We start from the raw sequence: 56,923 nt of genomic DNA on the forward strand, positions 1-56,923 counted from the left end.
CCTGGCGGAAGGAGAAGCCGCCGGCGTCAAAGCTGTTGGCGCTGGTGGCGGGGCGGCCGGCCAGCAAATTCTGGTTCGCGATCGAGGCGTTGAGCGTGTTCGCGATGGTGTACATCAGGCGGTTGTAGCCGTAGGTCTGCGACAGGTCGGCATTCCATTCGCCGGCCTGGAAGCGGTAGCCCACGGTGCCCCAGCGGTCGTCGACGTCGCCGTTGATGAAGGGGACGAAGCCGTCCGGGTACATGGCGGCCGAATTGCGCGAGGGGATGTCCTCGGAGCCGATGCCTTCGCGCGCCCAGGCGGCCGACGAGGCGTCGCGGCGCTGGGCGCCGGCGGTGACGTAGAGCTTCCCGCCCGCGGCCGGGAATTCGCCGTTCAGGTAGATGGTCTGGTTCTGCGACTTGGTGTCGCCGATGATGCGCGGGCTGTCGGCCTCGGCGCGGTTGGAGCGGCCGCGGTCGTAGTATTCGCCGGTAATGCCCAGCACCCCGCCGCCCACGGCCACGCCGCAGTAGGCCGAGGCCAGCCAGTTCTCGCCGTCGCCCTCGGTGTACTTGCCGTAGCCCGCCACCGATTCGCAGCCCAGGCTTTTCTTGAGTTCGACGTTGATCACGCCGGCGATCGCGTCCGAGCCGTACTGCGCGGCGGCGCCGTCGCGCAGCACCTGCACGTTGCGGATCGCCATCAGCGGGATCGCATTCATGTCGGTGCCGGTGTTGCCGCGGTTGCGCGCGCCGAACAGGTTGACCAGGGCGACCGTGTGGCGGCGCTTGCCGTTCACCAGCACCAGGGTCTGGTCCGAACCGAGCCCGCGCAGGGCGGCCGAGTCGACCAGGTCGGCGCCGTCGGCGCCGGTCTGGCGGGTCGAGTTGAAGGAAGGGGAGACGTTGTTCAGCACCTGGGCCAGGTCGAACTGGCCGCCCTGTTCGGTGGCCTTGGTCATCGGGATGAAGTCGACCGGGACCGGGGTGTCGGTGGACGAGGCGTTGCCGACGCGGCGCGAACCGACCACGCTCACGCTCGGGATGAAGCCCTCCGGGTTCCGCGTGGTGGGTGCGGTGGGGGCGTCCGTGGTCTGCGCCTGGGCGGCGGGGGCGAAAGCGAGGGCGCTGCCGTAGAGGGCGAGCAGCACGGCATGCGGTAACAGTCTCAGTTTGAACACGGAACTCTCCAGGGGCAAAATTGAATATTAATCAATTCAGCTCCGTGCCAACATGAGGCTGTAACGTTAACGCAACGTTGTCACCAAATAACTAAAATCTATAGAACAACCGTGCTATTTTGGTGCGATCCTGCACCACTCTGGACGTAAAAAACCGCGGTGCCGGTGCAGACCGGGACCGCGGTTTTACCGTTTGAATCTGATCAGCCACGTCGTTCCGGGACTAGGCGTCCCCCTTGGCCGGAACCCAAGTTTGCGGGCGTCTCGACTGCGCTGGCAAAATTGGGCACCGGCCTGCGCCGGTGCGACGGTCTTTGGGCTGGTGGTCAAGGCTTCTTTGCTTCGTCCTTCGGCCACGCCACACCCGTCCACGCCGCATTCATCGACTGCTGCGTCGCGCTGGTCTTGTCCAGCGCCTTGACCTTGGCCTTGCCCTTCGGCTGCAGCACCGGGGTGACCGGCAGTTCGACCAGTTCGTCGCGGCGGAACAGGTGGACCTTGAACGGGCCGGCTTTCGAGAGCGACATCTTGTCGCCGATGTCCTTGCTCGACACGCGCAGGCCGTTCACCGCCAGCAGGGTGTCGCCCGCGACCACGCCGGCCTTCCATGCCGGGCTGTCGCGCTCGACCACCATCACCACGGCCGGGTCGCCGTCGCGCAGGGTCCAGCCGGCCCACCATTCCTGCTTCTGCTCGGCGTCCTTCGGCACGTCGATCAGCTTCTGCAGGCCGACTTGCGCCAGCAGGGTCTCGAACGGGATCTCGGCGGTGCCGTCCACGTACTGGGCCCACCAGCCTTCCCAAGCCTGGCCGCTGACCGAACGCAGCGCGGCCAGCACGGCCGGCACGTCGTAGCCGCCCTGGGCGGTCGAATGCTTCGCGAACAGGATGCGGTGCACGTCTTCCAGGCCCTTCTTCGCATTGGTCTGGCGGCGCAGCTCGATGTCCATCATCAGCGCCAGCAGCTGGCCTTTCGAGTAGATGTTGACCGAGGCGTTGCGCGCGCGCTCGCCGCCGACCGCGATCCATTCGTCGAAGCTGGAGTCCGCCGCGCTTTGCTGGAAGCGGCCCGGCTGGTGCTGGTAGTCGTCGATCAGCTTCGCGTACTCTTCGTAGAACTCGTCGCGCTTGACCAGGCCGGCGCGCAGCACGATCAGCTCTTCGAAGTAGGAGGTGTGGCCTTCGGCGACCCACAGCAGGCGGTTGTAGTTCTCGTTCTGGTAGTCGTAGGGGACCATCTCCTTCGGACGGTAGGCCTTGACGTTCCAGGTGTGATAGAACTCGTGGGCGGCCACGCGCAGGAAGCCCTGGTAGGCCTTGCGCGGCGCGAAGGTCCAGCGCGGCTTCTGGATCACGGTGGAGTTGGCGTGCTCGGTGGCGCCGCCGGCGCCGTCGGTGGCGTGGACGATGAAGAGGTAGCGCTGGAACGGGTACTTGCCGTCGTAGAGCTTCGCGGTCTCGGCGACGATCTTCTTCAGGTCGGTCATCATCTGCTTGCCGTCGTGGTTGCCGCGGCCCCAGATGGCGAGTTCGATGGTGCGGCCATCGACCTTGTCGGTGTAGAACTCGTGCAGGCCGGTCTCGATCGGCGCGTCGATCAGCACGTCGTAGTCGGCGGCGACGAAGCAGTGGTCGCAGTTACCCGCATCCATGCCCGAGCGCGACTTCCAGCCCTGCGGCACGTCCAGCTTGACGTTGACCTTCTCCTTGCGGAACGGGGCGGCGTAGACGAACACGCCGCTGGCGTCGAGGTAGGCGTGGGTGTCGTCGATGTGGCGGGTGCGCTCGCCCAGGGTGTTCGCATACAGCTCGTACTGCACGGTGACCGCGTCGCCCGGCTTCGTCTTGACTTGCCAGGTGCCCTTGTCGGTCTTCTCGACCGGCAGCGCCGCGCCCTTGGCGTCGAAGGCCTTGAACAGGCGCACGCCGTTGGCCAGGTTCAGCATGTTGTAGCGGCCGGTGCGCCAGTTCGGCATCGAGACGTCGAGCGTGGCGCCCTGCGTGGCCGGGAAGGTGGCGCGCACTTCGGCCAGGTGCTGGGCGGCGTCGGTGATCTTCAGCTGGTAGTCGACGTCGGCGCGCGCGGTGGCGCTGGCGCCGAGGAGAAGCAGGGGGAGGGCGTAGGCAAGGAAGGTAGGTTTCATGTCCGCTCTGTGGTATGCGTCCGGGATGGGCGCTTTATTGTGCGCGAAAGTGTATACCAGCTTGCCGGGGGCGAACAGGCAAATTTCCCTGTAAGTACGGGCGGCGTTGCGGATTCAGCGTCCGGCGAGGGAGGTCACGATGGCCGCCGTTTCGGCGCGTCCGCCCACCAGGATGGCGCCGTCTTCGATGCGGGTGGCGATCAGACAGGACTGGCCTGTCGCGCGCCCCTGCAGCAGCACGAGTCCCTGCCCGAGCAGGGCCGTGAGCGCACCGGCGGCGACACCGGTGGCCCCGTCTTCGAGCAGGGGATCGAGGTGATTGAAATTGCGGCCCTCGAAGCGCCCGTCTGGCCGGCGGCACCAGGCATAGACGCCGTTGATGCCCGCTTCCTTGCCCCAGGCCGTGATGGCTTGCAGGTCTGGGCGCAGGCCGTGCAGGGTGGCGGCGTCCGGCACTTCGACCAGCAGCTTGGGGCTGCCGATCGAGGCCACGCGCGGCGTCGACGCGGGTGTCAAGCCCGGCATGGCGAGCAGGCGTGCAGGCAGGCTTGCTTCGAGCGCGGGCTGGACCACGTCCAGTGCCTGCAGCCGGATGAAGAAGGCGTCGCCATCGCGCGCCAGTTCCAGCCGCTGGCCACGCATCGCCGTCGTCACTGCGAGCAGGGGCGCATCGGGCCGGCGCGCGAACAGCACATGGGCCACGGCCAGCGTCGCATGCAGGCACAAGGGGCTGCGGGCATGGGGATAGTGGAAGTCGACGACGTCGCCATCGAGGAAGACGCAGGTGGTGTTGCGGGAACGGGCGAAGGCGCGGCGCGCTTCGTTGCCTGACGCATCGCCTTCGATGACGAGGGCCGGATTGCCGTCGCCCGGGCGCTCTCCGAAACACTTCAATGCATGGACCTGCATGGCTTTCCTCTTGTTGTGCGACACGCGTCGGTTATACTGTGTTTTTATACAGTATTGCTACTTTGACTGCATTGTAGCGCCTTTGCTCCAGCCTTGCCGATGACCGATCCGTTCCAGCCGCCCAACCAGGTGCTTCCGCCGTATGCGGAGCTGTTCTGCCTGTCGAACTTCTCCTTCCTCGAGGGAGCGTCGCATGCGGAGGAACTGGTGGCGCGGGCGGTGCAGCTCGATTATTTCGCGCTGGCCCTCACCGACGAATGCTCGCTGGCCGGCGTGGTGCGCGCCCATGCCGAAGCGAAGAAGGCCGGCCTGCCGCTGGTGATCGGCGCCCATTTTCACCTGAAGCACCGCGACGGCAGCCCGGCCCTGTCGCTGATCCTGCTGGCGCAGAACCGCAACGGCTACGGCAACCTGGCCGAGTTCATCACCCTGGGCCGCACCCGCGCCGACAAGGGCAGCTACTTTCTCACACCGGAAGACCTGGCCGACCCCGCGCCGGCGTATGCCCACCTGCGCCACATGCCCGACTGCCTGGCGATCCTGCTGCCGGCCTATCCGGGCCACGAAGCGCAGGACGTCGACCGCCTGCACGCGCAGGCCGCCTGGATCGCCAACACCTTCCCGGGCCGCGCCTGGCTCGGCCTGACCCTGCTGCACCGCGCTTTTGATGAGGCGCACCGCGCCACGGTGGAAGAAGTCGGCTGGCAGCACGGCTTGCCGATCACGGCGCTCGGCCACGTGACGATGCATGTGCGATCGAGGAAGCCCTTGCAGGACACGCTCACCGCCACGCGCCTGAAAAAGCCGGTGGCCGAATGCGGCTACGGCCTGGCGCAGAACGCCGAGCAGCACCTGCGCGCGCGGCTGCGCCTGGCGAACATCCATTCGCGCGAGGCGCTGGCCGAAACGGTGCGCATCGCGCGCCTGTGCACCTTCTCGCTCGACGAGCTGCGCTACGAATATCCGGACGAGGTGGTCCCGCCCGGCCACGACGCCACCAGCTACCTGCGCCTGGAAACCTGGATCGGCGCGCACCGGCGCTTCCGCGACGGCATCCCGGCCAAGGTGCAGGCCCAGATCGAACACGAGCTGGCGCTGATCGCCGAGATGAAGTACGAGCACTACTTCCTCACCGTCTACGACATCGTGCGCTTCGCGCGCTCCCAGCACATCCTCTGCCAGGGACGCGGCTCGGCTGCCAATTCGGCGGTGTGCTACTGCCTCGGCATCACCGAGGTCGACCCGGCGCGCGCCAGCCTGCTGTTCGAGCGCTTCATCTCGCGCGAGCGCAACGAGCCGCCCGACATCGACGTCGACTTCGAGCACCAGCGGCGCGAAGAAGTCATCCAGTACATCTATCAAAAATACGGGCGCGAGCGGGCCGCGCTGGCGGCGGTCGTGATCAGCTACCGCCCGAAAAGCGCGCTGCGCGACAGCGGCCGCGCGCTCGGCATCGATCTCGCCATCGTCGAGAAGGTGGCCAAGACCCACCACTGGTTCGACAGCCGCGCCGACCTGCTGGGACGCCTGGCCGAAGCCGGCCTGGACCCGGAATCGCGCCTGGCGCAGCAGTGGGCGATCCTGGCCGAGAAGCTGCTGAACTTCCCGCGCCACCTGTCGCAACATCCGGGCGGCTTCGTCATCGCGCGCGGCAAGCTCTCGCGCCTGGTGCCGATCGAGAACGCCACCATGGCGGACCGCAGCGTGATCCAGTGGGACAAGAACGACCTCGAGGAACTCGGCCTCATGAAAGTCGACGTGCTGGCGCTGGGCATGCTGTCGATGATGCGGCGCGGCCTGGAACTGGTCGGCCAGCGCCACGGCAACCTGTTCGAGATGCAGGACATCCCGGCCGACGACGTCGCCACCTACGACATGATCTGCGCGGCCGATACCGTCGGCGTGTTCCAGATCGAGTCGCGCGCCCAGATGAGCATGTTGCCGCGCATGCGGCCACGCCGCTTCTACGACCTGGTGATCGAGGTGGCGGTGGTGCGCCCGGGGCCGATCCAGGGCGGCATGGTCCATCCCTATCTTCAGCGGCGCCAGGGCTTCGAGCCGGTCGTGTATCCGAGCCCCGAGATGAAGGTGGCGCTCGAGCGCACGCTGGGCGTGCCGATCTTCCAGGAGCAGGTGATGCAGGTGGCGATCCTCGGCGCCGGCTTCACGCCGGGCGAGGCCGACCAGCTGCGCCGCGCGATGGCGGCCTGGAAGCGCAAGGGCGGGCTGGAGAAATACTACGAGCGCATCGTGAAGGGCATGCTGGAGCGCGGCTACACGCTCGAATTCGCGGAAGCCATCTTCAGCCAGATCCAGGGCTTCGGCGAATACGGCTTTCCCGAGTCGCACGCGGCCAGCTTCGCGCTGCTGGCCTATGCCAGTTCCTGGCTCAAGTGCCACGAGCCGGCCGCTTTCCTGTGCGCGCTGCTCAACAGCCAGCCGATGGGTTTCTACAGCCCTTCGCAGCTGGTGCAGGACGCGCGCCGCCACGGCATCGAGGTGCGTCCGGTGGACGTGGCCATCAGCGGCTGGGATTCGACCCTGGAAGAATACGACCCGGTCGACCGGTCGCGCCAGCCGGCGGTGCGCCTCGGGCTCTCGCTGCAGCGCGGGCTGAAGCAGGAAGCGGCCAGCCGCATCGAGGATGCGCGCGCGATCCGCCCTTTCGACAGCGTGGCCGACCTGGCGCGCCGCGCCCATCTGGACCGCGCCGACCTGCAGGTGCTGGCCGCGGCGAATGCCCTGCGTTCGCTGGCGGGGAACCGGCGCGAAGCGCTGTGGCAGGCCGTGGGCGCGGTGCCGGACCGCGACCTGCTGCGTCCGACCACGCCGCAGGAAGAAGCGCCGCTACTCGCGGCGCCGTCCGAGGCCGACGAGATCGTCGGCGACTACCGTTCGCAAGGTCTCACCCTCGGCCGCCATCCGCTGGCCCTGCTGCGCGACAGCCTGCTGGCCAAGCGCTTCATGCCGGCGTCCACCCTGATGGACTACGCCGACGGCCAGCTGGCGCGCGCCTGCGGCCTGGTGACGGTGCGCCAGCGCCCCGGCACCGCCAAGGGCGTGCTGTTCGTGACCCTGGAAGACGAGACCGGGAACGTCAACGTGATCGTCTGGCCGACCCTGGTCGAGCAGCAGCGGCGCGAGGTGCTGAACGCGCCGCTGCTGGGCGTGTACGGCGTGTGGCAGCGCCAGGGCGAGGTGTGCCACCTGGTGGCCAAGCGCCTGGTCGACATGTCGCACCTGCTGGGCAGGCTGCGCGCGCCGAGCCGCGATTTCTGCTGATTCCTCTCAAGGCACACGGGGCGGCTGCCCCTTAGATTGGCTGGTCACGACCACTCGGGGGCAGGACCATGATCAAGCGCTACTACATCACGCTCGGCGCCGATACCACCGCCGGCGGCAAGGTGGTGTCGAGTAGCCATTTCGACACCATCGACGGCGTCGGCATCGCGCTCGAAGGCGATAGGGTGGCGTGCCCGAACTGCCGTTCGGAAGGCGTGATCGCCCTCGACGGCCCGCGCCTGAGCGAGCGCTGCGACGGCCGCGAAGTCGCCCTCGGCGACGACCTGTGCCTGTGCAAATGCAGTCCGCCGCCGCGCCTCGTGGCCAGCCAGAGCATCGCCTGCCAGCATGTGAGCGCCGACATGCAATCGTGGGAACCGCGCGCCCCCGAGCTGCGAGAACCTGTTCCGGCCACACCGGCGCCGGACGCTGCGCACTAGCCTCGCTCAGCCCCAAGACGCAACTGCTGCGCGCCACGCACCGGCAACACGCGCGCCGCAGCCGCATGCGTCTCCAGGCGGAACACCGCCAGCGCCTGCGCCACGCTGTCCGCCTGTTCGGCCAGGGTCGCCGCGGCGGCTGCCGCTTCCTCGACGAGCGCCGCGTTCTGTTGGGTGATGCCGTCGAGGTTGCCGACCGCCTGATTCACCTGCCGCACGCCGCCGGCCTGCTCGTGGGTGGCGGCCGCGATCCCTTCCATCACCCGCTTGACGCTTTCGACCGCGTCCATGACTTCGCCCATGGTCTGGCCGGCCATCGCGGTGAGGCGGCTGCCGCTGTCCACGGTGGCGATCGAGACGTCGATCAGCTGCTTGACCTCCTTGGCCGCGCCGGCGGTGCGCTGCGCCAGGTTGCGCACTTCTCCCGCGACGACCGCGAAGCCGCGTCCCTGCTCGCCGGCGCGCGCGGCTTCCACCGCCGCGTTCAGGGCCAGGATGTTGGTCTGGAAGGCGATGCCGTCGATCAGGCCGATGATGTCGAGCACTTTGTGCGAGGATGTACTGATGGCCTCCATGGTGCTGACCACTTCGCTGACAGTCGCGCCGCCGCGGGTGGCCATGCCGGCCGCGCGCAGCGCCAGATCGTTGGCGGTCTTCACGTTGTCGCTATTCTGGGCCACGTTCTGGGTCAGCTGCTCAACGCTGGCCGCGGTCTCTTCGAGGTTGGACGCCTGCGCCTCGGTGCGGGTGGACAAGTCCAGATTGCCATTGGCGATTTCGCTGGTGGCATGGCGGATCTCGTCGAAGTTGGCGCGCACGTCGCCGATCACGCTGAACAGGTTCACCGATGTCTGACGCAGGGCTCCGGCCAGCTGGCCCATCTCGTTGTCGGCGCCGTGCTCGATACGGCCGGTCAGGTCGCCACCGGCCAGGCGGCGCGTGAAGTCGGTGGCGTGCGCAAGCGGCGCCAGCACGTTGCGGCGCAGGCTCAGCCAGAGGTTGGCGACGATGACGAGCGAGAGGCCCATCGCCAGCGCGCTCCAGGGCGACATCTGCAGTTGCCAGGCTTGCACCAGGTTCGCGATCAGCGTCAGGGATACCAGGCCCATGCCGGCATTGATTTGCGTACGCAGGGACAGGCGCTTGATGCGTGCGATGTACCCGTGCAGGCCGCCTTCCAGTACGCGGCCGCGCTGCAGCACCAGCTTGCGCGGGTTGCCGGCCTTGAATTCGGCATACAGGGCGGTGGCTTCGGCCACCTGTTCGCGCGAAGGCTTGGTGCGCACCGACATGAAGCCGACCGCCCGGCCGTTCTCGATCACCGGCGTCACGTTTGCCATCACCCAGTAGTAGTCGCCATTCTTGCAGCGGTTCTTGACCATGCCACTCCACGGCATGCCGTCGCGGATCGTGGCCCACAGGTCGGCGAAGGCTTCGACCGGCATGTCCGGGTGGCGCACCAGGTTCTGCGGGGCGCCAATCAATTCGTCTTCAGTAAAGCCGCTGACCTGCACGAAATAGGGATTGGCGTACTGGATGTTACCCTGCAAGTCGGTCGTCGACACGATCGTCTTTCCTTCCGCTAGAACGACTTCTTTGTTCGTGACAGGCGTATTGAGTCGCATGGCTCTCTCCTTATGTGAATGCCTCTGGGTAAAGAAAAATTGTCTAACGTAAATACTATCGAGTGTAGAGCAAATGCTGAATCGGTAAAAGTGAAACTTCGCGACTGTGATTAAACGCAACAACAGCAATATGAGGAAATGGGCTGATGACACAAATTGCGTGGGTGGTGATGGGAGTCAGCGGCTGCGGCAAGAGCGCGGTTGGGACGCGGCTGGCGCAGACGGTCGGCGCACGCTTCATCGAAGGCGACCGCTTTCATCCCGTTGCGAACCTGAAGAAGATGTCGGCCGGAATAGCCCTGGACGATCATGACCGCCTCGGCTGGCTGGAGGCGCTGCGCGCGGAGATCGAGCGGACATGGCAGGCGGGCGAGGTGGTCGTGCTGGCGTGCTCCGCGCTAAAGCGCTACTACCGCGACATCCTGCGCGCCGCCAGCGGCGACGTGCGCTTCGTGCATCTGCACGGAGAGCGCGCCCTGATCGCGCAGCGCATGGGGGCGCGCACCGGCCACTTCATGCCGGTCGCGCTGCTGGACAGCCAACTGCGGGACCTGGAGCCGCTGCAGCCGGATGAAGCGGGCGTGACGCTCGACGTCAAGGACGCGCTGGAACGGCTGGTGGAGCAGGCCCTGCTATCCCTACCGGAACGCGGTCTCGACTGACCCCCCCCGGGTGGGGCTGTTGCCCGGCGCTTACGCCGGATATCTTCGTGCACATCAAGCCATGCCTGCACTGCCGGTGCAGCATGGCGTCACGACGATTTCCAGGAGTGGACTACCATGATAACGAACACCATGTGCGCCGCCGCGCTGCTGGCGCTGGTCCTGCCGGCGGCCGCGGCACCGCACGGCAACTACATCGAGCGCGGACGCTACCTCGTCAAGGTCGGCGGCTGCAACGACTGCCACACGCCCGGCTACGGCATGAGCGCCGGCCAGGTGCCGGAAAAGGAATGGCTGACCGGCGATGCGCTCGGCTGGCGCGGCCCCTGGGGCACGACCTACCCGAGCAACCTGCGCCTGTCGATGAACGCGCTCAAGGAAGACGACTGGATCCGGATGGCGCAGACCATGAAGACGCGTCCGCCGATGCCCTGGTTCACGCTGCATGCCATGGACAAGGACGACCTGCGCGCGATCTACCGCTACGTGCGCCACCTCGGCAAGGCCGGCAAGCCGGCGCCGGCCTGGGTCCCGCCGGGGCAGACGCCGGCCGGCCCTTATATCCAGTTCCCGGCGCCGCCGAAGTAAGACGCCCGCATCACGGCAGCTGCACGGCGACCGGCGCCGCACCGGCATCCTGCATCGGCGCCGCTTCCTGCACCGCGGGCTGCTCGGCGAACTCCGCATACACCCAGTCCTCGCCCGCGCGCACCACGCCCTCGGGAACCAGCGGCGCGCGTTCCGGCGCCTTCGCCAGCGCCACCCGCATGTAGTCGATCCAGGCCGGCATCGCCACCGTCGCGCCGTATTCGTGCTCGCCCAGCGGGCGCGCGTCGTCGTAGCCCATCCAGGCCACCGCAACCACCTTGCCGCCCCCGCCGTAACCGGCGAACCAGCCGTCGACGGCGTTGCTGGTGGTGCCGGTCTTGCCCGCGATGTCGCCGCGCTTGAGCTGGCGCACCGTTTCCGCGCCGGTGCCGTAGCGGGTCACGTCGCGCAGCATGCTGTCGGTGATGAAGGCGTTGCGCGCGTCCAGCACGCGGGCGCCCTCGGCCGGCGCCGGCGGGCGCTTGTGCTCGAACAGCGGCTTGCCGTCGCGGTCCTGGATCGCGGTGATGAGGTAGGGCTCGATGCGGTAGCCGCCGTTGGCCACCACCGCATACGCGCCCGCCAGCTGCAGCGGCGTCACCGCGCCGGTACCCAGCGCCAGGCTCAGTGTCTTCGGTTGGCGCGCCGGGTCGAAGCCGAAGCGCGCCAGGTGCTCGCGGGTGTAGTCCATCTCGATGGTGCGCAGCAGGCGCACCGCCGGCACGTTCTTCGAATGCGCCAGCGCATAGCGCACCGTGATCGGACCTTCGAAGCCGCCGTGGTCGTTGCGCGGCGACCAGTTGGCGTAGGCCGGCTCGCCGGAGAAATCGATCGGCTCGTCGAGGATCTGCGTGCCGGGGAAGAAGCCGCGCTCCAGCGCCGCCGAATAGACAAACGGCTTGATGGCGGAACCCGGCTGGCGCCAGGCCTGGGTCACGTGGTTGAACTTCTGCAGGCCGTAGTCGAAGCCGCCGACCATGGCGCGGTAGGCGCCGGTCTGGGCGTCCAGCGCGACGAAGGCGCCCGCCACCTGCGGCACCTGGCTGATGGCCCAGGTCTTACCCGTGGCGCTGATGCGCACCACGGCGCCCGGCGCCAGGCGCAGGGCGGCCCTGGCGTTGCCCGACAAGCCTGGCGCGGCCAGGGCCAGGCCGGCGCCGGTGATGTCGACCGTGTCGCCGTCGCGCAGCGCGACCTTCACCTTTTTCGGCGAAGCCGCCAGCACCACGGCCGGCGTGAAGCCGTCCACCGCGGGACGCTTCTGCAGGGCCTCGCCAATCGCTTCCTCGCGTGCCTTCTCGTCCTTCGGCAAGGCGATGCGCGCTTCCGGGCCTCGGTAGCCGTGGCGGCGGTCGTAGGCGATGGCGCTCTTGCGCACGCCCTCCCAGGCGGCGCGCTGTTCCGGCGCGAGGATGCTGGTGGTGACGCTGTAGCCGCGCTCGTAGGCGGCCTGGCCGAAGCGGGCGTGGGCCGCCTGGCGCGCGATTTCGGCGACGTATTCCGCGCCCGGCATCGGGCCGCCGCCGTCGCGCCGCACGGTGAGGGTCTCGGCCAGGGCGCGGCGGTACTGCGTCTCGCTGATGTGCTTCAGTTCGAACATGCGGCGCAGGACGATGCGCTGGCGCGCCTGGGCGCGTTCGGGATTGGCGACCGGGTTGTGGCGCGACGGATTCTGCGGCAGGCCGGCCAGCATCGCCATCTCGGCCAGCGAGAGCTGATCGAGCCCTTTGCCGAAATAGGTGCGCGCGGCGCTGGCGAAGCCGTAGGCGCGCTGGCCCAGGTAGATCTGGTTCATGTAGACCTCGAGGATCTGGTCTTTCGATAAAGACTCCTCGATCTTGTAGGCCAGCGCGACTTCGGTCAGCTTGCGCGGCAGGGTCTTGTCGCGGGTGAGGAAGAAGTTGCGCGCCACCTGCATCGTGATGGTCGAGCCGCCCTGGCGGAAGCTGCCCGAGAGATTCGCCTTGGCCGCGCCCAGCGCGCGGATCCAGTCGATGCCGCCGTGGTCGTAGAAGCGCGCGTCCTCGATCGACAGCACGGCCGCCTTCATCAGCGGCGGGATCTTCCCGATCGGCACGAATTCGCGGCGCTCGGCGCCGAATTCGCCGATCAGGACCTTGTCGGCCGAGTACACCCGCAGCGGGATCTTCGGCTGGTAGTCGGTGACGGCCCTGATGTCGGGGACTTCGTCGAGGATGCCGGCGCCGGCGGGGAGGGCGGTCGGGGCCAGCAGGGCGGCGAGCAGGAGGGGGCGAATGGACGGCATGGACATGGCAAGGGTGGCGGGAGCTTCGATGCGCCGCATCTTACCGCCTGCGTCCTGCCAACGCAGCAGCATCCGGCAAGGTGGCGCCGGATGCCTTGCCCGGGCGCGCAAAACGCTACCCGGGCCTGTCAATCATTCAAAAGTTGTAGGGTGGGCGGTCCTCCGCCCACGCGTTCAACTCACGGATGCATCGAGACGACGCTTGTGCTAGTTGAACGCGTGAGCAAAGGATTGCCCACCCTACAGAACCCCGACGGCGCTTGACTTGACGGTATTAGCTACCGGGTCCTGCCAATCACTCAGAACGTTTCCCACTCGCTTTCCTCTGCGGCAGCCTTCGCCGGCGCCGACTTGCGCACGGCCGGCTTGCCTGCCGGCGTGCGCGCAGCCTTGGCCGGCAGCGCCAGCGCGCGCGGAGCGGCGGGAGCGGCGCTGCCGCCGCTACCGTTGCGGGCGTCGAGCCTGAACACGTTCACCAGGCCGGCCAGGCGCGCGGCCTGGTCCTGCAGCGAGCCGGCGGCGGCGGCCGATTCCTCGACCAGGGCGGCGTTCTGCTGGGTCGCCTCGTCCATCAGGCCGATCGCCTGGTTGACCTGGTCGATGCCGTGGATCTGCTCCTGGCTGGCCGAGGAGATCTCGGCCATGATGTCGGTCACGCGCGCGATCGCGCCGACCACCTGGTCCATGGTCTCCCCGGTCCGGTCGACCAGTTTCGTGCCCGCCTCGACCTTCTCGACCGAGTCGCCGATCAGCTCCTTGATTTCCTTGGCCGCGGCGGCCGAGCGCTGCGCCAGGGTGCGTACTTCCGAGGCCACGACCGCGAAGCCGCGGCCCTGTTCGCCGGCGCGCGCCGCCTCGACTGCCGCATTCAGCGCCAGGATGTTGGTCTGGAAGGCGATGCCGTCGATGACGCCGATGATGTCGACGATCTTGCGCGACGAATCGTTGATCGAGCCCATGGTGGCGATCACCTGGCCGACCACGGCGCCGGCCTGGGTCGCCACGCTGGAAGCGTTGATCGCCAGCTGGTTGGCCTGGCGCGCATTGTCGGCGTTCTGGCGCACGGTGCCGGTCAGCTCTTCCATCGAGGCGGCGGTTTCCTCGATCGAGGCGGCCTGCTGTTCGGTGCGGCTGGACAGGTCCATGCTGCCGGCGGCGATCTCGCCGGAGGCGGTGCCGATGGTGTCGGTGCCGCTCCTGACTTCGCCGACGATCTTCGCCAGGCTGTCGTTCATGTGGGCCAGGGCGCGCAGCAGGGCGCCGGTCTCGTCGCGGCGATCCGAATCGATGCGCACGGTGAGGTCGCCGGCGGCGACGGTCTCGGCGGCCTGCACGGCGGCGCGGATCGGGCGCGTGATGCCGCGCGTGAGCATCCACGAGAACAGCGCGCCCAGCACCACCATCAGGGCGGTCAGACCGGCGATCATCGCTGCGCCGCGCTCGGCGTTGGCGTCGATGCCGGCGGCGGTGGCGGCGATCGTCTCGCGCTGCAGGGCCAGCAGTTCGTGGATCGATTCCTGGTAGGCCCTGGCGATCGGCGTGAATTGCTGGTCGAGGATCTGGTCGGCCAGCGCCTGGTCGCCCGCTTCCTTGGCCTTGACGGCGCTGTCGCGCGCCGCGCCGTAGGCCTTGCGCTGCTCGGTGATGCGGCCGAACAGGGCGGTTTCCTTGTCACCCGCGATCAGCGGCTCGAGCTGCTTCACCAGGTCGCTTGATGCCTTGGCGGTGGCCGCCGCGTCGTCCTTGAAGTAGGCGGTCAGCGACGGATCGCTGCTCTTGACGATGGCGGCGGTGCGGCGCACGGCGCCGAAGATCTGGGTGTACCACTCGCTGATCACGCGCTCCTTGGCCAGCGGCGTGGCCAGGGTGACGCGGGTGGCGGTGGCGACCTGGTCGAGGCGCCACATGCCGGTGCCGGCGATCAGGACGGCCATGAACAGGGTCAGGGCGAAGCCGGCGGCAAGGCGCACGCCGATGGTGAGGTTGTTGAAAGTGCGCATGGGCGTGCCTGCTTGACGAAAACCGAAAGTCAGGATTATTGCTCAGCCGAAATGTAAACGCACTCGGAATATGCATGCCGAGTGCGTTGTATAGACGATTTGCAACAGTTGCCTAGTGTTCCGCTTCCTGGTCCGTTTGTTCTGCCTTTTCCGGCTCGGTCGCACGCAGGCGCCGGCTGCGCGCATGGCCGTCCGGGTGGGTCGAGGCGTACGTCATCGCCTGGCGGAACATCGCCGGCATCGCTTCTTCCGTCGCCTCTTCGACATCGTCGAACAGATCGGCCAGGGGCAGGGTGGAGATGCCGCGCCGCTTGAGGGTCGCCGCCGCGTAGTCGTCGGCGGCCAGCTCCATCTCGCGCGAATATTTCATGTTCCCCAGCAGGGCCGGCATGCCGGCGGCCACCGCGCTGAAGTCGCCGAACAGCGTGGCCGACAGCGCCGCGGTGAGCGAGGCGCGCGTCATGCTGCGCACGCTGTGGCGCATCTCGATGTGGCCGATCTCGTGCGCCAGCACCCCGGCCAGCATGGCGGCGGCGTGGGCGTCGAAGACGCTCTGCTTCTCGATCGCGACCCCCACCAACTGGTCGGTGAGGACGATGGTCCCGTCGGGGAAGGCCAGCGCGTTCGGCCCCAGCAGCGGGGTGTCGGCCAGCCGCAGGCGCAGCGGGATGCGCGAGCCGGGCGGCTGGACCCGCTGGAACAGGGCCTGCAGGTCGGCCTGCCGGTCTTCGCTCAGGCGCGAGGGCTTGATGAAGCCCTGCCGCTCGAGCAGGGCGAGGGCGTTGCTGCCGATCGCGTGGTCGGCCGACGGCGGCACGTGGCGCGACAGGCGCTCGGCCGCGGCCGGCAAGCCCCAGAACCAGGTGGCCGCGATCAGGGCCAGCAGCAGCGCCAGCGCGGCCAGGCTGGCCGCCATATTGTCCTGCCAGCGCACCACCCAGGACTTGCGGTAGCCGAGGACGTCCATCAGCATGGGGTGCATGGCGGGGTCGGGCACTTCCACGTGGCTGCCGTCCTTGAAATACAGGACCGCCGGGCTGTGCGCGAACGGTTCGGCCAGGCGGGCGCCGGCCAGCGAATAGCTGCGCGCGGCTTCGCCGTGCAGGTGGATGGCGCCGTTGCCGGTGCTGAGCTGGACGACGTGCAGGCGGGCGCTGTGGCCGTCGAAGTAGTGTGCTGCGCTCATGGTGTCCTTACCAGGAAAGGTCGATGCCGAAGCCGTCGGCGGCGCCGTCGCCGGCCGCGCCGCCGCGCTTGGCGACGTGGTTGGCGAAGGCTTCGATGTCGCCGTCGACCTCGATCTGCACGTGCGCCAGGCGGAAGCGGTACACGTCCACCACCGCGAACGGGCGGTACAGGCCCAGGGTCACGAGGGTCAGCAGCACGTTCTTCGTCTGCAGCCGCATGAAGGCGCCCACCGGCAGGGTGGAGCGGATGCGCACGCCGGGGAAGGTGGTGTTCGACCAGGCCAGGTTCGAGATCCGCACCACCATGTAGGGGCCGGCCAGCAGGTACATGAAGTAGCTCACCAGGACGGCGGAGACGATCGGCCCCAGTAGCCCGCCGTTCCGGCCGTCGGCGAGGTAGGTGGTGACGCCGACGATGAGCGCCATGGCGATCACGGCGCACAGGCTGGCCACGAACACCACCAGGTAGGGCTTGTAGAAGCTGCGCGCCTTGACCGCATAGCCCGAATGCTGGTCGCCGAACAGCAGGTGGGCGTGCTGGAAGCGGCGCAGGCGCGCATGCATCAGCGGCCAGAACACATAGAAGGGCAGCACCAGGCCCGCCAGCTCCGGACTGCCGGGATACGTCGCCAGCAGCGCGCCCGGCAGCACGAAGACCAGGGCCGGCGGCAGCCAGGCCAGGTAGGCCTGGGCGATCGCGCCGTCGAAGCCCAGCCACAGGCCGCGGTAGCGCGTGTTCCCGAGGCGGAAGCGCAGGGCGCCGCGCATCAGGTAGGGGAAGGCGGCCAGCAGGCCGATGATCACCGCCACGCCGAAGGCGGTCGAGAAGCCGAAGGCGTAGTGGTAGGCGGCCAGCAGCACCACCGAGAGCAGGCGCCCGACCAGCACCGCGCGCGGGTTGCCGTGGAAGTCAAAGGTGGCGCCGGCAAGATGCGTGTTGCGGTCGAAGTACTGCAGCCGGCGCACCTTGGCCCAGGCCGAGTAGACGCCGAGCGTGGCCAGCGACAGCAGCAGGTTGACCACCCAGATGCGGAAGTATTCGCGGCCGTCGCCGCTGAACGAGGGCGAGAGGATGCGCGGACCCGGGGCGGGCGGGGCGGCGATGGCGCCGGCGGGCTGGTCGATGAGGGTTTGCATGGCGAAGTATAGGGTCGGCCCCCTCCCGGCGGTCAATTTGTGGGGCATAGAGTGAAGCGGCGCGGCGCTCTGCTATTGGAGAGATGCCGTGTTTTCCTGCATGTTTTCCTGAATTAACAGCGCTTTTGTCGGGGATTCGCCGGGGCCGCCGGGAGTATTTGCGCGGTTTAAGGTATAATTTCTATTTCCCGCGCGTGCCATTCGGCACCTTCAGTACAAATGACCAAATTCGTATTCGTCACTGGCGGCGTCGTGTCCTCCCTCGGCAAGGGGATCGCGGCCGCTTCCCTCGCAGCGATCCTCGAATCGCGCGGCCTCAAAGTCACCATGCTCAAGCTCGACCCGTACATCAACGTGGACCCGGGCACCATGAGCCCGACCCAGCACGGCGAAGTGTTCGTGACCGACGACGGCGCCGAGACCGACCTCGACCTCGGCCACTACGAGCGCTTCATCAGCACCCGCATGAAGAAGGTGAACAACTTCACCACCGGCCAGATCTACGAATCCGTCATTCGTAAGGAACGCCGCGGCGAGTACCTCGGCAAGACCGTGCAGGTGATCCCGCACATCACCAACGAGATCCAGGACTACATCCGCCGCGGCGCCGAAGGCGTCGACGTGGCGCTGGTCGAGATCGGCGGCACCGTCGGCGACATCGAGTCGCTGCCCTTCCTGGAAGCCGCGCGCCAGCTGTCGCTGCGTTCGGGCCGCAAGGGCGCCGCGTTTGTCCACCTGACCCTGGTCCCGTACATTTCGTCGGCCGGCGAACTGAAGACCAAGCCGACCCAGCACAGCGTGCAGAAGCTGCGCGAGATCGGCATCTCGCCGAACGCGTTGCTGTGCCGCGCCGACCGCCGCATTCCGGACGACGAGCGCGCCAAGATCTCGCTGTTCGCCAACGTGGAGGAGCAGGCCGTGATCTCGGTGTGGGACGTGGACACCATCTACAAGGTGCCGCAGGTCCTGTGCGACCAGGGCCTGGACGACATCATCCTGGAAGCCCTGGGCCTGGAAGCACCGAAGGCCGACCTGTCGATGTGGACCAGGCTGATCCACACCCTGGAAAACCCGAAGCACGAAGTCACCATCGGCATGGTCGGCAAGTACGTCGACCTGATCGAATCGTACAAGTCCCTGACCGAGGCGCTGCGCCACGCCGGCATCCATACCGAGAGCCGCGTCAACATCGAATACCTCGACTCGGAAGAGATCGAAAAGGAAGGGTGCCAGCATTTAGCCAAGTACGACGCGATTCTCGTGCCGGGCGGCTTCGGCAAGCGCGGCGTGGAAGGCAAGATCCAGGCTGCCCGCTATGCCCGCGAAAACAAGATTCCCTACCTGGGCATCTGCCTCGGCATGCAGGTCGCGCTGATCGAATACGCGCGCAACAAGGCCGGCCTGCCGAACGCGAACTCGACCGAGTTCGATGCGGAAACCGACCAGCCGGTGGTCGCCCTCATCACCGAGTGGCAGAACCATGACGGCAAGGTCGAGAAGCGCGACGTGAACTCGGACCTCGGCGGCACCATGCGCCTGGGCGCCCAGACCTGCGCGGTGAACCCGGGCACGCTGGCCGCCGAGATCTACGGCAACCTGGTGACCGAACGCCACCGCCACCGCTACGAAGGCAACAACTACTACCTGCCAAAGATCGAAGCGGCCGGCCTGGTGGTCTCGGCACGTACCCCGAACGAAGACCTGCTGGAGATCATGGAACTGCCGCGCGACGGCGCGGACGCGCACCCGTTCTACATCGGCGTGCAGTTCCACCCGGAGTTCAAGTCGACCCCGCGCAACGGCCACCCGCTGTTCACCGCCTTCATCAAGGCCGCCTTGACCCACCAATCCGCCAACACCAACGTGGCCGCCAACAATGGCGCCGCCCTGCAAGGAGACGCAGCATGAAGCTCGCTGGTTTCGACGTCGGCCTCGACCACCCCATCTTCCTGATCGCCGGCACCTGCGTGATCGAATCGCGCCAGATGGCGATGGACACCGCCGGCGCCCTGAAAGAGATGACCAGCGCGCTGGGCATCCCCTTCATCTATAAATCGTCGTTCGACAAGGCCAACCGCTCGTCCGGTAAATCGTTCCGCGGCCCGGGCCGCGAAAAAGGCCTGGAGATTCTGGCCGACGTGCGCCGCGAGATCGGCGTGCCGGTCCTGACCGACGTGCACGACGAAGAGATGATCCCGGAAGTGGCGAGCGTGGTCGACGTGCTGCAGACCCCGGCCTTCCTGTGCCGCCAGACCGACTTCATCAACGCCTGCGCGCGTTCGGGCAAGCCGGTCAACATCAAGAAGGGCCAGTTCCTGGCGCCGGGCGACATGAAGAACGTGATCGACAAGGCGCGCGCCGCTGCGCGCGAAGCCGGCCTGCCGGAAGACAACTTCATGGCCTGCGAGCGCGGCGCCTCCTTCGGCTACAACAACCTGGTGTCGGACATGCGCGGTCTCGCCATCATGCGCGAATCGAACTGCCCGGTGGTGTTCGACGCGACCCACTCGGTGCAGCTGCCGGGCGGCCAAGGCACCTCGTCCGGCGGCCAGCGCGAGCACGTGCCGGTGCTGTCGCGCGCCGCGGTCGCCGCCGGCATCGCGGGCCTGTTCATGGAAACCCACCCGGACCCGGCCAAGGCCCTGTCGGACGGCCCGAACGCGGTGCCGCTCGGCCGCATGAAGGAACTGCTGACGACCCTGGTCGAGATCGACCGCATCGTCAAGAAGACCGGTTTCATCGAAGCGGACTTCAAGTAAGCGTTTCCCGCCGCATGCGCCCCGCGGCTCGGGCGCATGCGCGTACCCCATACAAGACGTACCCACTATTTACTCTTCTGGAGACTGTAGAACATGAGTGCTATCGTTGATATTATCGGCCGCGAAATCATTGACTCGCGCGGCAATCCGACCGTCGAATGCGACGTGCTGCTGGAGTCGGGCGTGATGGGCCGCGCCGCGGTGCCGTCGGGCGCCTCGACCGGTTCGCGCGAAGCGATCGAACTGCGCGACGGCGACCCGGCGCGTTACTTCGGCAAGGGCGTGCTGCAGGCCTGCGAGAATATCAACACCGAGATCTCCGAAGCGATCATGGGCCTGGACGCCAACGAACAGGCTTTCCTGGACCGCACCCTGATCGATCTCGACGGCACCGAAAACAAGAGCCGCCTGGGCGCCAACGCCATGCTGGCCGTGTCGATGGCGGTCGCCAAGGCGGCGGCCGAAGAAGCCGGCCTGCCGCTGTACCGCTACTTCGGCGGCTCCGGCGCGATGCAGATGCCGGTCCCGATGATGAACGTCATCAACGGCGGCGCGCACGCGGACAACAACCTGGACATCCAGGAATTCATGATCATCCCGGTCGGCGCGCCGAGCTTCAAGGAAGCGATCCGCTGGGGCGCCGAAGTGTTCCACTCGCTGAAGAAGATCCTGCACGACAAGGGCCTGGCCACCTCGGTGGGCGACGAAGGCGGCTTCGCGCCGAACGTGGGCAGCCATGAGGAAGCGATCCAGCTGATCATGCAGGCGATCGAGAAGGCCGGCTACGTCGCCGGCCCGCAGATCGCGATCGGCCTCGATTGCGCCGCCAGCGAATTCCACAAGGACGGCAAGTACGTGCTGGAGGGCGAAGGCCTGTCGCTGAGCGCCGCCGACTTCACCAACATGCTCGCCACCTGGGTCGACAAGTACCCGATCATCTCGATCGAGGACGCGATGGCCGAAGGCGACTGGGAAGGCTGGGCCACCCTGACCGCCGCGCTGGGCAAGAAGGTGCAGCTGGTGGGCGACGACCTGTTCGTCACCAACACCAAGATCCTGAAAGAGGGCATCCAGAAGGGCATCGCCAACTCGATCCTCATCAAGATCAACCAGATCGGCACCCTGACCGAGACCTTCGCCGCCATCGAGATGGCCAAGCGCGCCGGGTACACCGCCGTGATCTCGCACCGTTCGGGCGAGACCGAGGACTCGACCATCGCCGACATCGCCGTGGGCCTGAACGCCCTGCAGATCAAGACCGGCTCGATGTCGCGTTCGGACCGCATGGCCAAGTACAACCAGCTGCTGCGCATCGAGGAAGACCTGGGCGACGTCGCCAGCTACCCGGGCCGCGACGCCTTCTACAACCTGAAGTAATCGTCAGGAAGCCGGCCGGCCCGCGATGTGGGCCGGCCTTTCCGTATCCGCCATGCGACTCATCACCATCGCGCTTGCCGCCCTGCTGCTCCTGATCCAGTACCCGCTGTGGCTGGGCAAGGGCAGCTGGCTGCTGGTCGCCGACATGCGCGACCAGGTCGAGCAGACCCGCCTCAAGACCGAGCAGCTCAAGGCGCGCAACGCCATGCTCGAATCGGAAGTGCGCGACCTGCGCGACGGCCTGGGCGCGGTCGAGGAGCGCGCGCGCTTCGACCTCGGCATGATCAAGCAGAACGAGATCTTCGTGCAGGTGCTGCGCAAGGACGAGCAGCCGGCGGTCTCGATGACCGTGCCGCCGCCCCCGCCGGCGCCGAAGGACAAGAACAAACCGTCTCACTGAACACCATGAACCAGCCCATCGATCCCGCCACCCTCGATTCGCTCGATGCGATCGCCGACTGCCTGGCCGACGCTTTCGAAGACGGCGACGGCGGCCTGATCTCGACCGCAATGAAAACGGTGGCGCAGGCGCCTGGCCTGGGCGAGCTGGCGGCTGCCGTTGGCATGCCAAGTGGGGAACTGCAGGCGGCCTTGATGGCCGATGAGTTCAACCTGGATCTCACGCTCGAGATCATGAAGGTCGTCGACCTGCATATGTCGGGCGGACGAAGTTAAATAAAAAAACGCGCCGCACGGCGCGTTTTTTCTTTGGCGGCTACGTCGATCAATCCGACGACGCATCGCCCTGCGACGCGCCCGCGCCCTGCTCGAGGAAGGAGCGCAGCATCCACGCGTTCTTCTCGTGCACTTCCATGCGGGTGGTCAGCATGTCGGCGGTCGGGTAGTCTTCCAGGTCGTCGGCGATCTTGACGCCCGCGCGCAGGGTGCGGATCAGGGTCTCGTTGCCGTCCACCAGCTGGCGCAGCATGTCCTTCGACGACAGCACTTCCGGCTCTTCCTTGATGCTCGACAGCTCGGCATAGCGCTTGTAGGTGGCCGGGGCGAAGTGGCCCAGGGCGCGGATGCGTTCGGCGATCTCGTCCAGCGCGTTCCACTGTTCGGTGTACTGCTCTTCGAACAGCACGTGCAGGCTCGAGAACAGCGGACCGGTCACGTTCCAGTGGAAGTTGTGGGTCTTCAGGTACAGCATGTAGGCGTCGGCCAGGACGGTCGAGAGGGATTCGACGATCTTCGCGCGGTCTTCGGTGCTAATTCCGGTATTGATGTGCATCGCATTTCTCCTGTGGTGAGTACTGCAGTGTTTGTATAATTCGACAACACTGTCAAAGATGCATCAGCTTAGCACTCCTGAAAAAAACGCGTGTTCCGGCTGCCCCGGTTCATCTGCGGGTCGTGATGATGTACGCATTTTTGCCTCGCCGAAGTCTATAGAATCGATGGATCGAACACCCTGATTGGAGATGCATGAAACCCTTGTCGATCATGGCCGTCCTCCTGACGATGACCGGTCCCGCATTCGCGCAGGACGCCACCTCCCAGGAGGTTCCGGCCGAACAGGTCCAGGTCAGCAGCATCAAGGATCCGGAACTGCAGCCTTACCGGCACATGGTGCGCGGCCTCGACGCCTGGGACGACAAGCATGCGCGCCTGGCGCCGGGCGCCAGCCTGCGCTTCGAGCTCTGGACCAGGGATGGAAAAATGGCGGGCGGCGAAGGGCTGCAACTACGCCTGGCGGGCAACGAGGTCGATATCGCGCTGCCGCTCGACGCGGACGGCACCTTCGTGCTGCCGCGCAGCCAGGAAGCGCTGGCTGACAAGGCGGACCTGATCCTGAACCGCAAGAAGGACCAGTTCCGCTGGCGTCCGCGCGTGCGCACCCCCGGCGTGCCGGCCAACGCGCGGCGGCTGGGCGACCTGCGCATGGAGTGCGAGGTCGGGGCGGCGGTGCGCAAGGAAGAGATTTCATTGATGCTGCGTGCCGGCGCTGTGGCCGCGGGCGGGATCTGCAACCTGCCGATGACGGCCTACCTGTTCCGCGCGCCGCAGCGCCTGTTGTCGGCGACGGTGGTCTCCGGCGACCGCAAGTCCGGCCTGCCGCTGCGTGACAACGGCAACGGCTTCCAGGCGCCGCTGCGCGACAAGAACTGGGACAACGATGCGCTGATCGTCTACGAGTTCGCCGACGCCGCCGCCGCTACCGCGAAACCGTGATGCGGGCGGCGCTCATCCTGCTGCTGGCCGGCCTGCATGGACAGGCCGCCGCCGGCGTCACCGTCACGGTGCGCCTGGCCGCGCCGGACGCAATCGAGGCCAGCTACGAATTGCCGGCCGCCTGCAGCCGCCTGTCCTTCCTGAAGAACGGCCCGTCCGCCGCCCGCATCCGTGCGCGCTGGCAGGCGCAGGACGGCTGCGGCGCCGCCGGCGGCGGTGCCCTCGCGCGCGGTCCCAAGGCCTGCGCCGCGCTGCGCTTCACGGTGCCGGCCACCAGCGACAAGGTGGCCGGCTATCCCGGTTCCTTCCCGGTGGGGCAGGCGCTGTACGCCCACATGTCGAACTACGCGGTCGGCCCGGAATGCGGGAAGGTGGCGTATCGCTACGCCGGCCCGGCGACGATCCGCACGGCCGGCCGCTCGTTTGACATGAGCGCGCCTGCCGATGCCGACGCGCCCGCGCTGCTGTTCGCAACACGCCAGACGGGCGACATCGACTACTTCGACCCGGCGCTGAGCGAGGCCGCGGTCGCCCAGATCCGCAGCGTGGCCGCGGGCACCACACGCTACCTTAGAAAGGCAATGCCGCAAGCGGATTACCACCGCCCCATCATCGCCGCCGGACTGGCCGAGGAGCCGGGCGGGCCGAACATCGGCGGCAGCGCCGGCGACATCCTGCTGCTCTCGCTGTTCAACTGGCCGGCCGACCCCGCGCCGCAGTACCAGCGCCAGATGAACAAGCTGGTAGCGCACGAAGTGAGCCACTGCTTCCAGCTGCGCGACGCGGTCGACGGTTACCCGGACGCGCGCCTGATCCACGAGGGCGGCGCCGAGTTCCTGCGCTGGACCGCCTCCTTGCGCCAGGGCTGGCTGACGCCCGCGCAGGCGGCCGCGGAGCTGGACGACGCCCTGGCCGACTGCATGCTCGGCGCCAGCCGGCCGGAATACAGCTGCGGCTTGGCGGCCTATGTGTATGCGCTGGCCGCGCGCCAGGGAGCGGGCACGCCGCATGCGCGGCTGGATCGTTTCTACGAGCAGCTGCGCGCGGGAGCGCGGCCCGAGTTCGCGCGGGCGATCGAATGCGGCGAGGTGTCCTGCACCCCGCGCATGCTGCCGGCGGTGCTGGGCGGCGCGGCGCGCTGGGGCGAGGCGTTGCGGGAGACCGGCCTGGCCACGCCGCAGCCGCCGCGCCAGGCGCACGTCGACGCCATGATGCTGCAGGCGCTCACCCGGCTGCAGCAGGACGATTGCGCGGGCGGGCGCAGCATCACGCCGACCCCGGACCGGGTCCTGCTCGATGCGATGTCGAAGTGCCGCACGCTGCGCCAGGATGCGGCCGTGGTGCGGGTGGAAGGATTGCCGGTGTTCGGCGGTGCGGAGGCGCTGCCGGCCGTCGTGGCGGCCTGCACCGCGCGGCAGGAGGTAAAGCTGGGATTGGAGGATGGCACGACGCTGGCAATGCCGTGCAAGACGCCGTATCAGCCGATGAAGCAGGTAAATGCCGCCGACATTCGCAAGGTGATGACGGCTCTGGGGTTGTAGGGTGGGCGGGCCCCCGCCCACGCGTCCAACCAGCCAGCGAGCATTCGCGCCCCGTGTGTGCACACGGGAGTTGAATCAGTTAATGCTGCCACTCGCCGGCATCATGGTCTCCACCGGCGTATCGCTCGCGAACAGCTGCGCGCAATCGATCTTGTCGAAGGCGTAGTGCTTGCCGCAGAAGTCGCAGTTGATCCCCAGTTCGCCCAGGTCCGCCAGCGCCGATTCGACTTCCGGCTGGCCCAGCATCTTGAGCATGTTGCCCACCTTTTCGCGCGTGCAGCTGCAGTGGAATTCCGGGTGCTGCGGGTCGAACACGCGGATGGTCTCTTCCCAGAACAGGCGCTTGAGCAGGGTCTCGATGCCGGTCGAGAGGAGTTCCTCGCGCTTGAGGGTCTGGCCCAGCATCACGGCGCGGTTCCAGGTTTCCAGGTCTTCGGCTTCCGAAGCCTGCTTCTGCTGGTCGTCCTTGCCGCTATGGCGCGGCAGCTTCTGCAGCAGCAGGCCGCGCGACACGTTGTCGTCGGCCGCCAGCCACAGGCGCGTGTCCATCTGCTCGGAGCGCAGCATGTAGTTCTCGATGACGGTCGCCATGTCGTCGCCGGTCAGGGGCACCACGCCCTGGTAGGGCTGCTGGCCCGGGACCTTGTCGGCCGGGTCGAGGGTGATCACGAAGCGGCCCTTGCCGTTCACGTTGAACATGTCGGTGAGCGACGCGACCTCCGGGATCTCGGCGTCCGGCGCGAGCTTGGCGGTGGCGCGGATGCGCAGCTGGGCGTCACATTCGACCACCAGCAGGCGCACCGGGCCGTCGCCGAAGATCTGCATGACGATCGACCCGTTGAACTTCAGGTTGGCCGACAGCAGGGCGCTGGCCGCGACCATCTCGCCCAGGGCGGCGCGCACCGCTTTCGGGTAGGCGTGGCGGGCCTGGATCTCGCGCCAGGTGTCGGAAATCTCGATCAGCTCGCCGCGCACGGCGGCGTTGTCGAAGATGAATTTTTGCAGGGTATCGCGTGTCGTAGTCGTCATTCTTTTATCCGATTTGCTTGAGCTGCGCCTTGAACAGCTGGCCGCGCGCCACGTAGCTCGCGGCGCTGGCCTGCAGGCGCAGCAGGTCTTCTTCCGTCAGGGTGCGCACAACCTTGGCCGGCGAACCCAGGATCAAGGAATTGTCCGGGAACTCCTTGCCTTCGGTAACCAGGGCGCCGGCGCCGACCAGGCAGCCCTTGCCGATCCGGGCGCCGTTCAGGATCACGGCCTGGATGCCGATCAGCGAGCCGTCGCCGACCGTGCAGCCATGCAGCATGGCCTGGTGGCCGACCGTCACGTTCTTGCCAAGGGTGAGGGGAAAGCCCATGTCGGTGTGCATCACCGTGCCTTCCTGCACATTGCTGTTCTCGCCGATGGTGATGCGTTCGTTGTCGCCCCGCAGCGTCGCGCCGTACCAGACCGATGCGTTGGCCTCGAGCGTGACCTTGCCGATCAGGGTTGCCGAGTCGGCCACGAAGCTCGACTCTTCGATCTCGGGCGCATGCTCGCCCAGCTGGTAAATCGCCATGGATGTGCTCGCGGAAGGTTGAAATGCCGCTATTGTAAACCTTGCGTCCGCGCTCGTCCGGTCGCCAGCAAATGGGGCCATCTCGTGCCAAATCAAGTTCCTCGCCGTATAATGCGAACGATCGTTCTTTTTCTCCCGAGATGCCATGCACGCTTCCCGTTCCGAATTCCTGACCATCCGTGGCCTGCGCTGCCACGTGCGCCACTGGGGCCGCGCAGGCGCGCCCAAGATCTTCATGCAGCACGGCTGGATGGACGTGGCGGCCTCGTTCCAGTTCGTGGTCGACGCCCTTGCCGGCGACTGGCACGTGATCGCCTTCGATTGGCGCGGCTTCGGCCTGAGCGACCGTACCCCCGGTGACACCTACTGGTTCCCGGATTACCTGGCCGACCTCGAAGCCGTGCTCGACCATTACGCACCGGGCGAGCCCGTGAACCTGCTGGGGCACAGCATGGGCGGCAATATCGTCAGCCTGTATGCGGGCATCCGCCCGGCCCGGATCGCCAGGCTGATCAACCTGGAGGGCTTCGGCCTGCCGGCCACGCGGCCCTCGCAGGCGCCGGGGCGCTACGCCAAATGGCTGGACGAACTGCGCGCCAAGCCGGAGATGCGCGGCTATGCGTCGCTGGAAGAGGTGGCGGCGCGGCTGCAGAAGACCAATCCGCGCTTGTCGGGCGAGCGCGCGGCTTTCCTGGCGGCGCACTGGTCTGCCAGGGAAGCCGACGGGCAGTGGCGCATCCTCGGCGACCCGGCGCACAAGATGACCGGGCCGCTGCTATACCACGCCGACGAGGTGCTGGCTTGCTGGACGCAGATCACGGCGCCGGTGCTGTGGGTCGAGGCGGAAGAGACGGAAATGTGGCGCTGGATGGGGCCGAAGGAGCAGGCGCGCGCCGAGATCGACCGGCGGCGCGAGCATCTGGCCAGGGTGACGGCGCGCATGATGCCGGGGGCGGGGCATATGTTGCATCATGATCAGCCGGAGGTGTTGGCGGGGATGATCGAGGCATTTCTAATTGGGGCTGAGGTTCCGGGCTGATCAAGCAAAATTGGGTTCCGGCCTTCGCCGGAACGACGGCACTACCTTTGGCTGCGAGCGCAAGCATCGGCGACGCAATGGGAAGCGGAACAGACCATTGACGCGTACAATGGCATGTTCCATTGCTTTCGAATCAGCCTGCCATGAAAGTCGATCTCCACTGCCATTCCAGCGTCTCCGACGGCGTGCTCGCGCCCGCCGCAGTGGCGGCTTATGCCCGTAAGAGCGGCGTCGATATGTGGGCGCTCACTGACCATGATGAGGTCGGCGGCATCAAGGCGGCACGACAGGCGGCCGGCGAATTGGGCATGCGTTTCGTGGCCGGCGTCGAGATTTCGGTGACATGGGCGAATGAGACCGTGCACATCGTCGGCCTGCAGGTCGACGAAGACAACCGCGACCTGATCGCCGGCCTGGCCGCGACCCGCAACGGACGCCAGGCGCGCGCGATGGAAATCTCGGCCCAGCTGGAAAGCGCGGGCATTGCTGGCGCCTACGAGGGCGCGCTGCGCTACGTCGGCAACCCGGACCTGATCTCGCGCACCCACTTCGCGCGTTACCTGGTCGAGATCGGCGTCTGCGCGACGCCGGCCGAGGTGTTTCGCAAATTTCTCACCGAAGGCAAGCCGGGCTATGTGCCGCACCGCTGGGCCACGCTTGGGCAGGCGCTCGGCTGGATCAAGGGCGCCGGCGGCATTCCGGTGATCGCGCATCCGGGGCGCTATCCCTTCAGCGATACGGCGGAAGGGGCGCTGTTCGACGAATTCATCCAGCTCGGCGGCAAGGCGATCGAGGTGGTGACGGGGAGCCACACGCCGGACCAGTACGGCGAATATGCGGAGAAGGCGCGGCGTTACGGGTTCCTGGCGTCGCGCGGGACGGATTTCCATGCGCCGGGGGAATCGCGGGTCGAGTTTGCTGAGTTGCCGCCGCTGCCGGGTAAGCTGACGCCGATCTGGCACGATTGGTCCTGAGGGCGAAGGGGCGCCGACCCTCCCTGAGGTCGAACTTAAGTGGGCAGTCCTGCCCTTGAGTTTCGCCCATCTCATCCCTATCTTGGCACCCTGACATCGTTTTTCAGCTGCCAGGAGGCCTGTCCATGAAACGTATCGTGTTGTTCCTTGCCACCAACCTCGCCGTGGTGCTGGTGGTGTCGCTCGTGCTTAACCTGCTCGGCGTGGGCCGCGCCGTCACGGGAGAGGGAATCGACGTCGGCGCGCTGGCCGTGTTCTCGCTGGTGGTCGGCTTCACCGGTTCCTTCATCTCGCTCCTGATGAGCAAACCGATGGCCAAGTGGTCGACCGGCGCGCGCGTCATCGAGCAACCGACCAACAGCACCGAACGCTGGCTGGTCGACACCGTGCGCCGCCTGTCGGAGCGCGCGGGCATCGGCATGCCGGAAGTGGCCGTCTACGATGGCGAACCGAACGCGTTCGCCACCGGCGCCTTCAAGAATTCGGCCCTGGTGGCGGTGTCCACGGGCTTGCTGGCCAATATGAACCAGGACGAGGTCGAGGCCGTGATCGGCCACGAGGTCGCCCACATCGCCAACGGCGACATGGTCACGCTCACCCTGATCCAGGGCGTGGTCAACACCTTCGTCGTGTTCCTGGCGCGCGTGGTCGGCTTCTTCGTCGACAAGATTTTGTTCCGCAGCGAAGACCGCGGCCCCGGCATCGGCTACATGATCACCGTGTTCGTGTGCGAGATCGTGTTCGGCATCCTGGCCTCGATCATCGTCGCCTGGTTCTCGCGCCAACGCGAATTCCGTGCCGACGCCGGCTCCGCCAAGCTGCTGGGCTCGTCCGTGCCGATGCAGCACGCGCTGGCCCGCCTGGGCGGCCTGGCGCCGGGTGCGCTGCCCTCGTCGATGGCGGCCTCCGGCATTTCCGGCAGCGGCGGCGGCTGGGGCGCGCTGTTTTCCACTCACCCGCCGATGGAGCAGCGCATCGCCGCGCTGCAGGCATTGCGCTGAGCACCATTTAGAAAAAGAAAGGTAGCCGATGGCCCAGCATTTCCAGATCCATCCCGAGAATCCGCAGCCGCGCCTGCTCAAGCAGGCCGCCCAGATCATCGGCAGCGGCGGCATCGTCGCCGCGCCAACCGATTCGGCCTATGCGCTGGTCTGCCGCCTCGATGACAAGGCCGCGGTCGAGAAGCTGCGCCGCATCCGCGGCGTGGACGACAAGCATCACCTGACCCTCCTGGTGCGCGACCTGTCCGAGATCGCCCACTTCGCGCGCGTCGACAATGCCCAGTACCGCCTGCTGAAAGCCGCCATGCCCGGCCCCTACACGGTGATCCTGGAAGCGACGCGCGAAGTGCCGCGCCGCCTGTCGCATCCGTCGCGCAAGACCATCGGCGTGCGGGTGCCGGAAAACGCCATCCTGCTCGGCCTGATCGAGGAGCTGGGCGAGCCGCTGATCGGCACCACCCTGCAACTGCCGGGCGACGACCACATGCTGTCCGATCCGGACGAGGTGATCGAGCGCCTCGGCAAGCAGATCGAGCTGGTGATCGACGGCGGCGCCGGCACGCTGGAGCCGACCACGGTGGTCGACCTGACCGGACCGGCACCGGAATTGCTGCGCGAGGGCAGGGGCGATCCGGCCGCCTTCGGGCTGTAAGCTGTCCTTAAGCTTGCCTGAAGGCACGGACAGCCACCCGACAGCCTCTGATAGAATCCGGTTATGGATGAAACGATACGCAACATCGCTGTCTACGCGCTGCCCGTTCTTTTTGCGATTACCCTGCACGAAGCCGCCCACGCCTACGTCGCCCGCTATTTCGGCGACAACACCGCCTATGCCGCGGGGCGCATGACGCTCAACCCGCTGGTGCACATCGACCTGTTCGGCACCATCATCATCCCGGTGGTGCTGTACCTGACCACCGGTTTCGTGTTCGGCTATGCCAAGCCGGTGCCGATCGAGTTCAGCCGGCTGCGTAACCCGAAGCGCAATATGGCCTGGGTGGCGCTCGCCGGCCCGGGAGCCAATCTCATCATGGCGCTAGGATGGATGAGCATCTGGATCCTGCTGAGCGCGATGCACGTGCAAGAGGCATTCCCGCACAAGGTGGCGCAGGCCGGCATCTTCGTTAACCTGGTGATCTTTGCCTTCAACTTGCTGCCGATCCCGCCGCTCGATGGCGGCCGTGTGGTCACCAGCCTGCTGCCGAACCGCCTCGCCTACAAATACGCGCGGATCGAGCCCTACGGGTTCTTCATCGTCCTGGGGCTGATCTTCCTGAAAGTGCTCTCGTTCTGGCTGGTGCCGGTCATGGCCTTCGGGGAAATCGTCGTGCACCTGCTGACGTCGCCCTTGAGGCTGCTGTTGTGAAGGACATGATGAACCTGCCCGTGTCGCCGTGGGTCCAGCGCTTCGCGCCGCTGGCGCCGCGCGGCGAAGCGCTCGACCTGGCTTGTGGCAGCGGCCGCCATGCGCGGTTCCTGGCCGCAGGCGGCATGAAGGTTGTCGCGCTGGACCGCAAGGCCGAGCTGCTGGCGCCGCTGGCCGAGGCTGGCATCGCTACCCTGCAGCACGACCTCGAGGCAGAGGGCGCGGTCTGGCCCTTCGACGCGGGGCGGTTTTCCCTGATCGTGGTTACCAATTACCTGCACCGCCCGCTGTTCGCCGACCTGGCGCGCAGCCTGGCGCCGGACGGCGTACTGGTCTACGAAACCTTCGCCCAGGGCAACCAGGTCTACGGCAAGCCTTCGAATCCGGACTTCCTGCTGGCGCCCGGCGAACTGCTGGGCCTGGCCCGGGACGGCGGGCTGCAGGTGCTGGCCTACGAGGACGGCCACGTCGACCATCCGCACCCGGCCCAGGTGCAGCGTCTGTGCGCGGCGGGCCCGGCCTTCGTCAAAACCGAGGCGAAGCTCGACCATAATGTGGCCGGAAATGAGCCATAGTGGCGGGTGATCCGCTACAATCAGCGTTTTATGGTTTTTCTAAACTTACTGGCAGCGTCACGCATATGATTAAGGGCAGCATCGTAGCAATCGTCACCCCGATGTTCGAGGACGGCAGTCTTGACCGCGATTCCCTGCGCAAGCTGATCGACTGGCACATCGCGGAAGGCACCGACGGCATCGTCATCGTCGGCACCACCGGCGAATCGGCCACCGTGTCTCCGGAAGAGCACGGCGAACTGATCAAGCTTGCGGTGGAGCACGCCGCCGGCCGCATTCCGGTGATCGCCGGCGCGGGCGCCAATTCGACCGTGGAAGCCATCGCGTTGACCCGCCACGCCAAGGAAGTCGGCGCCGACGCCACCCTGCAGGTGGTGCCGTACTACAACCGTCCGACCCAGGAAGGCATGTACCGCCACTTCCGCGCCATCGCCGAGGCGGTGGACCTGCCGGTGATCCTGTACAACGTGCCGGGCCGTACCGTGGCCGACATGGCCAACGAGACCGTGGTGCGCCTGTCCGAAGTCGACAACATCGTCGGCATCAAGGACGCCACCGGCAACGTCGGCCGCGGCATCGAACTGCTGCGCAGCGTCGACAAATCCTTCGCTGTCTACTCGGGCGACGATCCGACCGCGATGGCGCTGATGTTCTGCGGCGCCGCCGGCAATATCTCCGTCACCGCCAACGTGGCCCCGCGCGCGATGCACGAGCTGTGCGCGGCCGCCATGGCCGGCGACGTGGCGCGCGCGGTGGACATCAACAACCGCGTGCTCGACCTGCACGCCAAGCTGTTCGTCGAGCCGAACCCGGTGCCGGTGAAGTGGGCGCTGGCCGAGATGGGCAAGATGCCGGCCGGCCTGCGTCTGCCGCTGGCGCCGCTGGGTTCGTCCTTCCACGCTACCCTGCGCGGCGCACTGGCCCAGGCGGGCCTTCTCTCTGCCTGAACCCGCGAGGGTTCCGGTCCTTAGTACCTGATATCGAACGACATGACTAAACGCACTAACACGACTCCTGCCGCCGCGCGCGTGCTGACGCTCACTGCGATCGCGCTGAGCGTCTCGGCCTGCACCACCATCTTCGAATCGGACAAGGTCGACTACCGCGGCGCCAAACGCGCCGCCAACCTCGAAGTCCCGCCGGACCTGACCGCGCTGCAGCGCGACAACCGCTACGCCGTCCCGGACGGCAAGGGCGTGGCCACCGCGTCCGGCATGCAGCAGCAACAGCAGGGCGGCCAGGTCAGCGGCCCGGTGGGTGGTGGCGGCGTCGGCCCGGTCGGACCGATCTCGACCGACGCCGTGAGCGTCCAGCGCAACGGCGACCAGCGCTGGCTGGTGGTCAAGCAGACCCCGGAACAGCTGTGGCCACAAGTGCGCCAGTTCTGGGAAAACCAGGGCTTCGCCATCGAGACCGAATCGCTCACGACCGGCACCATGGAAACCAACTGGGTCGAGAACCGCTCGAAGATCCCGCAGGACTTCATCCGCAACGCGATCGGCAAGGTGTTCGACCGCGCCTACTCGACCGGCGAGCGCGACAAGTTCCGCACCCGCCTGGAGCGCCTGCCGGACGGCTCGACCGAGATCTGGGTCAGCCACCGCGGCGCCGAAGAGGTGCTGCAGGGTTCGCAGAAGGAAACCACGATCTGGACCGTGCGCCCGAACGACCCGGGTCTGGAATCGCAATTCCTGAGCCGCATGGTGGCCCAGCTCACCGGCCAGAAGGAAACCAGGCAGGCCGAGACCATGGTCGCCAACGCGCCGGTGGCGGCGCCGCAGGCCAGGCTCGACGGCGGCGTGATCCAGCTGGACGAAGGCTTCGACCGCGCCTGGCGCCGCGTCGGCCTGGCGCTCGACCGCGTCGGCTTCACCGTGGAAGACCGCGACCGCGTGCAGGGCGTGTACTTCGTGCGCTACGTCGACCCGGACGCCGCGAACAAGGAAGGCTTCTTCAAGCGCCTGTTCACCTTCGGCTCGGACGAGAAGGCCAAGGAAGCGCAGCGTTATCGCGTGCTGGTCAAGGCGGAGCAGGGGGCGTCGGCTAGCCAGGTGACGGTGCAGACCAATGATGGGAAGTCGGAGACGGGTGAGACGGGGGCGAAGATTCTGCGTCTGTTGACGGATGAGTTGAAGTAATCGCTGTTTTACGTTCTCGTGAAAAACCGGCCTTTGAGGCCGGTTTTTTTATGTGTGCGTGGTTTGCATGGGAACTTGGGTTCCGGCGAAGGCCGGGATCCAATTTTGCATCCGCAGCCACTAGCCTAAAGAGCACCGACGAAAAAAAACCGGCCCGAAGGCCGGTCTTCCGAATCAAGCTCGCGCTGATTACTTGGCAGCAGCGTCAGCAGCTTGCGAAGCAGCGGTCGAAGCGGCAGCAGCAGCGTCGGCAGCGGTCGAAGCAGCAGCCGAAGCGGCAGCAGCAGCGTCAGCCGGAGCGGTGGTAGCAGCAGCGTCGGTAGCCATCGGGGTGGTGGCAGCAGCGTCGGTGGTGGTAGCAGCAGGTGCTTCGACAGCAGCCGGAGCGACCGGAGCAGCTTCTTCTTTCTTGCTGCAAGCAGCCAGAGCAACAGCCATCAGGGAAACGATCAGCAGGGATTTTTTCATGATTTTCCTTAATATCTTAAAAGTAAGTACTGCTTGTTTGAATAATAATTACCGGTAATTATTGCTCAGAGGAACTCTCGTTCTTTCGTAAGAGGCAATACTGCCGCTTAAGCAACGGAATCTCCTGACCTGATATTATAGCCAAATTTACTGAATCGCAACAGGAAACTCATGCTCCAACGAAAGCAATTTATGGCATAACAAGCTTTATCTTGTTACAAGATGCAACTGCAGCAAAATTTCGTGTAACTGTGCGGTTAACGCCCCATATTCTGGTTCGGTTGACATCACAAACCGGTAATTGTTGGCTGCAATGCCGGGCGCGATTCGGCCCAGATCGCATCGAAGCGTTGGCGCGGAATATCGACGCTTGCCGGCGTGTCGAATGCCATTTCGCCACGCATGTGGTCGCTATGAAAACGCCGCAGTACGTGCCGGTCGTCGGCGATGCAGAAGGAATCGGTGAGGTTGTGCAGCGCCTTCGGCGTCACCCGGCACTCGACCAGGTGGCTGTAGTCGCGCAGCAGGCGCAGCAGACGCGGGTAATGCCGTTCGATGTGGGCCGGCGAATGCATGGCGAGGCGCAGCACGCCGCCACGCGCCAGGAAGGCGCGCAGCAGGGTGTCAAAGTCGCTCGAGCCGAGCGGAAACACGGCGAAGTCCGGGTCGAACAGGTCGAGCGAGTGCTCGGCTGCCTGCAGGCACGCTTGCAAATGCGTGGCGAACTCGGTCCGGGTATCGAAACGCGTGCTGCTCGGTTCCTGCATGGCCTCTTCCTTCCGTAATCAGCCCAGTTCGATCCAGCCGTCCTGGTACCAGGTGTACAGCGCTTCCAGCACGTCGTCGGTCGCGTTCGCCAGGGCGGCGCCGTCGAGGCGGCGGTCGTTGGCCAGCACGTCCAGGACCGCCTTGTCGGCACGGCCGACCGCGAAGGATTCACCGTTGATGAAGACGTTCTTGCCGCGGTACAGCATCAGGGTCTTGCTCGACAGCTTCAGGCCGCGTTTGGTCGCCGCTTCCATGAACTTGCCGACCACCAGCGGCTTGGCCGGGCCGGTGAAGAACACGTTGTGCTTCGGCTCGGACAGGTACTCGCCCATGAAGATTGCCACGTCTTCCTCGTCCCAGCGCACCTTGTTGAGTTCCTCCACCATCGTGGAGAGCATTTCGCGCGGGATTTCGGCCGGGTTCTTCGCCGGCTGCAGGTCGGGGTCGGCGTAGCGGCCCGGCAGGTCGATCGAATCGGCCATGAACTGCAGGAAGGCTTCGCCCAGTTCCTGGAAGGAAGGCGAGCGGAAACCGATCGAGTAGGTCATGCATTCGCCTTCGGCCACGCCGTCGTGGGCGTAGTGGGGCGGCAGATAGAGCATGTCGCCGGGCTCGAGTACGAACTCTTCTTCCGGCTCGAAATTGGCCAGGATCTTCAGCGGCAGTCCTTCGACCACGCTCAAGTCTTCCTGGGCGCCGATGCGCCAGCGGCGCTTGCCGTGGGCTTGCAGCAGGAACACGTCGTAGGAATCGAAGTGGGGGCCGACGCCGCCGCCGTCGGTGGCGAAGCTGACCATCAGGTCGTCCAGGCGCGCATCCGGCACGAAGCGGAACTGGCGCAGCAGCTCGTCGGCGCGTCCGTCGACCAGGTTGATGCCTTGCACCAGCATGGTCCATTCGCGCTCGCTGCGCGCCGGCAGTTCGGCCAGCGGGCCGTGCTGCATGTCCCACTGGCCGTCGCGCATGGTCACCAGGCGCGATTCGACGTGGTTCAGGGTGGCGAGCTCGGCGAGCTTCTCGAATTTCAGCAAAGGCTTGAAGCCCGGAATCGCGTTACGGATCAGCAGCGGTTTCTTGTGCCAGTAATCGCGCAGGAACTGGGCGGGAGTAATATTCCCGAGTAGCTGTAATTTTTTCATGCGCCATTATAACCAGCCAGGCCAGGGCCACGACCGGGCAGGGGTTATAATCCCGACCTCACAACGAAAGGATTTGCGATGAAGATTGCCAAGGATACGGTCGTGACGGTGAACTACAAGCTGTCGGACGCCCAGAACAACCTGATCGAGGAGGGCTCCCAGCCGATGGTGTACCTGCACGGCGGCTACGAAAATACCCTGCCGAAGATCGAAGAAGAACTCGACGGCAAGGAAAAGGGCTATTCGTCGACGATCCAGGTCGAGCCGGAAGACGCCTTCGGCGACTACGACCCGGCGCTGGTGAAGGTCGAGGAGCGCAAGCGCCTGCCGGAACCGCTCGAAGTCGGCATGCAGTTCGAAGGCATGGCCGAAGGCGTGGACGAAGAGCCGACCATCTTCACCGTCACCGACATCGCCGACGACAAGGTCGTCCTCGACGGCAACCACCCGCTGGCGGGCATGGCGCTGCGCTTCGACCTGTCGGTGGTCGACGTGCGTGCGGCGTCGGACGAAGAGATCGCACATGGTCACGTGCATGGCGAGCATGGGCATCATCATGAGATGGATGATGGCGAGGAGGGGGATCATTTTCGTAGTCAGCCGCTGAACTGATTGGCGGTGCGCGCCTGCGGCGCTTTGTGGGCGCTGCGGTGACGCGACGAACTTGGATCCCGGCCTTCGCCGGGATGACGTGCTGTTGCTAACGATGGAAGTACCGTGGCGCACGATCTGGCTGTTAGCCTATAGAGCGTCGTACGCGCCACTGGCGCCGACGACTTCCGGCGAAGGCCGGAACCCAATTTTCTGTGAGCAGCCGATAGCGCCTCAGCGCACCGCCCCCAGACTGAACACCTTTTTCCCATCCCCCGCCACCCGCACCTCCACCGCGTGCGCCCCCACCGACAAGTGCCCCACATTGCCAAGCCACTCGATCCCCGGCTTCGCTTCCTTTGGCAACCCCGCACTGTCCACCACCAGCACCTGTCCCATGAACTTCGCCGCCCGCATCTGCACCTGGCGCCGTGTGTCGGCAAACCCGTCGTAAGCCGTCGGCGCCCGCTGCAACAGCGCGCGCAGGCCGTTGGCCGGCTGCAGCAAGGGTTGCATATTCCCTTCCGCGAACAGCACCACCGCGCTCACCTTGTCCTGCTTGGCGATCGCGAACAGGCGGTTCAGCCAGAAGCGGTTGGCGACGGCGCGGTCTTCGAATTCGCTGTTGCGGCCGGCTGCGGCCAGGTAGTGGTTGTTCGCCGCCGGCAGGTTGATGGTGGCGTACAGCACCTTGCCGACCTTCCAGTGCGCGTTTTCGGCATAGCTGCGAAAGCGCGGGCTGCTCGACAGGCGGGTCAGCGGCAGCTTGTCCTTGCCCAGCGATTCGGGCTCGCCGTAGAACAGTTCGCGCAGGCGGTTCAAGCGTTCGATGGCGTTGGTGCGACCTAGGGAATTGCGGCAGCCGGTCCAGTCGTTCCCCGACAGCGACACGATCACCGGGCGCTTCACCTTGTCGAACAGCTCGCGCCGCTTCTGGTAGACGCGGTCGCCGCAGGGCTCGTTCGCACCCTTGATGCCGGTGACGACGACAAACGCGAGGTCCTCGTCCTTCGCCTCGTCGAGGGTATCTTTCAAGCCGTCCTCGCCGTCGATGGCGGCGCGGTGGCCGACGACGGCGAAGTGTTGCGCATTGCCGTCCTTGTCCTTCTCCTTCTTCTTGGCCGCGGCGGCCCAGGCGCCGCCAGAGACCAGCAGCGCGGCAGCCAGCAGCGCGGTGAGAAGGAAGGGACGGCGCGCCCGCATCAGGCGGCCAGCCGTTTCAGCTCGTAGAGCCGTTCAAGCGCTTCGCGCGGCGTGAGCGCATCCGGGTCGATGGCGTCGAGCGCGGACTTCAGCGCATCGTCTTCCGGCGCACTGTCCACAAAGGTGGGCGCCGCGTCGATGTCTTCGCTCGGCGCCGCGAACAGATCGAGCTGCGGCGACGCATCCAGCGCCTGCGATTCCAGGCGCGCCAGGTGCTTGCGCGCGGCGCGGATCACGGCGGGCGGCACGCCGGCCAGCTGCGCCACCTGCAGGCCGTAGCTCTGCGAGGCCGGGCCGTCCTGCACCGCGTGCAGGAACACGATGCTGTCCTTGTGCTCGACCGCCGACAGGTGCACGTTGACCGCGCTCGGGTGGGTCTCGGGCAGCTGGGTCAGTTCGAAGTAGTGGGTCGCGAACAGCGTGAAGCTGCGGCTCGATTCGATCAGATGGCGCGCGATGGCCCAGGCCAGCGCCAGGCCGTCGAAAGTAGAGGTGCCGCGTCCCACTTCGTCCATCAGCACCAGCGAGTGCTCGGTGGCGCCGTTCAGGATGGCGGCCGATTCGGTCATCTCGACCATGAAGGTCGAGCGGCCGTTGGCCAGGTCGTCGCTGGCGCCGATGCGGGTGAAGATGCGGTCGATCGGGCCGATCGTGGCGCTGGTCGCCGGCACGTAGCTGCCCACGTAGGCCAGCAGCGTGATCAGCGCGACCTGGCGCATGAAGGTCGACTTACCGCCCATGTTCGGGCCGGTAATCAACAGCAGGCGGCGGTCGTCCGAGAGCCGGCAATCGTTGGCGATGAAGCGTTCGATCTGGTTCTCGACCACCGGGTGGCGGCCCTCATTGATGGTGAGGCAGGGCGCATCCACCAGCTGCGGCGCGCACCAGTTGTTGCGCATCGCATGGTTGGTGAGCGCCACCAGCGTATCGATCTGGGCCAGCCCGCCCGCCACCGACTGCAAGGTCGTGATGAAGGGTGCGAGTTCACCGAGCAGCACGTCGTACAGCATCTTCTCGCGCGACAGCGCGCGGTCCTGGGCCGACAGCGCCTTGTCCTCGAAGGCCTTGAGTTCGGGCGTGATGTAGCGCTCGCAGTTCTTCAGGGTCTGGCGGCGCTGGTAGTCGACCGGCACCTTGTCGGCCTGGCCGTTGGTGACCTCGATGTAGAAGCCGTGCACGCGGTTGTATTCGACGCGCAGGTTGGCGATGCCGGTGCGGGCGCGCTCGCGCGTCTCCAGGTCGACCAGGAACTGGCCGGCGTTCTCGGACAGGGCGCGCAGCTCGTCCAGTTCCGCATCGTAGCCGCGTGCGAACACGCCGCCGTCGCGCACCTGCACGCTCGGCTCTTCCGCGATCGCGCGCGACAGCAGGTCGAGGCAGGCGGCGGGCGGATCGAGCAGGTCGTGGATTTCGCGCAGCAGGGAGGTATCGCCCGGGACGAAGCAGCGCGCCACGCCTTCGCGCAGCAGCGGCAATGCTTTCAGGCCGTCGCGCAGGCAGGACAGGTCGCGCGGGCGCGCCGACAGCAGGGCGATGCGGGTGGTGATGCGTTCGATGTCGGGCACGTTGGCCAGCGTGCTCGATAAGCCGTGGGTCGCTTCCGCCTGCGCCAGCGCGGCGATCGCCTCATGGCGCGAACGCGCCACGCGCTGGTTGCGGCGCGCATGGTGCAGCCAGTGCCGCAGCAGGCGCGAACCCATCGCGGTGCGGCAGCCGTCCAGCAGCGAGAACAGGGTCGGCGATTCCTGGCCGCGGATGGTTTCGGTCAGCTCCAGGTTGCGGCGGGTGGCGGCGTCCAGGCCGATGTATTCGTTTTCCTGTTCGCAGGCCAGGCTCTTCACGTGCTGCAGGCCGCGTCCCTGCGTTGATTGCGCATAGCGCAGCAGCGCGCCGGCCGCGCCGAAGGCGGCGCCGAGGCCGTCCGCGCCGAAGCCGGTGAGGGTGGCCACGCCCAGCTGGTCGAGCAGGGCCTGGTGGCCCTTCAAGACATCGAAGTGCCACTCCGGCATGCGCTGGGTGTGCGCGACCGGCTCGGATTCGAACAGGTCGGCGCAGTCCGCGCGCAGGATCTCGGCCGGCGCGATGCGCTCGAGTTCATGCGCCAGGCGCGATTCCACCGCGCGCTGTTCGCCGGCGAACTCCATCAAGCGCAGCACGCCGCTGGCCAGCGACAGCCAGGCCATGCCGACCGTGATCGTCTTGCGCTGGCTGTGCATGCACAGGGCCAGCAGCGGGCGCTCGGCTTTTTCGGGGAGCAGGTCGCTGTCGGTCAGGGTGCCCGGGGTGACCACGCGCACCACCTTGCGTTCGACCGGGCCTTTACTCAGGGCCGGGTCGCCGATCTGCTCGCAGATCGCGCAGGATTCGCCGATCTTGACCAGCTTGGCCAGGTAGCCGTCCAGCGAGTGGAACGGCACGCCGCACATCTTGATCGGCTCGCCTTCGGACTTGCCGCGCGCGGTCAGGGTGATGCCGAGCAGGCGCGCGGCCTTTTCGGCGTCGTCGAAGAAGAGTTCGTAGAAGTCGCCCATGCGGTAGAAGACCAGCATGGACGGGTAGTCCGCCTTGATGCGCAGGTACTGCTGCATCATCGGGGTGTGCTTTTCCGTCGCGCTGCTCTTGAGCGCGGCGGCGTTGATTTCGGAGGGAGCGTTCATCTCAATGGTGATCGTGCGGCAAAGCGGGGGCGTGGCCAAGGCTTGCCATTTTACCGCGATCCGTTGAGCTCAGACCGTGAAACAGGAGAGGAAGGATGAATTCCGCCGAGTGACCGATGATGGGCCGCCGGGTGGCGGACATGCTGTTCGCTCCAGCAATGATAGTAGTCGGATCTATCACAAATCAGCTAGCGTTCGTCCGACAGGGGGATGCTCCGTAAGCTGGCACTATTGACGAGCACCTACTGATTACGATCTGGCTATGTAGAAAACAGGACGACATATTTATGCCAAGTCGAACATCGCCCTCATCAAGAACGCAACGCGAAGGTCCTTATTGCGGCCGGACCAGTGCAGGAAGTGGTGCCCGCAAGCATGTTCATAGCCGCACTGGGTGCAGGTTCGCACCCACCACAGGAAGTGCAGAGCTGGAAGCCGCGTGCCGAAGAATTAGACGTGAACACTCCTGATACGGATGAATGCCCTGTCGGAAAATCTTACAATTGAGGATGGGAGCGGAACGTTATCGCGGCCAAGCATTTGTATTTATTAGGAATCTGCTACATGGTGCGAATCTTGCTTTAGCGTAAGAAGTCCAAGGAGATTTCTTATGAAAGCAATGACTTCGTTTTTTATAGCTGCGATCATGACGCTGGCGTCGGCAGCGGCCCATGCCGAGCTGATCGTTACCGACACTACCTATCGCGACTACGACAAGTCGTTTGGCTACGTCAGCTTCAACGTGACCAGCCATGGCACGATCAACGACGTGAACGTGGCTGTCGAGTTCTCGAAATGCGACAACCCCTACATCGATCCTGAGGGCAGCCGCTGCATCGGCCAGGGCACGCCCTTCGAAAACGAAATCGTCATGCGCCTGATCGGCCCCGATGGCCGCGTGGTCAACCTCATCGAGGAAGATACCTTCGATCAGGGCGACACAGCCGGCATCGGCCGCATCACCATGACCTTCACCGACGAGGGACAGGCCCTGGGCAAGCGCGTGCAGGCCGGCGCCTTCCGCCCGCTCGGGCAGCTGAGCATGTTCGACGGCATGGACATGTTCGGCGAGTGGCGGCTGTATGTCGAGGACACCTTCGGCAGCGATCCGCTGGAAGTGTTTTCCTCGAGCCTGATCTTCAACAGCGTGGAACCCCCGCCGGCCGATGTGCCGGAACCGGGCAGCCTGGCCGTGTTCGGCGCGGGCATGTTCGCGCTCGGCGCGCTGCGCCGCCGCCAGCGCCGCGCCATCTAAACGAGCGCTGGCTCAGGCCAGCATGATCGATCCCGTCACCGCCGGCTTGCCGCCGGCCGCCACCACGAATTCGCGCGCCGCCGCGTCGAACGACAGCGACACGCTGCTTCCCAGCGCCACCGGCATGCGGAAGCGGCAGTCGATGGCGCGCGCGTGCTTTCCTGTTTCCTGTTCCAGCGCCGCGCAGCCCGCGGCCAGGGTATGCATGCCGTGGATGATCGGCGCGCGCATGCCCATCAGGCGGGCGCTCCAGCCGGCCAGGTGGATCGGATTCCAGTCGCCCGACAGCCGCGCATAGCGGCGGCCGGCAGCCGCATCCAGCCTCCACTGCGCAAGCGCCGGTCCTTGCGGTGCGGCCGCATCTTCATGCCGCTTGCCGCCGCCCGCGCCGCGCCGGACCAGGTAGGTGCTGGTGCAGCTGAACACCGGCTCGCCATCGGCGCTGCCGGTAGTCTCCAGCACGCAGCGCAGGGCGCCGCTGGACGATGGTGGCGGAAAGCGCAGCACGGTCTCGATCAGCAGCGCCTGGCCGGGCACGGGTTCGCAGTGCGCGCGCAGCGCATTGTCCATGTGGACGAGACCGGCGATCCGGAAGGGAAAGCCCGGCGCCAGCATGGTCGCGAGATGGGCGCGCTGGGCCGGCAGATACCACCACGTCAGTGGAATGCGGGCATCGTCGAAACCGAAGGCGGTGCGATAGCGGGCGATCTCGTCCAGCGGCAGATGGTCGAGACGATAGGCGCTGGTGAGTTCCGTGGCCGGAGCAGGATGCCGCGGGCGCTTGCACAGCACCCGCAGCAGCAGGGAGACACCCATGGCCGGCAGCGCCGGCACATGGGAAAGTGAATCGCGCTTCAACCCTCGGCGACGCGCTGCGCGATGTGCGCCAGGGCTTTGTCGACCTGGTCGATCAGGATCAGGCACAGGTCGCCCGATTCCAGGCGCGACAGGGCGCGGTCGATGGCAACGAATTCGCCGTCGATCTCCTCGACGTGGCTGGCGCGGGTGGCGCCATCCAGGCCTTTACGGAGCAGGGCGATGACTTCGCCGTCGGCGCGGCCGCGCTGGCACTGGTCCTGGTACAGCAGCACGTCATCGAAGGCCTGGCCCAGGATCTGCGTCTGCTGCGTGATGTCCTGGTCGCGGCGGTCGCCCGCGCCGCTGATCACCACCGAGCGGCGCTTGGCCGGCATCGCCTCGACCGCACTGGCCAGCGCCGCGATGGCGTCCGGGTTGTGGCCGTAGTCGGCGATCACGGTGGCGCCGCGGTAGTCGAACACATTGAAGCGGCCCGGCGCGTTGTCGCTTTCGCCAACAAAAGTCTTGAGGCCGACGCGGATGCGGTCCCAGTCGATGCCCACCGCCCAGGCGGCGGCCACCGAGGCCATCACGTTCTCGACCTGGAAGCCGACGGCGCCGCCGCGGGTGATCGGCACGTCGCCAAGCGGAATGCGCATCTCGAACTTGCCCTGCGCCGCCACCAGCTGGCCGTCTTCGACGAAGACGACGCGGCGGCCCTGGGCGCGGTGCATCGCCATGATGCCGTTGCTGACGTCCTGGGCGAAGAAGGTGACGTCGCCGCGGGTGGTCTCGGCCATCGCCGCCACCACTGGGTCAGCCGCGTTCAGCACGGCCATGCCGCCGACCGCCACGTTCTGCACGATCACGCGTTTCAGTACCGCCAGGTCTTCCAGCGTGGTGATGTAGTTCAGGCCCAGGTGGTCGCCCGCGCCGATATTGGTCACCACCGCCACCTGGCAGCGGTCGAAGGCCAGGCCTTCGCGCAGCAGGCCGCCGCGCGCGGTCTCGAAGACGGCGGCGTCGACGTCCGGGTGCAGCAGCACGTTGCGCGCGCTGCGCGGGCCCGAGCAGTCGCCGCTGTCGATGCGGCGGCCTTCGATGTAGACGCCGTCGGTGTTGGTCATGCCGGTGCGCAGGCCCGATGCGGTGAGCAGGTGGGCGATCAGGCGCACGGTGGTGGTCTTGCCGTTGGTGCCGGTGACGGCGACCACCGGGATGCGGCCGTCGTCGCCTTCGTCGAACAGGGTCGAGACGATGGCTTCGCCGATCGGACGCGCCTTGCCGAAGGAGGGCGACAGGTGCATGCGCAGGCCCGGCGCGGCGTTGACTTCGACGATGCCGCCGTGCTGTTCCTCGATCGGTTTCAGCACGCTGTCGCAGACCAGGTCGACGCCGCAGATGTCCAGTCCCACCATGTGGGCGGCCGCGATGCAGCGCGCCGCGACTTCCGGGTGCACGTCATCGGTCACGTCGGTAGCGGTGCCGCCGGTCGACAGGTTGGCATTGTTGCGCAGGACCACGCGCTGGCCCTTGTCGGGGACCGAGTCTGCGCCCATGCCGCGCGCGGCAAGCGTCGCCAGCGCGATGTCGTCGAAGCGGATCTTGGTGAGCGAGGTGGAATGGCCCTCGCCGCGGCGCGGGTCCTTGTTCACTTCTTCCACCAGCTGGCGCACCGTGTGCACGCCGTCGCCGACCACGAAAGGCGGGTCGCGGCGCGCGGCGGCCACCAGCTTGTCGCCGATGACGAGCATGCGGTAGTCGTGGCCCGGCAGGTAGCGCTCGACCAGGATGTCGTCGCGGAATTCGGAGGCCGTGTGGAAGCCCGCGGTCAGCTGCTCCCTGGTGGTGACGTTGACCGTCACGCCCTTGCCCTGGTTGCCGTCCTTCGGCTTGATCACGACCGGCAGGCCGATCTCCAGCGCCGCGGCCCAGGCGTCTTCCGGGTCGCTCACGCTGCGGCCCATCGGCACCGGCACGCCGGCGGCGTCGAGCAGCTTCTTGGTCAGTTCCTTGTCCTGGGCGATGGTCTCGGCGATCGCGCCGGTGGCGTCGATCTCGGCGGCCTGGATGCGGCGCTGGCGGCTGCCCCAGCCGAACTGCACCAGGCTGCCCTCGGTCAGGCGGCGGAAGGGAATGTTGCGGGCCACGGCGGCCTGCACGATCGAGCCGGTAGAGGGGCCGAGGCGCACGTCCTCGTCGACCTCGCGCAGCTTCGCCAGGGCGGCGGCCAGGTCGAAGGGAGCATCCCTGCGGGCGGCGTCGATCAGCTCCTGCGCCAGTTCGAGCGCCAGGCGGCCGACGTCTTCCTCGCTGTACTCGACCACCACCTGGTAGATGCCGGGTTCGACGGTGGCGGTGGTACGGCCAAAGGTCACCGGGCAGCCGGCTTCCTCCTGCAGCACCAGGGCCACGCGCTCGAGCACGTGGGCCATCGACACGCGGTCGTCATGGCCGAGCGGCTGCAGGTGGCCCAGCTGCGGAAGACGTGCGCGCAGGCGCATCGGGAAGCCGGCCAGGTCGCCGACCGATTCTTCTTCCGGCGTGCACGACACGACCGCCTCGACCGAGGTGTGGTGGCTCCAGAGGTTGGGGCCACGCAGGGCCCGTACGCGAGATACTTCCATAAACCGTTCGTCCTTTCGCGGCGTCCTCCCGTCATGCGGGGAAGGGCGCCAGTGCCCGGCATGGCCGCCGGGCGGTGTCAATTTTTCTTGTTACGCTTTCCTGGGCGTGGCGTCGAATGCGCGCAGGCCGCCGCAGATCAGGTCCGATGGCACGCCCAGCGCCCAGGCCGCGGCCACCGCCGCCAGCACGCTGTCCGGATGCTTCACGGTCGCCGGCTGGATCTTCGACAGGTCGAGCAGCAGCGATTCGTCCGCGCCTTCCGCCAGCACGATGCGGTTGTCGCGCACGAACACGATCCGCTCGCCCTGCGCGCGGTGCGCCGCCATGACCGGGTTGTGCTCGTCGAGCGCATAGAAGATCACACGGCCATCCGACAGTTCGGCCAGCGCCGCGACGCGCTCGTTGGCCGCGTTCAGCACGGCCGCGCCTTCCGGCAGGATCACGTCGACCTGGCTGCGGATCACGTTGTACTGCGAATCCTCGTCGCGGATGTAGAACTCGTCCAGGCCGTCCAGGCCTTCCATGTCGGTGACGATGCCGACCAGGCAGCGGTCGTAGGGCAGGCCTTCAGCCAGGATGGTGCGCGCGTTCGATTCGAACACGGCGGTCTGCACGGTGCGGTTGATCAGCAGGCGCTGGCCGGCTTCGAAGCCGGTGGAATCGCGGTTCGACACTTTGCGCGCGTCGAGGTACAGGCCTTCGCCGTTGGCCACGCCGACGTGCTTGCCGGTGATGTGGACCAGGCAGCCGACCAGGCGCGCGATCAGGCTCGCGCCGAGCGTGCCGGTGACGCCGACCACCGGGATGCGGCCGGTTTCCTCCGGAGCGAACAGGTTGTCGACGATCGCCTTGCCGACGTTGCGCGCTCTGCCGCTGGCCGGCTTGATGTGGGCCAGCAGACCCGGGCTCGAATTGACTTCGATGATGGCGCCGCGCTGCTCGGCCAGCGGACGCGAGATGTCCTCGCACACCAGGTCGATGCCGGCGATGTCGAGGCCGACCACGCGCGCCGCCAGCGCCGCCACGTGGGCGACTTCGGGGTGGACCAGGTCGGTGACGTCGTCGGCGACGTTGCCGTTCGGCTGGATCAGCACCTTCCGGCCGGCCTGAGGGACGGAATCCGGCGTGAGGCCCTGGCGCTTCAGGTCCAGCATGATCTCGTGGTCGTGCGGGTGGACGCGGCCGAGCGGGAATTCCTCGCTCTCGCCGCGGCGCGGGTCGGTGTTGATCTGGCTGTCGCACAGCTGCAGCACGGTCGATGTGCCGTCGCCCGTGACCCACAGCGCTTCGCCCCGCGCGGCGGCGACCACTTCGCGGCCGACCACCAGCAGGCGGTGTTCGTTGCCGGGAATGAAGCGCTCGACCAGCACCGAGCGGCTAGCGCCCGCTTCCGAGGCGATCGCATAGGCGGCCACCACGTCGGCCTCGCTCATCAGGTTCAGGGTCACGCCGCGGCCGTGGTTGCCGTCGACCGGTTTCAGGACCACCGGCAGGCCGATGTCCTGGGCTTCTTCCCAGGCTTCTTCCGCGCTGCGCACCAGCGCGCCTTCCGGCACCGGCACGCCGCAGGAGGACAGCAGGGTCTTGGCCAGGTCCTTGTCGCTGGCGATGCCTTCGCCGATGGCGCTGGTGCGGTCGGTCTCGGCGGTCCAGATGCGGCGCTGCGCGGCGCCATGGCCGAGCTGGACCAGGTTGCCTTCGGTCAGGCGGATCGAGGGGATGCGGCGCTCGGTGGCGGCGTCGACGATGTGGGCGGTCGAGGGGCCCAGGCACCAGCGGTCGACCAGGTCGGTCAGCTGCGCCACGGTGGCCGGCAGGTCGAAGGGCGTGTCGTTGACGGCCGCCATGAGGAGGTCGTGGCCGGCCTGCAGGGCGGCGCGGCCGACGGTCTCGTCGCGGGTGCGGAAGGCCATCTTGTAGATGCCGTGCTCGCCGGTCGAGCGGGTCTTGCCGAAGCCGGTCTTCATGCCGGCCAGGTTCTGCAGCTCGAGCACGATGTGCTCGAGGATGTGGCCGGCCCAGGTGCCGCTGTCCAGACGCTCGATGAAGCCGCCGCGGTGGCCGACGCCGCAATGGTGCTCGACCAGGCCAGGCAGCCAGGCGGTCAGGCGTTCGGTGAAGCCGGGCAGCAGGTTCGAGGGGTAGTCTTCGAGTTCGCCGATGTCGATCCAGGCTTCGATCACCGGTCGATAGGTCCAGATATTCGGGCCGCGAAGATGGTTCACGCGGAGGAACTTGATGTCGTTCTTCTTGTTCATGAAGTTTGTTTGCCGGCGCCAGCCTTGTCGGCCATCCCCGGCGTTTCACCCTTGTTTGACTGCCTGCCGCTACGGTACCCAAAGCGTGTTTACCGGAGCGCACATCATGTATACTTGCCGGCCCGCAGCATGCCGGGCCGAAACCTTTACCTCCAGCACCGTTCCCTGTCATCCAAAGAATACGTTGAAACGTTATGCCTGTTTGTGGAGCATTTCACGCAAACAGGCACCCGGTGCTCTTCGTGCGCTGGCGAGCCGACTGCCTTGTCCTCCCCCTACCAGAATGAAAGCCTGATCTCGGGCGCAATACATGACAACTCAACAACTTGCTATTCCGTCGTCCCTGGCGGTATCCGCCGGACTCTTGCCAGAACACTGGCAAAGTGACGTCACGAAACAGCTTGCACCAGGGGAAAACGTTTTGGCCAGCGTGGAGGTTGACCTCGACGCGAAATTACGTTTCACCAAGGGCCTGGTGGTGGTCACGAACCACCGCCTGCTGGCGCGCGCACCGGGCGAGGAGACGTGGCGCGACTGGGCCTATCGCCCCGGCCTGGCGCTGCGCCACCATGACCACGCCGGCATCGGCCACCTCGAACTGGTCGACGAGCACAGCCGCCTCGGCGCCTGGCGCTTCACCCTCGGCCAGAATCTGAACGCGACGCGCGTCGCCGATCATTTCGCCGAGCAGGCGAAAAGCCAGGCCACCGGCGTGCCGGTGGTGCCGCCGGAGCAGCATACTTGCCCAAGTTGCAAGGCGCCGCTCGATGCCGACGACGCCGAGTGCGCGGTCTGCGCCAAGGTGCTGCACACGCCGCCCTCGACCTGGACCCTGTTCCGCCTGTGGCGCTTCGCCAGGCCCTATAAAGTCCAGCTGCTGATCGGCTTCCTGCTGATGGTGGGGTCGACCGGCGCCCACATGATCCCGCCGTACCTGACCAAGCCGCTGATGGACAACGTCCTGATCCCGTACCAGAACGGCCAGGCCATCGACGTCTCGCTCGTCTATTTATATATGGGCGGCCTGTTCGGGGCCTCGCTCTTGGCCTGGGCGCTGGGCTGGGGCAAGACCTATGTGCTGGCGCTGGCCTCGGAGCGCATCAGCGCCGACCTGCGCTCGACCACCTACGAGCACCTGCTGCGGCTGTCGCTCGAGTTCTTCGGCGGGAAGCGCACCGGCGACCTGATGTCGCGCATCGGCAGCGGCTCGGACCGGATCAGTGTCTTCCTGTCGCTGCACCTGCTCGACTTCCTGTCGGACGTTCTCCTGATCATCATGACGGGCGTGATCCTGTTCAGCATGAACCCGTGGCTGGCGCTGGTGACCCTGGTCCCGCTGCCCTTCATCGCTTGGATGATCCACGTGGTGCGCGACCGGCTGCGCACCGGTTTCGAGAAGATCGACCGGGTCTGGGGCGAAGTGACCAACGTGCTGGCCGATACCATCCCCGGCATCCGCGTGGTGAAGGCCTTTGCCCAGGAAAAGCGCGAGGCGCGCCGCTTCCGCGAAGCCAATAAACACAACCTGGCCGTCAACGACAAATTGAACAAGGTCTGGTCGCTGTTCTCGCCGACGGTGTCGCTGCTGACCGAGATCGGCCTGCTGGTGATCTGGTGCTTCGGCATCTGGCAGGTGTCGCAGGGCGACATCACGGTCGGGACGCTGTCCGCCTTCATCGCCTACAGCGGGCGCTTCTACGTGAAACTCGACTCGATGAGCCGCATCGTGTCCGTCACCCAGAAATCGGCCTCGGCCGCCAAGCGCATCTTCGACATCCTCGACCACGTCTCGAGCGTGCCGGACCCGGTCAATCCTGTGAAGGTCGACAAGGTAGAGGGCAATATCGAGCTGCGCGAAGTCGGTTTCCGCTACGGTAACCGCGCGGTCAACCGCGGCATTTCGCTCAACATCAAGGCCGGCGAGATGGTCGGCCTGGTGGGGCATTCGGGTTCGGGAAAGAGCACGCTGGTCAACCTGATCTGCCGCTTCTACGACGTGGCCGAGGGCGCGATCCTGCTCGACGGGCAGGACATCCGCACGTTTGCCGTGAGCGACTACCGCCGCAACATCGGCCTGGTGCTGCAGGAGCCCTTCCTGTTCTTCGGCACCATCGCCGAGAACATCGCCTACGGCAAGCCGGGCGCGACCCGCGAAGAAATCATCGCGGCGGCGCGCGCGGCCCACGCCCACGAGTTCATCCTGCGCTTGCCGCAGGGCTACGATTCGATGGTGGGCGAGCGCGGCCAGGGCCTGTCGGGCGGCGAACGCCAGCGCATCTCGATCGCGCGGGCGCTCCTGATCGATCCGCCGATCCTGATCCTGGATGAGGCCACGTCCTCGGTGGACTCGGAGACCGAAAAGGAAATCCAGAAGGCGCTCGACAACCTGGTGCAGGGCCGCACCACGATCGCCATCGCCCACCGCCTGTCGACCCTGCACCGGGCCGACCGCCTGGTGGTGCTGGACCGCGGCGTGGTGGTGGAAGAGGGCAGCCACGACGAGCTGATGGCGCGCGAGGGCGCCTACCACCGTCTCTACGAAGCGCAGGCGCGCAACGTGGACCAGGACCCCGACGACAAGGAATAAGAAGATGAGCGTGAATTTTCAACTGCGCCGCGACCCGTTCGGCAAGCTGGTGCTGACGACAAGCGAGGGTGAAGAGCACGTGGGGGTCATCCCGGTGCGCGCCTTTCCGATCCAGGCGCCGACCCGCGGCATCTCGCTGGTGCGCGACGGCGGCAAGGAAGCGGCCTGGATCGACGACCTGGCCGACGTGCCGGAACAGATCCGCGCCCTGGTCCAGGAAGAGATCGAGGGCCGCGAATTCATCCCCGAAATCCTCACCATCAAGGACGTGTCGAGCTTCGCCACGCCCTGCACCTGGTACGTGAAGACCGACCGCGGCGACACCGAGTTCGTGCTGAAGGTGGACGAGGACATTCGCCGCGTAGGCGAGACCTCCCTGCTCATCGCCGACAACCACGGCATCAACTTCCTGGTGCGCGACATGTTCCGCATCGATAAGCACAGCCGCAGGATCCTCGACCGCTTCCTGTAAGGCGCGGCGCTTCCGTTCCACATGCTATCGTCGCCCTTCTGAACAGGGGAGGCGATGATGAAGCGGACGGCACTGGTGGTGGGGGCGAGCGGGATCGGCGGCAACTATACGGCGCGGGCGCTGCTGGCGCAGGGGTGGACGGTCCACGGACTGGCGCGCCGGCCCGATACGCGCATCCCCGGCTTGCAGCCGGTCGCGGCCGACCTGCTCGACCCGGCCAGCCTGGCAAGTGCGCTGGCAGACGTGGCGCCAACCCACGTGTTCATTACGACCTGGATGCGCCAGGACACCGAAGCCGAGAACATCCGCGTCAACGCCGCCATGGTGCGCAACCTGCTCGACGCCTTATCGGGCAAGGGCACGGTGCGCCACGTGGCGCTGGTCACGGGCCTCAAGCATTACCTCGGGCCGTTCGAGGCCTACGCCGCATCCGGCACCTTGCCCGACACGCCGCTGCGTGAAAGCCAGCCGCGTCTGCCGGTCGAAAATTTCTACTATGCGCAGGAAGACGAGGTCTATGCCGCGGCCGCGCGCGACCGCTTCAGCTGGACCGTGCACCGGCCGCATACCGTCATCGGCATGGCGGTCGGCAATGCGATGAACCTCGGCACCACGCTGGCTGTCTACGCCACCATCTGCAAGGAGACCGGGCGTCCCTTCCAGTTCCCCGGCTCGGCCGCGCAGTGGAACGGCCTGTCCGACGTCACCGATGCGCGCATGCTGGCCAGGCAGCTGGTCTGGGCGGCGGACACCGACGCGGCGCGCAACGAAGCTTTCAACATCGTCAACGGCGACCTGTTCCGCTGGAGCTGGCTGTGGGGCCGCATCGCCGAGTTCTTCGGCGTGCAGGCTGCGGGCTTCAACGGAACCGTGCAGCCGCTGGAGGCCGCGATGGCGAACGACGCGGGCGTGTGGTCGGACATCGCGGCCCGCCACGGCCTGGCCGAATCGGACCTCGGCCGACTGGCGTCGCCCTGGCACACCGACCTGGACTTGGGGCGCCCGATCGAAGTCATGACCGACATGGCGAACAGCCGGAGGCTCGGCTTCAGCGCTTACCAGGCCACGGACGACTCCTTCTTCGACCTGTTTGGCCAGTTGCGCGCCGCCCGCCTGATCCCATGATGCCGGGCGCGCCACGCGATTGACCCGCATCCACGGCTGGCCTGCGTACGCGCGCCCACATACCGGGCGCCGGATCGCAGGTAGAGTCGGCAATCATTGCCAACGAGGAGTCACCATGGATTCGATCAACCGTAACCAGCCCGAAAACAACCGCCGCGACCTGAGCGGGCAAGAGGCGGCCGAGCGCCTGCGCGAGATGGCGAAGGACGCCGACTCCTGCTTCTTCGTGACCCAGAACGGCCAGGGCGACAGCCGCGGTGTGCGCCCGATGAGCTTCCGCGAGGCCGACGAGGCCGGCCACCTGTGGTTCCTGAGTTCCAACGACAGCCACAAGAACGCCGAGATCGAGGCGAATCCCACCGTGAAGCTCTACTTCCAGAAGAACGCCCATGCCGGCTTCGTCGAAGTCGAGGGTCACGCCGAGATCGTGACCGATCGCCAGCGCATCAAGGACCTGTGGAACTTCATGCTGAAGACCTGGTTCACCGAGGGCGAGGACGACCCGCGCATCACCGCGATCCGCGTCACCCCGCGCCGCGGCTACTACTGGGACAACAAGCATGGCGACGTGGTCGCCGGCGCCAAGGTGGCGGTCGGCGCCGTGATCGGCAAGACGCTCGACGATTCGATCGAAGGCACGCTGACTTTCTAAAGGCATGGCGCACGTCGTCGTCGTCACCATCGGTTCGGCCGGCGACCTGTTTCCCTTCATGCGCCTGGCCCTGGCGCTGCGCGAACGCGGCCAGCGGGTCACCATGCTGGGACCGGAGCAGCACCGGCCCTACGTTGCGCCGACCGGCCTGGCCTTCCACGGCCTGCCGGCCGACGAGGCGGTGCTCGACCATCCGGACCTGTGGCATCCGACGCGCGGCCTGGCAGTGGTCTGGCGCGCCACGCGTCCGGCCATGGCGCGCATTCCCGATATCGTCGGCGCGCTGCCGGCGGACGAGCAGGTGCTGCTGCTGGCCCATCCGCTGGCATTGCCGGAAGCGGACCTGTGCCGCGCGCGCCGGCCGGGCCTGAAGGTGGCGGCGGCTTATCTCGCGCCATCGAACCTGCCCACGGTGCACGATCCGCTGCTGCTCGGCCCTTACCCCGTGCCGCGCTGGGTGCCGCTGGGCGCGCGGCGCTGGCTATGGCGCAAACTCGGTGATGCGCTCATTAATCCAGTGGCGCTGCCGGACGTGAACGCGGCGCGCGTCGCCTCCGGCCTGGCGCCGGTGACGGACCTGATCCGGCACGTCGGCGAAGTGCCGGACCTGTCGCTGACCCTGTTCCCGGCCTGGTTCGCACCCGCACCGCCGGACTGGCCGCGGCCGCTGGCGGAGGGCGATTTTCCGCTCTACGATCCGTCGCCGGAGACGGAACTGTCGCCTGCGATCACGCGTTTCCTGGAAGCGGGGCCACCGCCGGTCGTGTTCACGCCGGGGACTGGCAACCGCCAGGCGGCGGCCTACTTCCGCGCTGCCGTGGACGCCTCGAGCCGTCTCGGCCTGCGCGCCATCCTGCTCACTCCGCACCGCGAGCAGCTTCCCGGCGCCTTGCCTTCTTCAGTGCTATGGCAAGACTACGTGCCGCTGCGCCTGCTGCTGCCTCACGTCGCGGCGCTGGTCCACCACGGGGGCATCGGCACCACGGCCGAAGCCCTGCGCGCCGGCACGCCGCAGCTGGTGGCGCCGCTGGCGCACGACCAGTTCGACAATGCCGCTCGCGTCGCTGCGCTGGGTGTCGGGACTCACCTTCGTGCGTCCCGCTTGACCACTGGCCGCCTGATCCCGGCATTGCGGCGCGTGAGCGGGCCTACGATCGCCACGCGGGCGAAGGAGGTGTCCAGCAGGTTCCAGGGGAGCAACGGAATCGAGGCGGTGATCGAGCGCCTGCTCATGCTTTTCTAGGGTGGGCGATCCTGCCGGCCCTACGTGGGGAAACGCACCGTCAAGCGGCCAGGAGGAGGCGAGAATGCCCCATCGAAGTCCGTATCGGCGGGAGAGCGCATGCGCAACAAGGAACAGCAAACCAGGCCAACCGACCATTCCGGCGAGCGCCGCGAAGGCTACGTGCGCGTGCGCGGCGCCCGCGAACACAACCTGAAGGACGTCGACGTCGATATCCCGCGCGGCGCCCTGGTCGTGTTCACCGGCGTGTCCGGCTCCGGCAAATCCTCGCTCGCCTTCGGCACCCTGTATGCCGAAGCCCAGCGGCGCTACCTGGAATCGGTCTCGCCCTACGCGCGCCGCCTGTTCCACCAGATGCCGGTGCCGGAAGTCGACGAGGTCGACGGCCTGCCGCCGGCGGTGGCGCTGCAGCAGCAGCGCGGCTCGCCGACGGCGCGTTCCTCGGTGGGCAGCGTCAGCACGCTGTCGAATTCCCTGCGCATGCTGTACTCGCGCGCCGGCGACTATCCGCCCGGCCAGGAGATCCTGTACGCCGAATCGTTCTCGCCGAACACCCCGGAAGGCGCCTGTCCGCAGTGCTCGGGCCTGGGCCGGGTCTACGAAGTCACCGAGCAGTCGCTGGTGCCGGACGATACGCTCACCATCCGCGAGCGCGCGGTGGCGGCATGGCCGCCGGCCTGGCATGGCCAGAACCTGCGTGACATCCTGGTCACGATGGGCTACGACGTCGACACACCCTGGCGCGACTTGCCGAAGAAGGACCGCGACTGGATCCTGTTCACCGACGAGACCCCGACCGTGCCGGTCTACGCCGGCCTGACGCCGAAGGAAACCAAGGCGGCGCTCAGGCGCAAGGACACGCCCAGCTACCAGGGCACCTTCACCGGCGCGCGCCGCTACGTGCTGCAGACTTTCGCGAATACCGAGAGCGCGTCGATGAAGAAGCGGGTGGCGCGCTACATGGTCAGCACCGAATGCCCGCTGTGCCGCGGCAAGCGCCTGCGCCGGGAAGCGCTGGCGGTCACCTTCGCCGGCATCGACATCATGGAACTGTCGCGCATGCCGCTGGCGCGCCTGGCCGATCTCTTGACCCCCTATGCGGCGGGGCAGGCCAAGGTCGACAAGGCGCGCGCGAAGGAACATCCGGAACAGATGATCGTCACCCAGCGCATCGCCCAGGACCTGTGCGCGCGCTTGCAGGTGCTGCTCGACCTGGGCCTGGGCTACCTGGCGCTGGAGCGCAGCACGCCAACCCTGTCGCCGGGAGAATTGCAGCGCCTGCGCCTGGCGACCCAGGTGCGTTCCAACCTGTTCGGCGTGGTTTACGTGCTGGACGAGCCCTCGGCCGGCCTGCATCCGGCCGACACCGAGGCCCTGCTCGATGCGCTGGCCCAGCTGAAAAGCGCCGGCAACTCGCTGTTCGTTGTCGAGCACGCGCTGGACGTGATCCGGCGCGCCGACTGGATCGTCGACGTCGGGCCGCAGGCCGGCGAGCGTGGCGGGCAGGTGCTGTACAGCGGCGTGCCGGACGGCCTCAGGAAGGTGGAAAGCTCGCAGACCCGCCATTACCTGTTCAACGAGAAGCCGCTGGCGCCGCGCACCCCGCGCGAACCCGCGGACTGGCTGCGCCTGGAGGGCGTGCGCCGCAACAACCTGGACGGCATCAGCGCGGCATTCCCGCTCGGCGTGCTCACCGCCGTGACCGGCGTGTCCGGCTCCGGCAAATCGAGCCTGGTGAGCCAGGTGCTGGTCGAGCTGGTCGGCGCCGCGCTCGGCCAGGGCGCGCCGGAAGGCGAGGGCGCCGAGCCGGAAGAGCCGGGCCTGGAACAGGAAGCCGCGCTGCCGCTGGAAGGCCGCATCGTCGCCGGCATGGAAAATGTGCGGCGCATGGTGCGGGTCGACCAGAAGCCGATCGGCCGCACGCCGCGCTCGAATCTCGCCACCTACACCGGCCTGTTCGACGGGGTGCGCAAGCTGTTCGCCGCCACGCCGGATGCGAAGAAGCGCCGTTTCGACGCCGGGCGCTTTTCCTTCAATGTGGCGAAGGGGCGTTGCGAGCACTGCGCGGGCGAGGGCTTCGTCATGGTCGAGCTGCTGTTCCTGCCCAGCGTGTACGCGCCGTGCCCGACCTGCGAGGGCGCGCGCTACAACGCCAAGACGCTCGAGGTGCGCTACCGCGGCAAGAACATCGCCGAGGTGCTGGGCATGACGGTGGGCGAGGCGCTCGACTTCTTCGAGGGCGAGCCGCTGGTCGAGCGCGCGCTGCAGGTCTTGCGCGAGGTCGGGCTGGATTACCTGCGCCTGGGCCAGCCGGCCACCGAACTCTCCGGCGGCGAAGCCCAGCGCATCAAGCTGGCCACCGAGCTGCAGCGCGCCGGGCGCGGCAACACCTTGTATATACTGGACGAGCCGACCACCGGCCTGCATCCGCTCGACGCCGACCGCCTGATGCTGCAACTGAACCGCCTGGTCGACGCCGGCAATACCGTGATCGTGGTCGAGCACACGATGCGGGTAGTGGCCGGCTGCGACTGGGTGATCGACGTCGGTCCCGGCGCCGGCGACGAGGGCGGGCGGCTGATCTGCGCCGGCCCGCCGGCCGAGGTGGCGGCTTGCCGCGCCAGCCGTACCGCGCCCTATCTGGCAGCCCACATCGCAGCCGGGTAAGCATATTTCCGAATGGACAACTGCGATGAATTTGCGGCATTCAATTGTGTGAGGGATTGCATGTTGATGCGTTACACTTAGGATATTTTTCCCTAACATTTGTCACGCATGCCCGGCCTATCCATCGATAACTCACAGTTTCGCCGCATCCTGACCCGTAACGTGGCCCTGCCGTTGGCCATGAGTGTTGTCACGGCGATCGTTTTTGTCGGCATCATTTATTACCTGATCAATGTCCTGAGCTGGGTCGAGCACTCGGAGCGCGTCATCGGCCAGGGCCAGGAGGTCAGCAAGCTGTCCGCCGAGATGGAAACCGGCCTGCGCGGCTACCTGATCGCCGGCGACGAAAACTTCCTGTCGCCCTACCTGCTGGCGCGCCAGCGCATGGAAGACGGACTGCGCACCCTGGCCGAGCTGGTCAAGGACAACCAGGTCCAGACCGATCGCGTGCGCCGCGTGCAGTCGATAGAAACCCAGTGGGTGCAGTTCGCCGAAGAGATGATCGCACTG

Annotated in this window: 47 protein-coding genes (2 of these 47 running past the window's edge); 28 read left to right on the plus strand and 19 right to left on the minus strand. The window is 66.8% G+C overall.

The window, feature by feature from the left end; translation table 11 throughout:
• The 3 genes from LQ564_RS05710 to LQ564_RS05720 all read right to left on the minus strand — a co-directional run.
• Window positions 1-1,162 carry the 5' portion of a TonB-dependent receptor plug domain-containing protein gene (locus LQ564_RS05710; RefSeq protein ID WP_231057106.1) on the minus strand. 1,244 nt of this gene lie to the left of the window's left edge, so the window shows 1,162 of its 2,406 coding nt (coding positions 1-1,162); the start codon lies at window positions 1,160-1,162; the stop codon falls past the left edge of the window.
• Between the two features lie 326 nt (window positions 1,163-1,488).
• Complete coding sequence (locus LQ564_RS05715; protein ID WP_231057107.1) at window positions 1,489-3,306, minus strand: M61 family metallopeptidase; 1,818 nt, start codon at window positions 3,304-3,306, stop codon at window positions 1,489-1,491.
• A gap of 114 nt (window positions 3,307-3,420) precedes the next feature.
• On the minus strand, window positions 3,421-4,215 hold the full coding sequence (locus LQ564_RS05720; protein WP_231057108.1) for a PhzF family phenazine biosynthesis protein: 795 nt from the start codon (window positions 4,213-4,215) through the stop codon (window positions 3,421-3,423).
• A gap of 99 nt (window positions 4,216-4,314) precedes the next feature.
• On the opposite strand from LQ564_RS05720, the gene LQ564_RS05725 reads away from it, so the two are divergent.
• Both LQ564_RS05725 and LQ564_RS05730 read left to right on the plus strand, forming a co-directional pair.
• A complete protein-coding gene (locus LQ564_RS05725) occupies window positions 4,315-7,497 on the plus strand; it encodes an error-prone DNA polymerase (protein ID WP_231057109.1) in 3,183 nt (1,060 codons plus the stop codon).
• A gap of 68 nt (window positions 7,498-7,565) precedes the next feature.
• Window positions 7,566-7,937 carry a PAAR domain-containing protein gene (locus LQ564_RS05730; RefSeq protein WP_231057110.1) on the plus strand — a complete coding sequence of 124 codons (372 nt, stop codon included), beginning with the start codon at window positions 7,566-7,568 and terminating at the stop codon, window positions 7,935-7,937.
• Here the strand turns inward: LQ564_RS05730 and LQ564_RS05735 are convergent.
• Window positions 7,934-9,562 carry a methyl-accepting chemotaxis protein gene (locus LQ564_RS05735; protein ID WP_231057111.1) on the minus strand — a complete coding sequence of 543 codons (1,629 nt, stop codon included), beginning with the start codon at window positions 9,560-9,562 and terminating at the stop codon, window positions 7,934-7,936. The two genes, LQ564_RS05730 and LQ564_RS05735, sit on opposite strands and share 4 nt — an antisense overlap.
• 146 nt (window positions 9,563-9,708) lie before the next feature.
• On the opposite strand from LQ564_RS05735, the gene LQ564_RS05740 reads away from it, so the two are divergent.
• Together LQ564_RS05740 and LQ564_RS05745 are read left to right on the plus strand one after the other, a co-directional pair.
• Window positions 9,709-10,224, plus strand: a complete 516-nt coding sequence (locus LQ564_RS05740) for a gluconokinase (RefSeq protein WP_231057112.1) — start codon at window positions 9,709-9,711, stop codon at window positions 10,222-10,224.
• Window positions 10,225-10,341: 117 nt separating this feature from the next.
• Window positions 10,342-10,812, plus strand: coding sequence for a c-type cytochrome (locus LQ564_RS05745; RefSeq protein WP_231057113.1), 471 nt, complete (start codon window positions 10,342-10,344; stop codon window positions 10,810-10,812).
• Between the two features lie 10 nt (window positions 10,813-10,822).
• Here the strand turns inward: LQ564_RS05745 and LQ564_RS05750 are convergent, their stop codons facing one another.
• The 4 genes from LQ564_RS05750 to LQ564_RS05765 all read right to left on the minus strand — a co-directional run bounded on the left by LQ564_RS05750 (window position 10,823) and on the right by LQ564_RS05765 (window position 17,402).
• Complete coding sequence (locus LQ564_RS05750) at window positions 10,823-13,117, minus strand: penicillin-binding protein 1A (RefSeq protein WP_231057114.1); 2,295 nt, start codon at window positions 13,115-13,117, stop codon at window positions 10,823-10,825.
• Window positions 13,118-13,377: 260 nt separating this feature from the next.
• Window positions 13,378-15,078, minus strand: a complete 1,701-nt coding sequence (locus LQ564_RS05755; protein ID WP_231057115.1) for a methyl-accepting chemotaxis protein — start codon at window positions 15,076-15,078, stop codon at window positions 13,378-13,380.
• Between the two features lie 112 nt (window positions 15,079-15,190).
• Window positions 15,191-16,264 (minus strand): M48 family metallopeptidase, encoded by a 1,074-nt coding sequence (locus tag LQ564_RS05760; RefSeq protein WP_231057116.1) that lies wholly within the window; start codon window positions 16,262-16,264, stop codon window positions 15,191-15,193.
• A 7-nt stretch (window positions 16,265-16,271) separates the two neighbouring features.
• Window positions 16,272-17,402 (minus strand): YjgN family protein, encoded by a 1,131-nt coding sequence (locus tag LQ564_RS05765; protein ID WP_231057117.1) that lies wholly within the window; start codon window positions 17,400-17,402, stop codon window positions 16,272-16,274.
• 219 nt (window positions 17,403-17,621) lie between these two features.
• Between LQ564_RS05765 and pyrG the strand changes: the two genes are divergently transcribed.
• The 5 genes from pyrG to LQ564_RS05790 all read left to right on the plus strand — a co-directional run bounded on the left by pyrG (window position 17,622) and on the right by LQ564_RS05790 (window position 22,213).
• On the plus strand, window positions 17,622-19,310 hold the full coding sequence (pyrG, locus tag LQ564_RS05770) for a CTP synthase (protein ID WP_231057118.1): 1,689 nt from the start codon (window positions 17,622-17,624) through the stop codon (window positions 19,308-19,310).
• Entirely contained in the window at window positions 19,307-20,161 is an 855-nt protein-coding gene (gene kdsA / locus LQ564_RS05775; RefSeq protein ID WP_231057119.1) for a 3-deoxy-8-phosphooctulonate synthase, read from the plus strand. Before pyrG ends, kdsA begins: the two co-directional genes overlap by 4 nt.
• Window positions 20,162-20,254: 93 nt before the next feature.
• Complete coding sequence (gene eno / locus LQ564_RS05780) at window positions 20,255-21,538, plus strand: phosphopyruvate hydratase (protein WP_231057120.1); 1,284 nt, start codon at window positions 20,255-20,257, stop codon at window positions 21,536-21,538.
• A 52-nt stretch (window positions 21,539-21,590) separates the two neighbouring features.
• Window positions 21,591-21,938 carry a cell division protein FtsB gene (gene ftsB, locus LQ564_RS05785; protein WP_231057121.1) on the plus strand — a complete coding sequence of 116 codons (348 nt, stop codon included), beginning with the start codon at window positions 21,591-21,593 and terminating at the stop codon, window positions 21,936-21,938.
• A gap of 5 nt (window positions 21,939-21,943) precedes the next feature.
• Complete coding sequence (locus tag LQ564_RS05790; RefSeq protein WP_231057122.1) at window positions 21,944-22,213, plus strand: helix-turn-helix domain-containing protein; 270 nt, start codon at window positions 21,944-21,946, stop codon at window positions 22,211-22,213.
• Between the two features lie 49 nt (window positions 22,214-22,262).
• Here LQ564_RS05790 and LQ564_RS05795 read toward each other — a convergent pair whose 3' ends face one another.
• Entirely contained in the window at window positions 22,263-22,769 is a 507-nt protein-coding gene (locus LQ564_RS05795; RefSeq protein WP_231057123.1) for a Dps family protein, read from the minus strand.
• A 194-nt stretch (window positions 22,770-22,963) separates the two neighbouring features.
• On the opposite strand from LQ564_RS05795, the gene LQ564_RS05800 reads away from it, so the two are divergent.
• Together LQ564_RS05800 and LQ564_RS05805 are read left to right on the plus strand one after the other, a co-directional pair.
• Window positions 22,964-23,710 carry a hypothetical protein gene (locus LQ564_RS05800; protein ID WP_231057124.1) on the plus strand — a complete coding sequence of 249 codons (747 nt, stop codon included), beginning with the start codon at window positions 22,964-22,966 and terminating at the stop codon, window positions 23,708-23,710.
• Window positions 23,710-25,251, plus strand: coding sequence for a hypothetical protein (locus LQ564_RS05805; RefSeq protein WP_231057125.1), 1,542 nt, complete (start codon window positions 23,710-23,712; stop codon window positions 25,249-25,251). Before LQ564_RS05800 ends, LQ564_RS05805 begins: the two co-directional genes overlap by 1 nt.
• Before the next feature lie 75 nt (window positions 25,252-25,326).
• On the opposite strand, the gene hslO is transcribed toward LQ564_RS05805, so the two are convergent.
• Entirely contained in the window at window positions 25,327-26,280 is a 954-nt protein-coding gene (gene hslO / locus LQ564_RS05810; RefSeq protein WP_231057126.1) for an Hsp33 family molecular chaperone HslO, read from the minus strand.
• 4 nt (window positions 26,281-26,284) lie between these two features.
• Window positions 26,285-26,809: a gamma carbonic anhydrase family protein gene (locus tag LQ564_RS05815; protein WP_231057127.1), complete on the minus strand. Its 525-nt coding sequence runs from the start codon at window positions 26,807-26,809 to the stop codon at window positions 26,285-26,287.
• A gap of 145 nt (window positions 26,810-26,954) precedes the next feature.
• Between LQ564_RS05815 and LQ564_RS05820 the strand changes: the two genes are divergently transcribed.
• The 8 genes from LQ564_RS05820 to bamC all read left to right on the plus strand — a co-directional run bounded on the left by LQ564_RS05820 (window position 26,955) and on the right by bamC (window position 33,902).
• A complete protein-coding gene (locus LQ564_RS05820; RefSeq protein ID WP_231057128.1) occupies window positions 26,955-27,848 on the plus strand; it encodes an alpha/beta fold hydrolase in 894 nt (297 codons plus the stop codon).
• A gap of 143 nt (window positions 27,849-27,991) precedes the next feature.
• Window positions 27,992-28,822: a 3',5'-nucleoside bisphosphate phosphatase gene (locus tag LQ564_RS05825; RefSeq protein WP_231057129.1), complete on the plus strand. Its 831-nt coding sequence runs from the start codon at window positions 27,992-27,994 to the stop codon at window positions 28,820-28,822.
• A 125-nt stretch (window positions 28,823-28,947) separates the two neighbouring features.
• Entirely contained in the window at window positions 28,948-29,823 is an 876-nt protein-coding gene (gene htpX / locus LQ564_RS05830; protein WP_231057130.1) for a protease HtpX, read from the plus strand.
• 28 nt (window positions 29,824-29,851) lie between these two features.
• Window positions 29,852-30,475 carry an L-threonylcarbamoyladenylate synthase gene (locus LQ564_RS05835; RefSeq protein WP_231057131.1) on the plus strand — a complete coding sequence of 208 codons (624 nt, stop codon included), beginning with the start codon at window positions 29,852-29,854 and terminating at the stop codon, window positions 30,473-30,475.
• A gap of 63 nt (window positions 30,476-30,538) precedes the next feature.
• Window positions 30,539-31,189, plus strand: a complete 651-nt coding sequence (locus LQ564_RS05840; RefSeq protein ID WP_231057132.1) for a site-2 protease family protein — start codon at window positions 30,539-30,541, stop codon at window positions 31,187-31,189.
• A gap of 8 nt (window positions 31,190-31,197) precedes the next feature.
• The gene (locus tag LQ564_RS05845) at window positions 31,198-31,764 is read left to right on the plus strand and encodes a class I SAM-dependent methyltransferase (RefSeq protein WP_231057374.1); all 567 of its coding nucleotides are present in this window, start codon (window positions 31,198-31,200) and stop codon (window positions 31,762-31,764) included.
• A 65-nt stretch (window positions 31,765-31,829) separates the two neighbouring features.
• Window positions 31,830-32,711 carry a 4-hydroxy-tetrahydrodipicolinate synthase gene (dapA, locus tag LQ564_RS05850; protein WP_231057133.1) on the plus strand — a complete coding sequence of 294 codons (882 nt, stop codon included), beginning with the start codon at window positions 31,830-31,832 and terminating at the stop codon, window positions 32,709-32,711.
• Window positions 32,712-32,753: 42 nt separating this feature from the next.
• Window positions 32,754-33,902: an NlpB/DapX family lipoprotein gene (gene bamC / locus LQ564_RS05855; RefSeq protein ID WP_231057134.1), complete on the plus strand. Its 1,149-nt coding sequence runs from the start codon at window positions 32,754-32,756 to the stop codon at window positions 33,900-33,902.
• A gap of 189 nt (window positions 33,903-34,091) precedes the next feature.
• Here bamC and LQ564_RS05860 read toward each other — a convergent pair whose 3' ends face one another.
• The 3 genes from LQ564_RS05860 to LQ564_RS05870 form a co-directional block, all read right to left on the minus strand.
• Complete coding sequence (locus LQ564_RS05860; protein WP_231057135.1) at window positions 34,092-34,370, minus strand: hypothetical protein; 279 nt, start codon at window positions 34,368-34,370, stop codon at window positions 34,092-34,094.
• Between the two features lie 287 nt (window positions 34,371-34,657).
• Window positions 34,658-35,137 carry a DUF7931 domain-containing protein gene (locus LQ564_RS05865; RefSeq protein ID WP_231057136.1) on the minus strand — a complete coding sequence of 160 codons (480 nt, stop codon included), beginning with the start codon at window positions 35,135-35,137 and terminating at the stop codon, window positions 34,658-34,660.
• A gap of 18 nt (window positions 35,138-35,155) precedes the next feature.
• Entirely contained in the window at window positions 35,156-36,277 is a 1,122-nt protein-coding gene (locus LQ564_RS05870) for a cupin domain-containing protein (RefSeq protein WP_231057137.1), read from the minus strand.
• A gap of 78 nt (window positions 36,278-36,355) precedes the next feature.
• On the opposite strand from LQ564_RS05870, the gene LQ564_RS05875 reads away from it, so the two are divergent.
• Window positions 36,356-36,889 carry an FKBP-type peptidyl-prolyl cis-trans isomerase gene (locus LQ564_RS05875; RefSeq protein WP_231057138.1) on the plus strand — a complete coding sequence of 178 codons (534 nt, stop codon included), beginning with the start codon at window positions 36,356-36,358 and terminating at the stop codon, window positions 36,887-36,889.
• 213 nt (window positions 36,890-37,102) lie between these two features.
• On the opposite strand, the gene LQ564_RS05880 is transcribed toward LQ564_RS05875, so the two are convergent.
• Together LQ564_RS05880 and mutS are read right to left on the minus strand one after the other, a co-directional pair.
• Entirely contained in the window at window positions 37,103-38,071 is a 969-nt protein-coding gene (locus LQ564_RS05880) for a hypothetical protein (protein ID WP_231057139.1), read from the minus strand.
• Entirely contained in the window at window positions 38,071-40,728 is a 2,658-nt protein-coding gene (gene mutS / locus LQ564_RS05885) for a DNA mismatch repair protein MutS (RefSeq protein ID WP_231057140.1), read from the minus strand. Before mutS ends, LQ564_RS05880 begins: the two co-directional genes overlap by 1 nt.
• A gap of 610 nt (window positions 40,729-41,338) precedes the next feature.
• Here mutS and LQ564_RS05890 point away from each other — a divergent pair.
• Window positions 41,339-41,983 (plus strand): PEP-CTERM sorting domain-containing protein, encoded by a 645-nt coding sequence (locus LQ564_RS05890; RefSeq protein WP_231057141.1) that lies wholly within the window; start codon window positions 41,339-41,341, stop codon window positions 41,981-41,983.
• Window positions 41,984-41,995: 12 nt separating this feature from the next.
• Here the strand turns inward: LQ564_RS05890 and LQ564_RS05895 are convergent, their stop codons facing one another.
• The 3 genes from LQ564_RS05895 to LQ564_RS05905 form a co-directional block, all read right to left on the minus strand.
• Window positions 41,996-42,799, minus strand: a complete 804-nt coding sequence (locus LQ564_RS05895) for a MaoC/PaaZ C-terminal domain-containing protein (protein WP_231057142.1) — start codon at window positions 42,797-42,799, stop codon at window positions 41,996-41,998.
• 38 nt (window positions 42,800-42,837) lie between these two features.
• Window positions 42,838-45,408 carry a cyanophycin synthetase gene (cphA, locus tag LQ564_RS05900; protein WP_231057143.1) on the minus strand — a complete coding sequence of 857 codons (2,571 nt, stop codon included), beginning with the start codon at window positions 45,406-45,408 and terminating at the stop codon, window positions 42,838-42,840.
• A 90-nt stretch (window positions 45,409-45,498) separates the two neighbouring features.
• A complete protein-coding gene (locus tag LQ564_RS05905; protein ID WP_231057144.1) occupies window positions 45,499-47,667 on the minus strand; it encodes a cyanophycin synthetase in 2,169 nt (722 codons plus the stop codon).
• Window positions 47,668-47,977: 310 nt separating this feature from the next.
• Here LQ564_RS05905 and LQ564_RS05910 point away from each other — a divergent pair, with 310 nt between their 5' ends.
• From LQ564_RS05910 to LQ564_RS05940, 7 genes are all read left to right on the plus strand, one after another.
• On the plus strand, window positions 47,978-50,254 hold the full coding sequence (locus LQ564_RS05910; RefSeq protein ID WP_231057145.1) for a cyanophycin metabolism-associated ABC transporter: 2,277 nt from the start codon (window positions 47,978-47,980) through the stop codon (window positions 50,252-50,254).
• Between the two features lie 4 nt (window positions 50,255-50,258).
• Complete coding sequence (locus LQ564_RS05915) at window positions 50,259-50,726, plus strand: cyanophycin metabolism-associated DUF1854 family protein (RefSeq protein WP_231057146.1); 468 nt, start codon at window positions 50,259-50,261, stop codon at window positions 50,724-50,726.
• Window positions 50,727-50,783: 57 nt separating this feature from the next.
• A complete protein-coding gene (locus tag LQ564_RS05920) occupies window positions 50,784-51,851 on the plus strand; it encodes an SDR family oxidoreductase (protein WP_231057375.1) in 1,068 nt (355 codons plus the stop codon).
• A gap of 115 nt (window positions 51,852-51,966) precedes the next feature.
• Window positions 51,967-52,503, plus strand: a complete 537-nt coding sequence (locus LQ564_RS05925) for a pyridoxamine 5'-phosphate oxidase family protein (protein WP_231057147.1) — start codon at window positions 51,967-51,969, stop codon at window positions 52,501-52,503.
• Between the two features lie 4 nt (window positions 52,504-52,507).
• Window positions 52,508-53,746, plus strand: a complete 1,239-nt coding sequence (locus LQ564_RS05930; protein ID WP_231057148.1) for a glycosyltransferase — start codon at window positions 52,508-52,510, stop codon at window positions 53,744-53,746.
• 99 nt (window positions 53,747-53,845) lie between these two features.
• Window positions 53,846-56,413: an excinuclease ABC subunit UvrA gene (locus LQ564_RS05935; protein WP_231057149.1), complete on the plus strand. Its 2,568-nt coding sequence runs from the start codon at window positions 53,846-53,848 to the stop codon at window positions 56,411-56,413.
• Between the two features lie 108 nt (window positions 56,414-56,521).
• Window positions 56,522-56,923 carry the start of a response regulator gene (locus LQ564_RS05940; RefSeq protein WP_231057150.1) on the plus strand. Its footprint extends 3,111 nt past the window's final position, so only the first 402 of its 3,513 coding nucleotides appear in the window; its start codon is at window positions 56,522-56,524; its stop codon lies beyond the right edge, outside the window.

It is taken from the genome of Massilia phyllostachyos (genome assembly GCF_021044825.1).
Taxonomy (GTDB): Bacteria; Pseudomonadota; Gammaproteobacteria; order Burkholderiales; family Burkholderiaceae_D; genus Telluria; species Telluria phyllostachyos.

What these genes read in the sequence shown, in the direction of transcription:
- LQ564_RS05715 (WP_231057107.1), bottom strand. Translation starts at nt 3,306, where the DNA reads ATGAAACCTACCTTCCTTGCCTACGCCCTCCCCCTGCTTCTCCTCGGC.
- LQ564_RS05720 (WP_231057108.1), bottom strand. Translation starts at nt 4,215, where the DNA reads ATGCAGGTCCATGCATTGAAGTGTTTCGGAGAGCGCCCGGGCGACGGC.
- LQ564_RS05725 (WP_231057109.1), top strand. Translation starts at nt 4,315, where the DNA reads ATGACCGATCCGTTCCAGCCGCCCAACCAGGTGCTTCCGCCGTATGCG.
- LQ564_RS05730 (WP_231057110.1), top strand. Translation starts at nt 7,566, where the DNA reads ATGATCAAGCGCTACTACATCACGCTCGGCGCCGATACCACCGCCGGC.
- LQ564_RS05735 (WP_231057111.1), bottom strand. Translation starts at nt 9,562, where the DNA reads ATGCGACTCAATACGCCTGTCACGAACAAAGAAGTCGTTCTAGCGGAA.
- LQ564_RS05740 (WP_231057112.1), top strand. Translation starts at nt 9,709, where the DNA reads ATGACACAAATTGCGTGGGTGGTGATGGGAGTCAGCGGCTGCGGCAAG.
- LQ564_RS05745 (WP_231057113.1), top strand. Translation starts at nt 10,342, where the DNA reads ATGATAACGAACACCATGTGCGCCGCCGCGCTGCTGGCGCTGGTCCTG.
- LQ564_RS05750 (WP_231057114.1), bottom strand. Translation starts at nt 13,117, where the DNA reads ATGCGGCGCATCGAAGCTCCCGCCACCCTTGCCATGTCCATGCCGTCC.
- LQ564_RS05755 (WP_231057115.1), bottom strand. Translation starts at nt 15,078, where the DNA reads ATGCGCACTTTCAACAACCTCACCATCGGCGTGCGCCTTGCCGCCGGC.
- LQ564_RS05760 (WP_231057116.1), bottom strand. Translation starts at nt 16,264, where the DNA reads ATGAGCGCAGCACACTACTTCGACGGCCACAGCGCCCGCCTGCACGTC.
- LQ564_RS05765 (WP_231057117.1), bottom strand. Translation starts at nt 17,402, where the DNA reads ATGCAAACCCTCATCGACCAGCCCGCCGGCGCCATCGCCGCCCCGCCC.
- pyrG (WP_231057118.1), top strand. Translation starts at nt 17,622, where the DNA reads ATGACCAAATTCGTATTCGTCACTGGCGGCGTCGTGTCCTCCCTCGGC.
- kdsA (WP_231057119.1), top strand. Translation starts at nt 19,307, where the DNA reads ATGAAGCTCGCTGGTTTCGACGTCGGCCTCGACCACCCCATCTTCCTG.
- eno (WP_231057120.1), top strand. Translation starts at nt 20,255, where the DNA reads ATGAGTGCTATCGTTGATATTATCGGCCGCGAAATCATTGACTCGCGC.
- ftsB (WP_231057121.1), top strand. Translation starts at nt 21,591, where the DNA reads ATGCGACTCATCACCATCGCGCTTGCCGCCCTGCTGCTCCTGATCCAG.
- LQ564_RS05790 (WP_231057122.1), top strand. Translation starts at nt 21,944, where the DNA reads ATGAACCAGCCCATCGATCCCGCCACCCTCGATTCGCTCGATGCGATC.
- LQ564_RS05795 (WP_231057123.1), bottom strand. Translation starts at nt 22,769, where the DNA reads ATGCACATCAATACCGGAATTAGCACCGAAGACCGCGCGAAGATCGTC.
- LQ564_RS05800 (WP_231057124.1), top strand. Translation starts at nt 22,964, where the DNA reads ATGAAACCCTTGTCGATCATGGCCGTCCTCCTGACGATGACCGGTCCC.
- LQ564_RS05805 (WP_231057125.1), top strand. Translation starts at nt 23,710, where the DNA reads ATGCGGGCGGCGCTCATCCTGCTGCTGGCCGGCCTGCATGGACAGGCC.
- hslO (WP_231057126.1), bottom strand. Translation starts at nt 26,280, where the DNA reads ATGACGACTACGACACGCGATACCCTGCAAAAATTCATCTTCGACAAC.
- LQ564_RS05815 (WP_231057127.1), bottom strand. Translation starts at nt 26,809, where the DNA reads ATGGCGATTTACCAGCTGGGCGAGCATGCGCCCGAGATCGAAGAGTCG.
- LQ564_RS05820 (WP_231057128.1), top strand. Translation starts at nt 26,955, where the DNA reads ATGCACGCTTCCCGTTCCGAATTCCTGACCATCCGTGGCCTGCGCTGC.
- LQ564_RS05825 (WP_231057129.1), top strand. Translation starts at nt 27,992, where the DNA reads ATGAAAGTCGATCTCCACTGCCATTCCAGCGTCTCCGACGGCGTGCTC.
- htpX (WP_231057130.1), top strand. Translation starts at nt 28,948, where the DNA reads ATGAAACGTATCGTGTTGTTCCTTGCCACCAACCTCGCCGTGGTGCTG.
- LQ564_RS05835 (WP_231057131.1), top strand. Translation starts at nt 29,852, where the DNA reads ATGGCCCAGCATTTCCAGATCCATCCCGAGAATCCGCAGCCGCGCCTG.
- LQ564_RS05840 (WP_231057132.1), top strand. Translation starts at nt 30,539, where the DNA reads ATGGATGAAACGATACGCAACATCGCTGTCTACGCGCTGCCCGTTCTT.
- LQ564_RS05845 (WP_231057374.1), top strand. Translation starts at nt 31,198, where the DNA reads ATGAACCTGCCCGTGTCGCCGTGGGTCCAGCGCTTCGCGCCGCTGGCG.
- dapA (WP_231057133.1), top strand. Translation starts at nt 31,830, where the DNA reads ATGATTAAGGGCAGCATCGTAGCAATCGTCACCCCGATGTTCGAGGAC.
- bamC (WP_231057134.1), top strand. Translation starts at nt 32,754, where the DNA reads ATGACTAAACGCACTAACACGACTCCTGCCGCCGCGCGCGTGCTGACG.
- LQ564_RS05860 (WP_231057135.1), bottom strand. Translation starts at nt 34,370, where the DNA reads ATGAAAAAATCCCTGCTGATCGTTTCCCTGATGGCTGTTGCTCTGGCT.
- LQ564_RS05865 (WP_231057136.1), bottom strand. Translation starts at nt 35,137, where the DNA reads ATGCAGGAACCGAGCAGCACGCGTTTCGATACCCGGACCGAGTTCGCC.
- LQ564_RS05870 (WP_231057137.1), bottom strand. Translation starts at nt 36,277, where the DNA reads ATGAAAAAATTACAGCTACTCGGGAATATTACTCCCGCCCAGTTCCTG.
- LQ564_RS05875 (WP_231057138.1), top strand. Translation starts at nt 36,356, where the DNA reads ATGAAGATTGCCAAGGATACGGTCGTGACGGTGAACTACAAGCTGTCG.
- LQ564_RS05880 (WP_231057139.1), bottom strand. Translation starts at nt 38,071, where the DNA reads ATGCGGGCGCGCCGTCCCTTCCTTCTCACCGCGCTGCTGGCTGCCGCG.
- mutS (WP_231057140.1), bottom strand. Translation starts at nt 40,728, where the DNA reads ATGAACGCTCCCTCCGAAATCAACGCCGCCGCGCTCAAGAGCAGCGCG.
- LQ564_RS05890 (WP_231057141.1), top strand. Translation starts at nt 41,339, where the DNA reads ATGAAAGCAATGACTTCGTTTTTTATAGCTGCGATCATGACGCTGGCG.
- LQ564_RS05895 (WP_231057142.1), bottom strand. Translation starts at nt 42,799, where the DNA reads ATGGGTGTCTCCCTGCTGCTGCGGGTGCTGTGCAAGCGCCCGCGGCAT.
- cphA (WP_231057143.1), bottom strand. Translation starts at nt 45,408, where the DNA reads ATGGAAGTATCTCGCGTACGGGCCCTGCGTGGCCCCAACCTCTGGAGC.
- LQ564_RS05905 (WP_231057144.1), bottom strand. Translation starts at nt 47,667, where the DNA reads ATGAACAAGAAGAACGACATCAAGTTCCTCCGCGTGAACCATCTTCGC.
- LQ564_RS05910 (WP_231057145.1), top strand. Translation starts at nt 47,978, where the DNA reads ATGACAACTCAACAACTTGCTATTCCGTCGTCCCTGGCGGTATCCGCC.
- LQ564_RS05915 (WP_231057146.1), top strand. Translation starts at nt 50,259, where the DNA reads ATGAGCGTGAATTTTCAACTGCGCCGCGACCCGTTCGGCAAGCTGGTG.
- LQ564_RS05920 (WP_231057375.1), top strand. Translation starts at nt 50,784, where the DNA reads ATGAAGCGGACGGCACTGGTGGTGGGGGCGAGCGGGATCGGCGGCAAC.
- LQ564_RS05925 (WP_231057147.1), top strand. Translation starts at nt 51,967, where the DNA reads ATGGATTCGATCAACCGTAACCAGCCCGAAAACAACCGCCGCGACCTG.
- LQ564_RS05930 (WP_231057148.1), top strand. Translation starts at nt 52,508, where the DNA reads ATGGCGCACGTCGTCGTCGTCACCATCGGTTCGGCCGGCGACCTGTTT.
- LQ564_RS05935 (WP_231057149.1), top strand. Translation starts at nt 53,846, where the DNA reads ATGCGCAACAAGGAACAGCAAACCAGGCCAACCGACCATTCCGGCGAG.